This is a genomic window from Kineococcus halophytocola (assembly GCF_041276425.1).
Lineage (GTDB): Bacteria > Actinomycetota > Actinomycetes > Actinomycetales > Kineococcaceae > Kineococcus > Kineococcus halophytocola.
On record NZ_JBGFTU010000013.1, the window covers coordinates 1 to 57,671 of the forward strand.

Below are 57,671 nucleotides of genomic sequence, written 5' to 3' on the forward strand. Positions count from 1 at the left end.
CGGCACGGGGGTAGATCCCAAAGGAACCCCGATCCCCACCCACACAGGAGTGGAGACCATTGGGGGTTAATGCATTGGCATCAACATTTTTCTAGCGCACTGTTGAGTTCTCAAGAACCGGACGCACGACTCTCGGCCGCTTTCGCGGCTCCGTGTCTGCGGACTTCGTCCAGCTTACCGGGTTCTTCGACCCGGCCGGGACGCTCCTGGTTCATCGGCACCGAGCGGGCGCACCTGAGTGCTTCCGTCTCACTGCTGTGGTGGGGAGGTCCCGAACACCTGCGGGGACCGGCCGGTGTCCCGTCCGTTCCTCCCCGCTGGGGTGTGACAACTACGTTAACTGCGGGCCAGCAGCGGGTCAAATCCCGTCGTCGGGTCCTGCTCCGGCAGGGGCTCCGGTGCGTCCGCGACGTCCTCGACGTGGGCGGCCAGACCCCGCAGCACGGTCCGCGCCGAGGACCGGGCGGCGTGCTCCAGGAGGGTGCGCCCGGCCAGGAGCGCCTCGTCGACGGCCGTGTCCTGCGGAACCGTGCGGACGTCCTCGATCCCCACGGCGCGACGCAGCAGGTCGCGTACGCGCCGCTCGGGCGGCGCGCCCACGGCGGCTGCGCGCACCCGGTTCACCACGGGCACGACGACCGCGTCGGGCGCCAGGTCTGGCAGGCGCAACCACGTGCGGGCCAGCCGCTGCAGACCGACCGGGTCGGCCGCCCCCACGACGAGCACGACGTCCGCCACCCCCAGGACCGTCGCCAGCACCGCGTCCCGGCCGGACTCCTCGGCCAGGTCGTCGCTGCCCCCCGGCAGGTCCAGGACCGTCCAGTCGTGGGTGAGCGCACCGACCTCCAGGACCCGGCGCAGCGCGGCGGGCCGCAGCTCGCCCCACCGGGCGCCGTCGGGGGCACCGGTCAGGACGTCCACCCCTTCGCCCACGCAAGCGGCGCGGGCGGCCAGCACCGTCGCGTCGAACCGGCCGTCGGCGGCGGCGCGCACGCAGGCCAGCAGCGACGGCGCGTCGTCCAGGATCCCCAGCGCCTGCCCGACGGAGGCCGCGCGGGTGTCGGCGTCGACCAGCAGGACGCTGCGGCCGGCCGCGGCCAGCTCGGCGGCGACGTTGACCGCGATCGTCGTCCGGCCGCACGAGCCGTGCGGGCCCCAGACGGCCAGGGTGCGTCCGGGGGCACCGACTGCGGGGAGGTCCTGCGGCGCGGGGGGCTGCGAGGACGCGGTCTCCTGGGCCGCGGCGGCGGCCAGGACCTCCCGCGCCACCTCACCGGGAGCCTGGTCCTCCACCGCGAACCGCCCGGCCCCCAGCCCCCGCCAGCGGCGTTCCGCGTCCTCCCCCGGGGCACCGGCGGGCAGCAGGACCACCAGCCCGACCCCGCGGCGGCCCAGGTCCGCCACGGTCTCGCTGTCGCACCCGGGCAGGTCGGCCCCGAGGACGACCGCGCGGGCCAGTCCGGCCCCCACCGCGGCCAGGACGTCCGCGACGTCGGCGCAGCGCCGCACGACCACGACCTCGCGCCGCAGCGGCTCCCACCCGGTGAGCAGCCGCGCCTCGGCCGGCCCCGGCACGGCGAGCAGGACGGGCAGCGTCACGACCCACCGCCGGCGCCGCCCGGCACGGGCACCAGGACGAGGTCGTCCCCGGAACCACCCGCCCGCAGGACGGCCGGCAGGACGTCCTGCGGCACGACGACCTGGACGTCGGCGCCGGCCCGGGTCGCGAGCGCTCCCCCGCCGGTGACGACGGCGGAGACCTCCGCCGCGGCCACGAGCCGCTCCGGGGCCGCGGGGGCGGTGTCCGCCCCGTCCACCGTCACGACGCCGTCGGTGCCCGCCGGGACGACCCACAGGTCGACGAGGGACCCGACCGCCACCCCGGGCGGGACGGCCCCCTCCACGGGGACGGTGACGGGCCGGGCGGTGAGGTCGTCGGCCGCGCCGACCGAGGCGCGCGGCAGCAGCTCACCGGCTCCGAGCCCGCGCAGCGCGACGACCCCCTCCCCCGCGACGGAACCCGCCGGGACGTCGGCCGGCACGTAGCGCCCGGCCGTGGCGGGGTCCAGGCGCACCTGCACGACGGTGAGGTCGGAGGCGGTCAGGGTCTGCCCCGCCCCCACCGCGTGGGCCAGGCCCCAGACCGCGGTCGTGCCCTGCGCCCGTCCGACGACGACGCTGCCCAGCACCACGCTGCCGGTCACCAGGAGCAGACCCACCAGCAGCCGCGGGTCCCGCCACGACGGGGCGCCCACCCGGCGGGTCGCCGCCCCCGGCCGCCCCGTCGCCTGCGCGACGTCGCGCCCCCGCACCGGTCCCACCGCTGTCCGCACCCGTCCACCCCTGCCTCGGTCCCGCCCGCTCCGCACTGAGTCGTCCGCAGCCATGGTGCGCCGCCGCGACCGCCGGGGCCGGCGGTCGTCCACAGGGCACCCGATCGGGTCAGCGGCGTCCGGGTGACGTCGTGGCAGGATGCGGACACCGCCGGGTCCCGTGCCCGACAGTGCCCCCCGAGTGCTCAGGAGAGCCCCGCGTGACTGCTCGATTCCTCCCGCTCGCGGACGTCGCCGAGACGCTCGCGATCTCCTCGGCCCAGGCCTACGCGCTGGTCCGGACGGGTGAGCTGCGCGCCATCAAGGTGGGCGGCCGCGGCCAGTGGCGCGTGGAGGACAGCGAGCTGGAGGACTACATCCAGCGCATGTACGCGCAGACGCGGGAGATCGTGCTCGCCGGCGGCGAGGACCAGCCCACCGCCTGACCCGCGCGAGGCGCCAGAGGGCCCGCCAGGGAGCCCGCCAGGGGGCCCGGTCCACGGCTCCTCACGGGACCTCCCAGACCGCCAGCACGGCGCCGAAGGGCACCGTGACCGCCTCCGCGCCCACGCCCACGTCCGGACCGTCCCCGGGCACGAGGTCGAGGTGGTCGGCCCCGACGCGCCCGAGACGACCGCCGTGGGTGCCCGTCGCGGTCACCACCCGCACGCGGACGCCGGCGTCCCCGAGCGCCCGCAGCGCCACGAGGAACGTCCGCCGGGCCGCGACCGCGCCCAGCGGCGGCGCGCTCCAGCCCGGCAGCCCCCGCACCGCGACGACGGCGTCGGCCGCCAGGAGCACCTGCGCGCCCCGGTCCGACGTCAGCAGGAACCACCCCGGGCCCGCGCCGTGGACCGATCCCACGAGCGTCGACCCGTCCCGCAGCGACCAGGTCAACGGCCCCCGGGCCGCCCGCGCGCGGTCGGCGAGGGAGACCGTGGCCTGCTCGCGCCGCGTCCGGTCGGCCACCTCCGCGGCGAGGTCCTGGCGCACGGCGTGCTCGACCTGGCCCTCCAGGTCGTCGAACAGCTCCTCCCACCGCACCCCTGCACGCTACGAGCGCACCCGGCCCACCGCGCGGCACCGTCACCCCGCCTGACGCTGCGTCAGCCGGTGCCCTCCGATCGGGCGCACCGCCGGCCGTTCCCTGGTCGGTCCCCCGAGGGCTCGGTAGACATGCGCCACCAAACGACACCAAACGGCACCCAACGGCCGTACGAGCCCCCAGGAGTCACCCCGTGCGCCCTCCGTCCCTCGGGACCCAGGACCCCGCCCAGGTCGTCGTCGCCGTCTGCGCCGTCGTCGGGATCGCGGTGGCGGCGTGGCTGGCGCTGAGCCTCCTCGTCGCGGTCGTCGACGAGGTGCGGGTCCGGCGCTCCCCGCGCCGCACCGTCCGGCTGACCCCCGGGGTGCCGGCCCTCGTGCGCCGGCTGGCCACGCTCGGCGTCGGGCTCGTCCTGGGCTCGGCGGCCCTGTCCGCCCAGGCCGCCGCGCCGGGCGTGCCGGAGGTCGGCTGGGCCACCGCCGCCACCGCCACCGTCGATCCCGGGTGGCCGGTCACCGGGCCCACCCGCCCCGACGCACCGCCGGCCCCGCGCCCGGCGGCGCAGGCCCGCCCCGTCCCGTCCGGGACCGGCGAGGTCGTGGTGCTGCGCGGCGACAGCCTGTGGTCGCTGGCCGCGCACCGGCTCGGCCCCGGCGCGACCGGGGCCGAGGTCCTGGCCGAGCAGCACCGCCTCTATGCGGCCAACGCCGACGTCATCGGGCAGGACCCGGACCGTCTCCTGCCCGGTCAGGTCCTGCGACTGCCCTGAACCACCCCGCCACCACCACGCCACCACCCCACCCCGCCACCACCACGTCACCACTGAGATCCCCCGCACCACCCGCACCGCCGCCCCGCGACGCCCGTCGCGCGGCCCCGACCCGCCGAGGAGACGACCCGTGACCAGCACCGCCACCGCCAGCCGGCTGCCCCGCTACCTCGACGACGAGGACGCCCACGGGGCCGAGGGCCCGGTGCTCACCCACCTCAGCCCCGACCAGGGCGTCCTCGAGCTCGACCTGCGCGACGTGCGGCTGCTGCCGCCGGCGGAGCTGCCGGAGGTCACGGGCTGGACGAAGCGGTACCTCGTGACCCTGCTGGAGGTCCTGTCGGGGCAGCGCCCCACGCAACAGCTGCTGCGCTGGTCCAGCGCCGACATCTACAGCGGCGTCCAGCGCAAGGCGGCCGTGCAGGCCCGGCTGCGCTCGCGCACCCGGCCCGCGGCGCGCGGGGCCGTGCGGGCCGCGCACGTGTCCTCGCTGCGGGTGTCCTTCCCCGGTGAGGGCGTCGCCGAGGTGGGGGCGGTGCTGCGCGACGGCGACCGCGTCCGGGCGGCGGCGCTGCGCGTGGAACGCTGCACCGACCGCTCCGGGGACCGCTGGCGGGTCACCGCGCTCGAGATGCGCTGACCCGCCCGGGCGGGCTCAGGCCTCGCGCTGGGCGCGCTCGGTGGCGCGGCGCTGGGCGCGGTTGCCCGTGGCGGCCTCGGTCGCCTGGGCGTCCCCGGCGTGCACCTCGACGTCGCCCTCGGCCGTGGGGGCGGAGTACTGCAGCTGCTGGCGGACCGGCGGGGCGCCGAACCCGGGGGGCGTGGCGGCGGCCCCGGCCTGGGCGGCGGGCTGGACCTGCAGGGAGAACAGGTACCCGACCGACTCCTCCTTGATGGCGTCGGTCATCGCACCGAAGAGCTGGTACCCCTCCCGCTGGTACTCCACCAGCGGGTCGCGCTGGGCCATGGCCCGCAGGCCGATGCCCTCCTGCAGGTAGTCCATCTCGTAGAGGTGCTCGCGCCACTTGCGGTCCAGGACCGACAGCACGACGCGACGTTCCAGGTCGCGCAGGGCGCTCGCGCCCAGCTCCTCCTCGCGGGCGTCGTAGCAGGCCTGGGCGTCGCCGCGCATCTCCTCCACCAGGCGTTCCACTGTGAGGTTCCCGCGCCCGCCGGCGGCCTCGACGACCTCCTCGGGGGTGATGGAGACCGGGTACAGGCTGCGCAGCGCGGTGAACAGCTCGTCCAGGTCCCAGTCCTCGCCGAACCCGCGGGCCGTGGCCTCGGAGACGTACGCCGTCACGACGTCGTCGATGAAGTGGCGGATCTGCACGTGCAGGTCCTCGCCCTCGAGCACCTTGCGGCGCTCGGTGTAGATGACCTCGCGCTGGCGGTTCAGGACGTCGTCGTACTTCAGGACGTTCTTGCGGATCTCGAAGTTGCGACCCTCGACCTGGCCCTGGGCGCTCTGGATGGCGCGGGAGACCATCTTCGACTCGATCGGGACGTCCTCGGGGATGCCCGTGCGGGTCAGGAAGCTCTCCACCAGCGCGGCGTTGAACAGGCGCATGAGGTCGTCGGTGAGGGAGAGGTAGAACCGGGACTCCCCCGGGTCGCCCTGGCGGCCCGACCGTCCGCGCAACTGGTTGTCGATGCGGCGCGACTCGTGGCGCTCGGTGCCCAGCACGTAGAGACCGCCGAGGTCGCGGACCTCGTCGTGCTCGGCCTTCACCGAGGCGTGGGCCTGCTCCAGGACCTCCGGCCAGGCCGCCTCGTACGCCTCCGGCGCCTCGTCGGGGTCCAGGCCCTTGTCCTTCATCGCCGCCACGGCGAGGAACTCGGCGTTGCCGCCGAGCATGATGTCCGTCCCGCGGCCGGCCATGTTCGTCGCGACCGTGACCGACCCCCGGCGCCCGGCCTGGGCGACGATGGAGGCCTCGCGCTCGTGCTGCTTGGCGTTCAGGACGGTGTGCTCGACACCGGCCTTGGTCAGCAGGTTGGACAGGTACTCGCTCTTCTCCACGCTCGTCGTGCCCACGAGGACCGGCTGCCCGGCGGCGTGGTGCTCGGCGATGTCCTCCACGACGGCGGCGAACTTGGCCTGCTCGTTCTTGTAGACCAGGTCGGGCTGGTCCATGCGCACGGCCGGGCGGTTCGTGGGGATCGGCACGACACCGAGCTGGTACGTCTGCTGGAACTCGGCGGCCTCGGTCATGGCCGTACCGGTCATCCCCGAGAGCTTGTCGTACATCCGGAAGAAGTTCTGCAGGGTGATCGTGGCGAGCGTCTGGTTCTCGTTCTGGATCGGCACGCCCTCCTTGGCCTCGATGGCCTGGTGCATGCCCTCGTTGTAGCGGCGGCCGGCCAGGATGCGGCCGGTGTGCTCGTCGACGATGAGGACCTCGCCGTTGGGGGACACGACGTAGTCCTTGTCCCGCTTGAACAGCTCCTTGGCCTTGACCGCGTTGTTGAGGAACCCGATGAGGGGGGTGTTCACGCTCTCGTAGAGGTTCTCGATGCCGAGCAGGTCCTCGACCTTGGCGATGCCGGCCTCGAGGATGCCGATCGTGCGCTTCTTCTCGTCGACCTCGTAGTCGACGTCGATGCTCAGGCGCCGGACGATCTTGGCGAACTCCGTGTACCACTTCGTGGGCGCGTCGGAGGGGCCGGAGATGATCAGCGGCGTGCGGGCCTCGTCGATGAGGATGGAGTCGACCTCGTCGATGACGGCGAAGTGGTGGCCGCGCTGGACCATCTCCGAGACGTCCCAGGCCATGTTGTCGCGCAGGTAGTCGAAGCCGAACTCGTTGTTCGTGCCGTAGGTGACGTCGGCCGCGTAGGCCTCGCGCCGCTCGTCCGGGCGCATCCGCGACAGGATGCACGAGCTCGTCATCCCCAGGAAGCGGAACACCCGGCCCATGAGGTCGGACTGGTACTCGGCGAGGAAGTCGTTGACCGTGATGACGTGCACGCCCTTGCCGGTGAGGGCGTTGAGGTACGCCGGCAGCGTCGCCACGAGCGTCTTGCCCTCGCCGGTGCGCATCTCGGCGATGTTGCCCTGGTGCAGGGCCGCACCCCCCATGAGCTGCACGTCGAAGTGGCGCTGCCCCAGCGTGCGCCGGGCCGCCTCGCGGACGACGGCGAAGGCCTCCGGGAGCAGGTCGTCGAGCGTCTCGCCGTCGGCGAGACGCTCCTTGAAGCGGTCGGTCTCGCCCCGCAGCTCCGCGTCGCTCATCGCCTCGAAGTCGGCTTCGAGGGCGTTCACCTGCTCCGCGATGCGGTGCAGGCGCTTGACGACGCGGCCCTCACCGGCGCGGAGGACCTTTTCGACGATCGCTGGCACCCCGTCACTCTAGCGGCGCAGCGCGGGGGGACGGGGACTCGCCGTGACCCGGACGACAACGACGGTGGCTCAGCGCGACTGGTCGAGCATCCGCCGCAGGTCGTTCGGACGCACCCCGTCGATGGGGACGGGCACGGGACCGGTGCCCCGGGCCGGGGTGGGCGGGGCCGCGGGCGGGACCGGCACGGCCCCGTCGCGGGGCACCGGCGCCGGGCCGAACTCGCGGGCGAACAGCGCCACGGGGTCCAGCGGGTCCTGCGCCGCGCCCTCGCCGTCGGTGAACTCCACGAGGTCGGCCAGCGCCGGCACCGCGGCGGTCGGCTCCACCGGGCCCAGCTCGGCCGCGGCCAGCTCCGGGCCCAGCTCGGCCACCGGGCGCGGGGACCCCAGCAGGACCCCCTGGGCCAGCGAGCAGCCGGCCTCGCTCAGCAGCACGGCCTGCTCGGTGCGCTCGACCCCCTCGGCCACGACCCCCAGGTCGAGGGCGGCGCCGAGCTCGCACAGCGTCCGGACGGCGGCGAGCGCGTCGACCCCGTCGGGCCCGTCGATCTCGGCGACCAGCGTGCGGTCGAGCTTGACGCCGTCGACGGGCAGCTGGCGCAGCGGGGCCAGGGAGTGCCCGGCCAGGACGCCGGGCCGGCCGGGGTCGAGGGTGGCGAAGTCGTCCAGCAGGATCCGCGCCCCCGTCGCGCGCAGCTTCTTCAGGCGGGCGGTGAGCACGTCGGGGTCCTCCCCCAGCAGCTCGGCGGGCACGTCCAGCACGAGGGCCGTGGGGTCCAGCCCCGCGGCGGTCAGCGCCGCGCGCACGTCCTCGGCCGCGCCGCGGGTCATGACGTGGGCGGCGGACAGGTTCACCGTGACCGACAGGTCCGGGACCTGCCGGCGCCAGCCGACCGCCTGCGCGCAGGCCGTGCGCAGCACCCAGCGCCACAGCTCCTCCACGGCCGGGGACCGCTCGGCGCCGGCGAGGAAGGCCCCCGGCTCCAGCAGCCCCCGGGTGCGGTGCCGCCAGCGCAGCAGCGCCTCGACCCCGACCACGGCACCGTCGGCGAGCCGGACGATGGGCTGGTAGGCCAGCTCGAACTCCTGCTCCTGCACCGCGCGCAGCAGGTCGTGCTCGAGCTGGCGGCGCAGCCGGTCGGCGTCGTGCATGTCCGCCTCGAACACGACCACGCCCCCGGGCACGGCGCCGGCCGCCACTGCCGGGCCGTTCGCGTGCGACTCGGCCTTGGCCATGTACATGGCGCTGTCGGCCCGGCGCAGCAGCTCGGCGGCGCCCACGCCCTCCTCGGCCAGGGCGATGCCGATGCTGGCCCCCACCCGCACGGTCGTGCCGTGCGTCTCCAGGGGCAGGGCGACGTCGGCCTGGACGCGGGCGGCGATGCGCTGGGCGGCCCGGGCGGGGTCGACGTCGCGCACGACGAGGGCGAACTCGTCCCCGCCCAGGCGGGCGGCGACGTCGTCCCCGCGCAGGCAGCGCCGCAACCGGCGGGCCACCCGGGTCAGCACCTCGTCGCCGGCGGCGTGCCCGAGGGAGTCGTTGACCTGCTTGAACCCGTTGAGGTCGACGAACAGGACGGCCGTGCCCAGGCCGTCGGACTCGGTGACGCGCAGCGCCACCTCGAGCTGGCGCAGCAGGGTCGCCCGGTTCGGCAGGTTGGTCAGGGAGTCCGAGGAGGCGGCCTCGACGGCGCGGACGGTGTCGGCGTGGCTCAGCGCCATGCTCGCGTGCTCGGCGAAGGCCCGCAGGACGGTGGCTCCCACCGGGTCCAGCGGCCCGCTGGCGCGGGTGTCCAGGACGAGGGCGCCCACGCTGCGGCCGTTGATGTGGACGGCCGCGGCCGCGGGGGTCTGCTCGTCGCCGACGGCGACGCCGAAGCCGCCGAGCGCGTTCGCGGCGGCCAGGGCCAGCTGCGGGTCGAGCACGGGTTCACCCACGGCGGCCACGACGCGCATCCGCATCTGCGAGCGCGGGTCGGCCAGGACGAGGGTGACGGCCCGCCCGTCCATGAGGTCGGAGGAGCTGGCGGCGATCTGGACGAGCAGCTCCGGCAGCGGCCGGCGGCTGGAGACAGCGCGCTGGAAGCGGACCGAGGTCGTCAGGACCTGCTCGCGCTGGCGCAGCGCCTGCTGCAGCCGGGTGCGCTCGGCGGCCCCCTGGGCGCCCTGCTGGCGGTGCCAGCGCTCGCGCTCGCGGCCGTGCCGGCCGAGCACGACCAGGCCCAGGGCCCGGCCCACCAGGCGGACGGCGGCCAAGCCCTCCCGCGGGTCGCCGGAGTCCTGCCCCCGGCCGACGACGAGGTGGACGCCGGACAGGCCCGGGACCTCCACGACGCTGGTCCGGACCCGGCCCAGGCCCGGGACGGCGAAGGACCCCCCGCCGTCGCGCACGACGCGGGCCAGGCCGCGCTCGGGCAGGAACCGCTGGCCGAGACCGACCCCGCCGTGCACGTGGGGGCCCTCGCACACGGCGACGACGTCGGCGTCGACGAGGTCGGCGACCAGCCCGGCGGCCCGGCTCAGGACGTCGCGCTCGCTCGTGCCGGCCGACAGCTCGGCGAGCACGTGCTCGAGCAGGCCGGCAGCGTGCTCGACCTGGTCGGCGGGGAGGGCGGCGAGGTCCACCTCCGCTGTGTCGGCGGGAGGGGTGGGGATGTTGAGGTCGGTGGGGGCCGGCTCACCCGTTCGAGGCGACCGCCGCGCTCAGGGCCGGTGCCAGGTCGCCGCGACCGGCGACCAGGACGTCGTCCAGCCCCTGCCAGGAGGCCAGGTCGCGCAGCTCGGCGGCCAGCTCGGCCGCGGTGCGCGCCGGGGCCGCGGGTTCGGCGTAGGCCCCCTCGACCCGCAGGACGCCGCCGCGGCGGTCGGCCTTGAGGTCGACGCGGGCCACGAGGTCCTCCCCGAGGAGGAAGGGCGTGACGTAGTAGCCGTGCACGCGCTGCTCGCGCGGGACGTAGAACTCCAGCCGGAGGCCGACGCCGAAGACCTCCTCGGTGCGCGGGCGGTGCCAGACCAGCGGGTCGAAGGGGGTCAGCAGGGCCCGGGCGTCCACGCGCGGGGCGCGAGCCCCGGCCCAGCGGTAGGCGGGCCGGTGGGCGGCCCAGCCGCGCACCCGGACCGGTTCGAGGCGGCCGTCCTCGACGAGCTCGGCGACGGCCCGGCGCGCCGGTCCCGGGGCCAGCCGGAAGTGGTCGCGCAGGGTGGCGACGGTCGCGACGCCGTTCGCCCGGGCGGCGATCGCGACGAGCTCGCGGACGGCCTCGGCCGGGTCGGGGTCGGGCGCCTCGCGCACCGCCGGCGGCAGGACGCGGCCGGTGAGGTCGTAGCGGCGCTCGAACTGCGGGGTGCGGCCCGCCGCCGAGAGCCGGCCGGCGAAGAACAGGTGCTCGCAGGCGCGCTTGACGTCCGACCAGTTCCAGCCCCAGTGGTCCGTGGGACGGGCCGCGCCCGGGCTGAGGGCCGCCTCCAGCTGCCGGGCCGTGGCGGGCCCGTGGGCGGTGACGTGCTCCTCGAGCGCCCCGAGCAGGTCCGGGCGCTCGTGGGCGATGCTGCGCACGCTGCCCCAGGCGTCGGAGGCCGCGCGCTCCATGCGCCAGCGCAGGAGCCGGTGGGTGGCGGGGGCGACGTAGGACGCCTCGTGCGCCCAGTACTCCACCAGCCGGCGCGGGGCGCGGTGGGCGGCGCGGTCGACGAGCTCGGTCGGGTACGGCCCGAGCCGGCTGAAGAAGGGCAGGTAGTGGCTGCGGCACAGCACGTTGACGCTGTCGATCTGGACGACGCCGAGGCGGTCCACGACGCGCCCGACGTGCGCGGCCGTCACCGTCGCGGGCCGGCGCCGGCTGAACCCGGAGGCCGCGAGCGCCGCGCGGCGGGCCTGGCGGGCCGAGATCTCCTCGACCGGGGGCGTCACGACAGTTCGACGATCTTCTCGCGCACGGCGTAGACGACGGCCTCCATGCGCGAGTGCAGCTGCAGCTTCTCCAGGAGGTTGCGGACGTGGTTCTTCACGGTGTTCTCGCTGATGCCGAGCCGGCCGGCGATCTCGCGGTTGGGCAGGCCGCGGGCCAGCAGCCGCAGGACCTCCAGCTCGCGCGGGGACAGCCGCGGGGCGCCGGGCAGACCGAGGGTGCGCTCCTCGTCGCGCCGGCGCAGGGCGTTGAACTCCCCCAGCAGCAGCCCGGCCATCTTGGGCGTGATGAGCGACTGCCCGCTGACGACCGCCCGGACGGCGTCGGCGACCTCCTCGGCCGGCACGTCCTTGAGCAGGTAGCCGTTCGCCCCGGCCCGGACGGCGCCGAACAGGTCGTCCTCCTCCTCCGAGGAGGTCAGCATGAGGATCTTCGTCGAGGGCGCGACGGCCTTGATCTGGGCGCAGGCGTCGATCCCGGAGCGGCGCGGCATCCACACGTCCATGAGGACGACGTCGGGCAGCAGTTCCTCCACGCGCTCGAGCGCCTCGGCCCCGTCGGAGGCCTCCCCCACGACGTCGAGGTCGTCCTCGACGGACAGGACCATCCGCAGGCCCCGGCGGAACAGCGAGTGGTCGTCGACGACGACGATCCGGACCGCCTCGTTCACGGCGCCCCCTCCCCTGGTCGTGGCCGACGTGAGGACGATCTTGGCACGGACGACGACGGGCGCCACCCCCTGCCGGGGGTGGCGCCCGCCGGGTCGGGGGCCCCGGTCAGCGCACCGCCGCCGCGACCGCGGCCGTCAGCGCGGCGTCGGAGGTCGCGCGCCCGTCGGCCCCGGCCTCGCGCGGGGCGTCCTGGACGTCGAGGTGGATGACCCCGTAGTCCCAGCCGCGACGGCGGTAGACCACGCTCGGGGAGCCGCTGGCGGCGTCGACGAACAGGTAGAAGTCGTGGCCGACGAGCTCCATCTCGTACAGCGCCTGGTCCAGGGTCATGGGCACGGCGTCGTGCCGCTTCTCGCGGATGACCACGGGCGAGGCGTCCTGCACGGCCGCGTCCGGGGCGTCGGCGGTGGGCGGGGTGGACCCGGCCATGACGGCGGGCGTGGGCGCCGCGTCGGCGTCGGCGGTGCCGACCTGCTCGGCCAGCGGGCGGCCGGGGTCGAAGGAGCCGGTCAGGACGTCGTCGGACAGGCCCGCGGTGGCCTGGTGCACGGAGGTGGGCCGGTGCCGGCCGTGGTGGACCTTCCGGCGGTCCCGGGCCCGTCGCAGGCGTTCGAGGAGCTTGGTGGTGGCCAGGTCCAGGGCCGCGTACGGGTCGTCGGCGCACGCCTCGGCGCGCACGACCGGCCCCTTGTCGCGCACGGTGATCTCGACCCGCTCGCAACTGCTGGCCTGCCGGCGGTTCTTCTCGTGGGAAACCTCGACGTCGATGCGCTGGGCGCGGGGCGCGAGCTGGGCGACCTTCGTCTCCAGCTTGTCCTCGACGTGCCGCCGGAACCTCTCCTTGACGTCGATGTGCCGTCCGGTGACCACAACTTCCACGGGATGCCTCCCTCGTTCGACTGGCGGCACCGGCACGTGGGGCCGGCCCGCCTCGGACCGTCACCTCGTGCCGCGGACCACCCCCGGGGGGAGGGCGCGGTGAGCAGGCGGGCAGGTGCGGGGACGGGGGTCGACACCCGTCGGGGCGTGGCCTCCGAAGACTCCGTCACTGGCCGCCATGGGCCAACGCTAGACCCCCGGGGGCCCGGCTGCCCAGGCGGGACGCGCCGTTCCCCCGTCCACCCCCGCGACGGTCACCGTCAGCACGCCGGCCACCCGGACGCCACCTGCGCGCAACGCCCGGACGGCCTCCGCGGCCGTCGCCGTGGTCGTCACGACGTCGTCCAGGACGACGCAGGCGCCCGTGGGCGCGCGGCCCCGCAGAGCGAACGCGCCGTGCACGTTGGCCCGGCGGCCGGCGGCGTCCAGGTCGGTCTGGTCCCGCACCGCGCGCACCAGGCCCAGGCACCGCTCCACCCCGGCGTCGCGGCCCGCGGCCCGGGCCCGGGCCGCCGTGCGCGCCGCCAGGTCGGCCACGAGGTCACCGCCGCGGGCCCGGCGGCTGGCGCGGCGGGTGGGCACGGGCACGAGGCGGACCGGCCCGGCCGGGACGAGCTCACCCAGCCGGTGCGCCAGCGCGCGGGCCAGCACGGGGCGGGCCTCGGCGCGGTCGCGCTCCTTGACCGCCAGCAGCACCTGCCGGGCCGGGCCCTCGTGCGGGGCGCACCCGTGCACGGGCGTCCCGTCGGGCAGGGCGGTGACCGCCCCGCGGCGCAGGGCGCGGGCGCAGGAGGGGCAGCAGGGCGGGCCGGGCCGGGCGCAGCCGGCGCAGTGCCCGGGCCACAGCAGGTCGGCGGCGGCGGCCAGCGGCGCGAGGGGTGGACGGGCGGGTGGACGGGTGGGCACCCGGACAGCCTGCGCCGCGGCTGCCGTCCGCGGGCCGCGCCGTCCACAGGGGGTCCCGTCCACAGGGGGTCCCGGCGGGTACGGACCGGCGCTCGCCGCTACCCCGGGTAGGAGGGGTCGCGACCGTCCGCGACCGGGATCCAGCCGGCCCCGCTGCGCGAGAGGACCCGGCCCTCACCGGTCCCCACGACGACGTCCCGGTCCGACCAGCCTCCCGCCACCGACAGCGCCCCCGGGACCTCCGGCAGCCGGGTGCTGGGGCCGGAGACCCGGGTGAGCACGGGCACGGTGCGGCCCCCGCCGTCGCGCACGAGCAGGACCACCTCGTCGTCGACGAGCCAGGCCGCGTCCAGGACGTCCCCGGCCCCCGGGGCGAGGTCGGCCGTGCCCCCGCCCAGCCGCAGGGGCCGGCCGTCCCCGTCGCGCACGACCCCGTGCACGCGCACGTGCACCCCGCCCGCCGGGTCGCGCACGACCACCAGCGCCCGCGCGCCCTCGCGGGACACGCGCAGCCGCACCAGGGCGCCGCCGAGGCCCTCGGCCGGGGGCTGCACGGTCAGCGCGGGGGTCTCCGGGGCGGCGCCGGGCACGGCCAGGGGCGCCGCTCCGGCGGCCGCGGGCGCCGTCCACACCCACCCGAACCGGTCGACGGCGGGCGGCACCAGCGGGCCCCGCCCGGTCACGGCGGTCTGCAGGGGCCCGCCGACGGCCTGGGTCCGGGCCACCCGCCCGTCGTCGGTGAGCACCGCGTACGTCGTCCCGTCCGGGCCGACCGCCGGGTGGGCGGCCCCGCCACCGGCCTCCAGGCCCGGGCCCGTCCCCTCCACCGGGACCAGCCCCGCGCGGCCCCAGCGGGACAGCCCCTGCGGGCCCAGCAGGACCGGGCGCGCGTCGACGGGCACCACTCCGCGCGGCAGGTCGGCCCCCCGCACCCCGCTGCGCGTCAGCTCGGCGCCGTCCACGGCGACCGAGACGTCGGAGACCTCCGGCAGACCGGTCAGGCTGGCCCGCAGCTGGGCCAGCAGGACGGCCCGCTGGGCCGGGTCGGCGTCCAGCGCCCGCTCGGACAGGTCCACCGTCGCGGTGCCGGCGGCGACCGGCACCGTCCCCACCCGCAGCGAGGTCCCGTCCGGGGCACCGGAGACCACGGCGGGGGCCAGCCAGTCCGAGGGCCCCTGCAGCAGGGCCTGCACGATGCGGGTCGCGACCGAGGAGTCGTAGCCGAACCACCGCACGTCGGCCAGCAGCTGCGGCGCGGGGCCGGCGGTGACGAAGTAGACGGGGAAGGACCGCAGGGTGCGGGAGGCGTCGGCCGCGGTGAGGACGAGGCCGTCGCCCGGCTCAGCCAGCCGCCACCGGCCCTCCTCGCGCACCAGCCGCACCGGCCGCGTCGAGGTCGACCCCGGCGGTTGCTCCACGTAGTGCCCGGCGGCGTCGACGACGGCCGTGGCCGTCGTGGTGATGGACACCACCGCCTCGGACGGGCCCTGCGAGAGCAGCGACAGGTCCGGGCCGGTGGTCACGACGGTCGTGGAGGCGTCCGCGCGCCAGGACCGCGCGGCGGCGGCGGTGAGGAACTCCCGGGCCACCGCGTGGTCGTCGTCGGCCGCCACGGCCGCGCGCAGGAAGCCCCGCACGACGTCGATCGGCCCGGCGCCGGGGGCCGGGCCGTCCGGGATGACCTGCAGCAGACCGACCCGGGGGTCGGCCTCGATGCGCGAGCCGCTGACGACGTCGCTGGAGCGGGGCACCCCGCCGCACCCGGCCAGGGCCAGCGCGCCCGCCAGCGCCAGCGCCGTGCGGCGCCTCACGAGGGGTCCCCGGCCAGATCCCGTCCGGCCTCGCGCCCGGGGCCGGCGGGCAGCGCGGCGACGGGTTCGCGCCAGCCCAGCGGGACGACCGGCAGCGGGGAGGACCGCAGCGAGCGGCCGGCGACCCGCGGGACGGTGAGCACGAAGTGGCAGCCCTCCCCCGGCCGTCCCCACACCTCCAGCCAGCCGCCGTGCAACCGGGTGTCCTCCAGGGCGATCGCCAGCCCCAGACCGCTGCCCCCGGTCGTGCGCGCCCGGGCGGGGTCGGCGCGCCAGAACCGGTCGAACACGCGCGGCAGCTGCTGCGGCTCCAGCCCGACCCCGTGGTCGCGCACCCCCACCGCGACGGCGTGCTCGTCGGCGGCGACGGTGACCTCGATGGGCCGCGCCTCGCCGTGCTCGACGGCGTTGCCGACGAGGTTGCGCAGCACGCGCTCGATGCGCCGGGCGTCCACCTCGGCCGTGCACGGGCCGGCCGGTTCGGCGACGACGACCTGCGAACCCCGCCGGTCGGCCAGGGTGGAGGTGAACTCCACGACCCGGTGCACCACGACCCGCACGTCCTGCGGGTCCGGTTCCAGCGCAGCGGCTCCGGCGTCGAACCGGGAGATCTCCAGCAGGTCCGACAGGAGGGTGTCGAACCGTTCGAGCTGGGTCAGCAGGAGTTCGGCCGACCGGGCCGAGGCCGGGTCGAAACCCTCGCGCGCGTCGTGCAGCACCTCCCCGGCCATCCGGATCGTCGTCAGCGGGGTGCGCAGTTCGTGGCTGACGTCGGAGACGAACCGGCGCTGCACGCGCGAGAGCTCCTCCAGCTGCCCGATGTGCTGCTGCATGCCGGCGGCCATCTCGTTGAACGCCCGGGCCAGGCGGGCCAGGTCGTCGGTGCCGCGCACGCGCATCCGCTCGTCCAGGTGCCCACCGGTGAGCCGTTCGGCCGTCCCGGCCGCCTCGCGCACCGGTTCCACGACCGTGCGCGCCACCACCCAGGCCACCGCGCCGACGAGCAGGACCAGCGCGATGCCGCCGCCGACGAAGGTGGTGCGCACCAGGGAGACCGTCTGCTCCTCGCTGGCCAGGGAGTACACGAAGTACAGCTCGTACTCCCCCGCGCGCGGCAGCGTCACCGTCGAGCCGACGACGAGGCTGGGTGCGCCGGAGGCGTCGGGCAGGTCCACGATCTGCAGCTGCTGGACGTCGGAGGAGACCACCGCCCGGCGCAGCGCCATCGGGACGTCGGCGGCGTCGAGGCCCTCGGAGGCGACGTCGCGCACCACGACCTGCCCGCTGGCCGTGGTGTCGGGCGCGTCGGCCGCGCGCAGCAGGACGACCCCGCGCACCCGGTCCGGGCCGGCGCCCTCCAGCGAGGAGACGACGTCCCCGGCGAGCTGCTCGACCTCGGCCACGCTCGTGGTGGTCGCCGCGTCGAACTGCTGCTGGGCGGTCTGGGCGCCCCGCGCGGCGTCCGCGAGCGCCACCTCCTGCCGCTCGGCCACGAGGCCGTCGGCGATCCCGTCGAGCAGGAAGGACCCCACCCCGACGACGACGGTAAGGCCCAGCATCGTCGTCAGGACGACGACGCGCAGTTGCAGGGAGGCCCGCCAGCGGGCCAGCAGCCGTCCCACGCTCAGGCGCCCGCGCTCACAGGGGTCCGGCGCGGTAACCCACCCCGCGCACGGTGACGACGATCTCGGGGTGCTCGGGGTCGCGTTCGATCTTCGAGCGCAGCCGCTGGACGTGGACGTTGACCAGGCGGGTGTCGGCGGCGTGCCGGTACCCCCAGACCTGCTCCAGCAGCAGTTCGCGGGTGAAGGCCTGCCAGGGCTTGCGCGCCAGGGTGACCAGCAGCTCGAACTCCAGCGGGGTCAGCGGCAGCGAGCGGTCGTCGCGGCGGACGGAGTGGCCGGCGACGTCGATGGTCAGGTCGCCGATGCGCAGCGTCTCCGGCGGCCGGTCCCCGGCCGTGCGCAGCCGGGCCCGGACCCGGGCCACCAGCTCCTTGGGCTTGAACGGCTTGACGACGTAGTCGTCGGCCCCGGCCTCCAGGCCCAGCACGACGTCGACGGTGTCGCTCTTGGCCGTGAGCATGACGATCGGCACCCCGGACTCGGCGCGGATCTGCCGGCAGACCTCCATGCCGTCGGTCCCGGGCAGCATGAGGTCCAGCAGCACGACGTCGGGCCGGGTGGAGCGGAAGGCCGCCAGCGCCTCGTCCCCGTCGGCGCAGAACCGCGTCTCCAGCCCCTCGCCCTGGAGCACGATCCCGAGCATCTCGGCGAGCGCGGTGTCGTCGTCCACCACGAGCACGCGTCCCCTCATGGGCCCATCCTGCCCCGCGCGGGGCGTCCACGGCGTGAGCACCACGCCGGACCACCTCCCGGACCACCACCCCGAGCGGTCCCCCGGCCCCTTCCCCGGCCGCTTCCCCGGCCGCGCCGGGGCCCTCTGGCACGATGTCGTGCTGTGGGGGACGAGCAGTGGCAGCGGCCGGACGACGACGCCGGCGCACCCGGTGCGCCCGCGGCGGGCGGGCCGGTCCCGCCGCCGGTGACCGGGTGGGGCGCGGCCCCGGCCGGCCCCGGTGGCGTCCCCGGCCCGGCGCGCCCGCAGACCCCCCGCCCCGGGATCGTCCCGCTGCGGCCCCTGGGGCTGGGGGAGATCTGGGACGGCGCGTTCCGCGCGTTCCGGCAGAACCCCAAGGTCATGGTGGGGCTGTCCGCGATCGTCGTCGTGGCGACCTCCCTGGTCAGCCTCGTCGCCTCCGTCGTCACCACCCGCGACACCCTGGGGCTGCTGGACCGGCTGCAGGCCGCACCGGCGGACGTGGGCGCGGACGAGGTGTTCTCCGTCGTGCAGCGCTCGCTGCCGCTGCTGGGGCTGAGCCTGGTCCTGCAGCTCGTCGCGGTCCAGGTGCTCAACGGGATGCTCATCACGAGCGTCAGCCGCGCCGTGCTGGGCCGCACCGTCGGCTTCGGGGAGCTGTGGCGGATCTGCCGGCCGCGGATCCTGCCGCTGGTCGGGCTCTCGCTGGTGGTCTCGCTGGCCTCCCTGCTCGTGGGCGTCGTGACGCTGGCGCCGGGGATCGTGCTGCTGGTCGTGTCCGAGTCCGGCACCGGGATCGGCCTGGGCGTGGCGGCCGTCCTCCTGGGCGCGCTGGCCTGGGTCGTCGGCGCGGCGTACCTGTGGGTGAAGTGGTCGCTGGCGACCCCGGCGATGCTGCTGGAGCAGCTCGGGGTCGGGGCCTCCCTGGGCCGGTCCTTCCGGTTGACGCGCCGCTCGTTCTGGCGCCTGTTCGGCATCCAGCTGCTCACCGCCGCCGTGGTGTACGCCGTCGTCGCCGCGGTCGGCTTCCCGTTCAGTCTCGTCGGCGGGGTCGTCTCGGCCGCGGTCGGGGACCCCTCGAGCACGGCCGGCGTCGCGGCGCAGCAGTCGATCGCGACGCTGGGCTCGATGGTCGGCAGCATCGTGGCCTACCCCTTCCTCGCCTCGGTCACGGCCCTGCTGTACGTGGACCTGCGGATGCGCCGCGAGGGCCTGGACGTCGAGCTGCACCGGGCCGCGCAGCGGTGAGCCGCGCGTGCTGAAGGAGGCGCTGACGGGGGCGCTGACGGGGGTGCTGAGCGGGGTGCCCGGGGTCGTGCCCGTGCAGCCGGACCGCTCCACCGCGCGCGGGTGGCTGGCCGCCGAGCTGGCGGGCCCGGAGTACCGGCAGGCGCGGGGGTCGTGGCTGTCGCGGGCGTGGTCGTGGCTGCAGGACCGGCTGGAGGGCGTCTCGGTGCCCGGGCTCGGCACGGGCTGGACGTCCGTGGTCGTCGTCGTCGTGCTGCTGGCCGCGCTGGTGGCCGTCGTCCTGCTCGTCGGGGGGCCGTTGCGGCGCAGCGCCCGGCAGTCCCCGGCCGGCCCCGTCTTCGACACCGCCCCGGAACCGTCCTCGGCCCACTTCGCCCGCGCCGACGCCGCGGCCGCCGCCGGTGAGCACGACCTGGCCGTGACCGAGCGCTTCCGCGGGCTGGTGCGCGCGCTGGAGGAACGGGCCCTGCTGGAGGCCCGCCCCGGCCGCACGGCCGCCGAGATCGCCGCCGAGGCCGGGGCCTGGCTGCCCGGTGGCGCCGACGCGCTGCACCGGGCCGCGCGCACGTTCGAGGACGTCCGCTACGGCGGGCGCCCGGCCACGGCCGGCACCGACGAGGACCTGCGCGAGGTCGTGCGGCAGGTCGCCGCGGCCCGCCCGGTCGCCCTCGGCGCGAGCGGGCAGCCCGCGTGAGCGCTGCACCCGAGCGCACCGGGGACCCGGCGGGCGTGACGGGCGTGACGGGCGTGACGGGCGTGGCGGGTCTGGTCCGCCGCCACCGCGGCGCGGCCCTGCTCGTCCTCGTGGTGCTCGCCACCGCCGTGCTCGTCACCCTGCTCACCCCGCGCACCGAGGAGGCCGTCTTCTCCCCCGCCTCGGCCGCCCCGGCCGGGGGCCGCGCAGTGGCCCGCGTCCTGGCCGACCAGGGGGTGCGCACCGAGGAGGCCCGCAGCTTCGACGCCGCGCTCGGGGGCCTGGCCGGGGCCGCGGGGCGGGACGTCACGCTCCTGGTGACGCAGCCGGACCTGCTCTCGGGGCAGCGCTGGGACCGCCTGGTCGCCACCGGTGCCGACCTCGTCGTGCTGCGCCCGGACGCCGGCACCCTCGACGCGCTGACGGACTCCCTCGCCCCCACCGGCGAGGCCTCGAGCGCCGTGCGCGACCCCGGCTGCGACCTGCCCGCGGCCCGCGCCGCCGGCCCGGCCCGCGCCGGGGGGCTCACCTACGCCGCCTCCGCCGGGGCCACCGCCTGCTACGGCGGCTCCTACGTGCAGGCCCCGCTGCGCGAGGGCCCGGGCACCCTGACGGTCCTCGGGCAGCCCTCGCTGCTGACGAACCGGTGGGCGGCCCAGGACGGCAACGCGGCCCTGGCGCTGTGGACGCTCGGGGCGCACCGGGACCTCGTCTGGTACCTGCCCGACCCGCTGGACACCGACTCCCCCACCGTCCCGCTGACGGCGCTGCTGCCGCCGTGGCTGGGGCCCGCGGTGGGCGTGCTGGGCCTGGCCGGCGTCGTGCTGCTGCTGTGGCGCGGGCGGCGGCTGGGCCGCCTGGTCGAAGAGCCGCTGCCCGTCCTCGTGCGCGCCGCCGAGACCGTCGAGGGCCACGGCCGCCTCTACGCCAGCGCCCGCGCCGCGGGCCGGGCCGCCCGGGCGCTGCGGGAGGCCACCGCGCGCCGCCTGCGGGCCGCGACGGGGCTGGACCCGCAGGCCGGGGTCTCCGACGTCGCCGACCAGGTCGCGTGGGTGACCGGGCGCCCGGCGCCGGCCGTGCGCGAGCTGCTGGCCGGGGCCGACCCCCGCGACGACCCCGCCCTCGTGCGGCTGGCCCTGGACCTGGACGCCCTCGAACGGGACGTCCGGGCCGGGACGGCGGCCACCCACCCGACGCACCCGTCCCGCACCACCCGACCGGAGGACACCCCGTGACCGAAACCCCCTCGACCGATGCCGTCGAGGACGCGCGGCAGGCCCTGCGCGCCGTCCGGCAGGAGGTGGCCAAGGCCGTCGTCGGCCAGGACGCCGCCGTCACCGGTCTCGTCATCGCCGTCCTGTGCCGTGGCCACGTGCTGCTCGAAGGCGTCCCGGGCGTGGCCAAGACGCTGCTCGTGCGCAGCCTGTCGGCCGCGCTGGCCCTGGACACCAAGCGCGTGCAGTTCACCCCCGACCTCATGCCCGGGGACGTGACCGGCTCCCTCGTCTACGACGCGCAGACCGCGCGGTTCTCCTTCCGCGAGGGCCCGGTGTTCACGAACATCCTGCTGGCCGACGAGATCAACCGGACGCCGCCGAAGACGCAGGCCTCGCTGTTGGAGGCGATGGAGGAGAAGCAGGTCTCCGTCGAGGGCGAACCGCGCCGGCTGCCGGACCCGTTCATCGTCGCCGCCACCCAGAACCCCGTCGAGTACGAGGGCACCTACCCGCTGCCGGAGGCGCAGCTGGACCGGTTCCTGCTCAAGCTGACCCTGCCGCTGCCCCCGCGCGAGGACGAGGTGGAGGTCCTGGCCCGGCACGCCACGGGGTTCGACCCGCGCGACCTGGCCGCCGCCGGGGTGCGGGCCGTCGCGACGGGTGAGCAGCTGGCCATCGCCGCCGACGCCGTGCGCCGCGTGCAGTGCTCGCGCGAGGTCCTCGGCTACGTCGTCGACGTGTGCCGGGCCACCCGGAACTCCCCGTCGCTGGCCCTGGGCGTCTCCCCGCGCGGGGCGACGTCGCTGCTGGCGACGGCCCGGGCCTGGGCGTGGCTGTCCGGGCGCGACTACGTCTCCCCCGACGACGTGAAGTCGCTGGCCCGCCCGACGCTGCGCCACCGCGTGCAGCTGCGCCCGGAGGCCGAGCTCGACGGGGTGAGCGTCGACGCGGTGCTGGACTCCGTCCTGGGCTCCGTCCCGGTCCCGCGCTGACGTGGCCCTCACCGGACGCGCCGTCTGGCTGGTCCTGGCCGGCCTGGTCCTCGTCGTGGCCTGGCCCGGGTGGGCCGCCGTGGGCGTGTGGACGGCCGTCTGCGTCGTGCTCGTCGGGCTCGACGTCGCCCTGGCCCCCTCACCAGCGCGGCTGAGCGTGGTGCGGGCACCGCTGCCGGCCGTGCGGCTGGGCGAACCCCGCACGACCGAGCTCACGGTGCAGAACGCGGGCGCGAAGCGGCTGCGGGGGGTGCTGCGCGACGCGTGGGTGCCCTCGGCGGGGGCCCGGCGCACCCGGCACGCCCTGGACCTGCCGCCCGGGGAGCGGCGGCGGTTCACCGTCGAGCTCGTCCCCACCCGCCGCGGGGACCGCCTCGCCGACCGGGTGACCGTGCGCTCGCGCGGGCCCCTGGGCCTGGCGACCCGGCAGCGGTCCGCGCCCGTGCCCGGCCGGTTGCGGGTGCTGCCGCCGTTCACCTCCCGCCGCCACCTGCCGTCCCGGCTGGCGCGGCTGCAGGAGCTGGACGGGCGCAGCGCCGTGCAGCACCGCGGGCAGGGCACCGAGTTCGACTCCCTGCGCGACTACGTCGACGGCGACGACGTCCGCTCGATCGACTGGCGGGCCAGCGCCCGCCGCCAGGCCGTCGTCGTGCGGACCTGGCGGCCCGAACGCGACCGGCGCGTCCTGCTCGTCGTCGACACCTCCCGCACGTCGGCCGCCCGCCTGGACGGTGAGCACCCCACCGCCCGGCTGGACGCGCAGATCGAGGCGGCGCTGCTGACCGCCGCGCTCGCCGCCCGCGCCGGGGACCGCGTCGACCTCGTCGCCCACGACCGGCGGGTGCGGGCGCGGGTGCGCGGGAGCTCGCGCGGGGACCTGCTGCCCTCCCTCGTCGAGGCGCTGGCGCCGCTGGAGCCCTCCCTCGTGGAGGCCGACTGGGACGCGGTGGCGACCGAGGTGCGCACGACCGTCCGCCAGCGCGCGCTCGTCGTGCTGCTCACCGCGCTGGACTCCTCCGTCCTGGACTCCGGGCTGCTCGGGGTGCTGGAGCAGCTCGCCACCCGGCACACCGTCGTCCTGGCCGCCGTCGACGACCCCGCCCTGCGGACCCTGGCCCGGGGTCGCTCGGACGCCGAGGCCGTCTACACCGCCGCGGCCGCCGAGACGGCCACCGCGACGCGGGACCGGACGGCGCGGCTGCTGACGCGGCTGGGCGTGGAGGTCGTGCACGCCGGGCCCGAGGAGCTGGCGCCGGCGCTGGCGGACCGGTACCTGGCGCTCAAGGCGGCCGGGCGGCTCTGAGGGCGGTGCGCCGGTCACGCCCCGGCGGCCGGGCCGGTCCCACGGGTGCACCCACGTCGGACCGGGCGTGAGAACACCCGTGGGTGTCCCCCCGGCGTCGTCGGGACGACCGGATCGGGACACCCACACCTCACTCCACGTGGGTGCACCCGTGGGTGTCCCCGTGGGTGCACCACCGACGGCGGCCCGGGCGCGGCGGACGCGGGGACGGACCGGGACCGGACGCGGGGACGGACCGGGACCGGACGCGGGGACGGACCGGGACCGGACGCGGGGACGGACCGGGACCGGACGCGGGGACGGACCGGGACCGGACGCGGGGACGGACCGGGACCGGACGCGGGACGGGCCGCACCCAGCCCGGTTCGCCCGGGACACGAAAGACCGGTGCCCCCCGCGGCGGCGGGTGCTAGACCTGCTGACCGTGCTCCTCACCCTCCTGCGCGAACACCTGCGGCCCCACCGCGGGCTGCTGGTCGCGGTCGTCGTGCTGCAGGTCCTGCAGACGACGGCCTCGCTGTACCTGCCCCGGCTGAACGCCGACATCATCGACCGGGGCGTGGCCACCGGTGACACCGCCCACATCTGGCGCACGGGCGGGCTCATGCTCGCCGTCACCGCCGTGCAGGTCGTGGCGACGATCGCGGCCGTGTGGTGCGGGGCGCGGGCCGCGATGAGCCTGGGCCGGGACCTGCGCGGCGCCGTCTTCGAGCACGTGCTGTCGCTGTCCAAGGCCGAGGTCGGGCGCTTCGGCGCCCCCTCGCTCATCACCCGCGGGACCAACGACGTCCAGCAGGTGCAGGTGCTCGTGCTGATGACCTGCACCATGATCATCTCCGCGCCGCTGCTGTGCCTGGGGGGCGTGGTCATGGCGCTGCGCGAGGACGTGTGGCTGAGCCGGCTCGTCGTGGTGGCGGTGCCGGTGCTCGTGGGCGTGATGGCCCTGGTCATGGTCCGCCTCGGGCCGTTGTTCGGCCGGTTGCAGCAGCGGCTGGACACGGTCAACCGGGTCCTGCGCGAACAGCTCACGGGGTTGCGCGTCGTGCGCGGGTTCGTGCGCGAGGACGCCGAGGTGGCGCGGTTCGCGCGGGCCAACGCCGACCTCACCGACGTCGCGCTCCGGGCGGGCCGGTTGTTCGCGGTGGTGTTCCCGTTCGTCGGGCTCGTCGTGAACCTGACCAGCGCGGCCGTCGTGTGGTTCGGCGCGGGCCGGGTCGAGGCCGGGGACCTGCAGGTCGGCTCGCTCATCGCGTTCCTGTCCTACCTCGTGCAGATCCTCATGGGCGTCCTGATGACGACGTTCCTGGCCGTCGTGGGCCCGCGCGCCGCGGTGTCGGCCGGGCGCATCGGGGAGGTCCTGCGGACCGTCCCGGGCGTCCACGACGCGCAGGCGCCGCGCGCGCCGGACGGGCCGGGGCCGCTGGAGTTCCACGAGGTGTCGTTCAGCTACCCCGGCGCCGACCGGCCCGTCCTGGACCGCGTGACGTTCGACGTCGCCCCCGGGCGCACCACGGCCGTCATCGGGTCCACCGGGTCGGGCAAGACGACGCTGGTGAACCTCGCGGCGCGGCTGGCCGACGTCAGCGCCGGGCGCGTCACCCTCGCCGGGATCGACGTGCGCGAGGTCCCCGACGCCGACCTGCGCCGGCGGGTGGGCCTGGTCCCGCAGCGGCCGTACCTGTTCGCCGGGACGGTGGCGAGCAACCTGCGGTTCGGCCGGCCCGAGGCGACCGAGGAGGAACTGTGGGCGGCGCTGCGCACCGCGCAGGCCGAGGACTTCGTCGCCGCCCGCCCCGAGGGGCTGCAGGCCCCGGTCTCCCAGGGCGGCACGAACGTCTCCGGCGGGCAGCGCCAGCGCCTGTCGATCGCCCGGCTGCTCGTCCAGCGCCCCGACGTGGTCGTCTTCGACGACGCGTTCTCGGCCCTGGACACCACGACCGACGCCCGGTTGCGCGAGGCCCTGGCCCGCGACCTGCCCGGGGCGGCGGTCCTCGTGGTGGCGCAGCGGGTCTCCACCATCGTCGGCGCGGACCAGATCGTCGTCCTGGATGGCGGGAGGGTCGTCGGCCGCGGCACGCACGCCGAACTCCTGCAGACCTGCCCGACCTACGAGGAGATCGTCGCGAGCCAGCTGGAGGTGGCCGCGTGAGCGGGCGCGGGGGTCCGGTGCGGATGGCGGGGGGACCGGGAGCGCCCGGTCAGAGGGCCGCGACGTTCGGCCCGTCGGCCAAGCGGCTGCTGCTGCGGATGGGCCCGGACGCGGCCCGGCTGGCCGTCGTCCTCGTGCTCGCCGTGGCCAGCGTCGTGCTCACGGTCCTCGTGCCGCGGCTGCTGGGGAACGCGACCGACGTCGTCGTGGCGGCCGCGTTCGGCGGGCAACCGCTGGACCGGGCCGAACTGGCCCGGACGATCGGCTGGGTCGTCCTCGTCTGCGTCCTGTCGGCGATCGGGTCGTTCCTGCAGGGCCTGCTGCTCAACCGGATCGTGCAGCGCACGGTGTTCCGGCTGCGCGCCGACGTCGAGGCGAAGCTGCACCGGCTGCCGCTGTCGCACGTGGACTCCACCCCGCGCGGGGAACTGCTCTCGCGCGTCACGAACGACATCGACAACATCTCCCAGAGCCTGCAGCAGACGGTGTCCCAGGCCCTCGTCTCGGCCCTGACCGTCGTGGGCGTCGTCGTCATGATGTTCACGATCAACGCGCGGCTGGCCCTGCTGGCCCTGGTCGCGGTGCCGCTGACGCTCGTCGTCGTGGCGCTCATCGCCCGGCGCTCCCAACCGCTGTTCGCCCGGCAGTGGCGCGAGACCGGGCAGCTGAACGCGCAGATCGAGGAGGCGTTCACGGGCCACGAGGTCGTCACGGCCTTCGGCCGCCGCGAGGAGGTCCGGGCCCGGTTCGCGCAGAAGAACGCCGAGCTGTACGAGGCCGGTGCCGGCGCGCAGTTCCTCTCCGGCACGATCATGCCGTCGACGACCCTCATCGGGAACCTCGTCTACGTCGCGATCGCCGTCGTCGGCGCGACGATGGTCACGAGCGGTTCCATCACCATCGGCGGCGTGCAGGCGTTCGTGCAGTACTCCCGGCAGTTCACCCAGCCGCTCGCGCAACTGGGGTCGATGGCGAACCTCCTGCAGTCCGGCGTGGCCTCGGCCGAACGCGTCTTCGAGGTCCTGGACGCCCCGGAGATGACGCCCGAACCCCAGGGCGGGCCCCGGCCGGCGGGACCCGGACGCATCGAGCTCCAGCACGTCTCGTTCGGCTACTCCCCCGACGTCCCGCTCATCGAGGACCTCTCGTTCACCGCCGAACCCGGGCACACGGTCGCGATCGTGGGCCCGACGGGGGCCGGCAAGACGACGCTGGTGAACCTGCTGCTGCGGTTCTACGAGGTCGACTCCGGGCGCATCCTGCTCGACGGCGTCGACATCGCCACGATGTCGCGCCAGGACCTGCGGGCCCGGACGGCGATCGTGCTGCAGGACACGTGGCTGTTCGCCGGGACCATCGCGGAGAACATCGCCTACGCCCGACCCGACGCGAGCGAGTCGGAGGTCCGGGAGGCGGCCGCCGCGGCGTCGGTGGACACCGTCGTCGCCGCCCTGCCGCAGGGGTACGACACCGTCGTGGACGACGACGCGGGCCGCATCAGCGCCGGGGAGAAGCAGCTCGTGACCATCGCGCGGGCCCACCTGGCCCGCCCGCAGCTCCTCGTCCTGGACGAGGCGACGAGCTCCGTGGACACCCGCACCGAACGCCTCGTGCAGCAGGCGATGGCCGCGCTGCGCCGGGACCGCACGAGCCTGGTCATCGCCCACCGCCTGTCCACGATCCGCGACGCCGACCTCATCCTCGTGATGGAGGCCGGGCGGGTCGTGGAGCAGGGCCGGCACGCCGACCTCGTCGCGGCCGGCGGCGCCTACGCGCGGTTGCACCACGCGCAGTTCGCCGGGGCCGCCACCGAGGTCGAGTAGGGGACGCCGGGCGCGGTTCAGAGCTCGATGCCGCGCTCCAGCACCGTGAGCTGGCGGCGGGCCATCGCCAGGTTCGCGCGGCCGCGGTCCAGGACGAGGTAGAGGAACAGCCCCTGCCCGTTCTTGCTCTGCAGCAGGCGGATGAGGTGGAACTGCGTGCCGAGCGTGGCGAGGACGTCCTCGGGGGTGTCGTCCAGGCCCAGGCGCTGCAGCGTGCGCAGCTCGGCGCGCACGACGTCGGTGTTCCCGGCCGCGGCGACCTCCAGGTCCAGGGTGCCGCCGCCGGCGGACCCCAGGCACATGCCCGACTCGTAGTCGACGAGGGCGGCGGCGATGGCCCCCTCGATCTCCAGCGCGCCCTTGAGGGTTTCGTCGACGGTGGCCACGGGGTCCTCCTGCTGTGCGGTGTGCGGTGTGCGGTGCGTGGTGCGCTCCGGGCAGGGGCGTCCGCCCCCGCCCCCGCACCATCGGCTCCGCGGGCCGTGCGGTGAAGCGACGGCTGCGGGGTTACCCCCGCCCGGGCGAACGACCCGCCGCCGCGGGCGGGCGGACCCCGCCCCGTCCGGGTGAGAAGGTCGTCCCCGTACCGCTCGCCGCACCGACCCCGTTGGAGCCCGCCCCCGTGTCCCCCCGCCCCGTGCTCGACGTGCTGCGCCGGCACCGTCGGGCGGCCGCCCTCGGTTGCGGCTCCTCGATGCTGCACCAGACGTGCGAGGCCCTCGTGCCCGTCGCCATCGGCCTGGCCGTCGACCGCGCCGTGGCCACCGGCGACGTGCACGCCGTCGTCCTGTCCGTGGCCGGGGTGCTCCTGCTCTTCGCCGTCCTCAGCTCCGCCGGCACCTTCGCCTTCTGGGTGATCGACCGCGCCGAGTTCGCCGAGGCCCACCACCTGCGCACCGCCGTGGCCCGCGCCGTCCTGCGCGACCCCGCCGCGCTGGGGGACCGCCAGGTCGGCGACGCCCTGTCCGTGGCGACCTCCGACACCCGGCACGCCGCCGAGGCCCTGGGCCTGGTGAGCTTCCTGGCCTCGGGCTGCTTCGGCCTGCTCGTCGCCGCCGTCGTCCTGCTGCGCATCGACGTCGCGCTCGGCCTGGGCCTGCTCGTGGCGGTGCCGCTGCTGGTCCTGGGGTTGCAGGCCCTCGCCCCGCGGCTGGAGGCCCGGGTGCACGACCGGCAGCGCACGGCCGGGCTGGCCGCCGCCGTGGCCGCCGACCTGCTGGCCGGGCTGCGACCGCTGCGCGGGTTCGGCGGTGTCCCCGAGGCCGTGCGCCGCTACCACCGCGCCAGCTCCCTCTCGCGCCGCGCGGCCGTCGGGGCGGCCGGGGCGACGTCCGTCGTCGTGGGCGTCAGCACCCTGGCCACCGGGGCCGTGCTCGTCGCCACGGCCGCCGTCGCGGGGACCTTCGTGGCCCGCGGCCGCCTCGACGTCGGCGAGTTCGTCACCGTCGTCGGGATGGCGAGCTTCCTGGCCGACCCCGTGCGCACCATCAGCCACTGCGTCCAGCAGCTCGCCGTGTCCCGCGCCGGCGCCCGCCGCGTCGCCGAGCTGCTCCGGCCGGGCGCGCCCCGCCGGCCGCTGGAGGACTCCCCCTCCCCCGCGCACGTCCCCGTCCCCGTCCCTACCGTGCCCGGGGAGGTCCTGGGCGTCGTGACCACCGACACCGCCACGGCCGACGCGGTCACGGCCGCCTTCGCCGCGGTGCCCGGCGCGCTTGTCGAACCCTCGCACACCGTCCTGCTCGGGCAGACGCTCGCGGACGCCCTCGCCTCCGGTCCCGTCCCGGCCGGACGGGGCGTCCCGCTGGCCGCGGCGCTGGAGGCCGCGGCCGCCCCGACCGACCTCGACCTCGCGCTGCACGACGGCGGCACCAACGTCTCCGGCGGTCAGCGCCAGCGCATCGGCCTGGCCCGGGCGCTGGCCGCCGACCGCGAGCTGCTCGTCCTGCGCGACCCGACCACGGCCCTGGACGCCGTCACCGAGGACCGCGTCGCGGCGGGCCTGCGCGACCTGCGCGCCGGGGCGGGCACGACCGTGCTCGTGACGTCCTCCCCGCTGCTGCTGTCCCGCTGCGACCGCGTGGTCCTGCTCGGTCCCGGCGGCCGGCACGCCACGGGCACCCACGCGGGCCTGCTGGACGACCCCGACTACGCGGCGGCGGTGGCCCGGTGAGCGGGACCCCGCCGGTCGGGGCCCTGCCGGTCGCCTCCGGGCGGCGCTCGGCGGCCGTGCTGTGGCGGACGGCCGCCGCGCACCCCGCCGACCTCGCCCGCGCCCTGAGCACGACCGTGCTCTCCAGCGCCGGGACCGTCGCCCTGCCCCTGCTGCTGGGCCGGGCCGTCGACGTCGTCCGGGCCGGGGAGGGGCTGACCCCGCTCGTCGTGCAGCTGTCCGTCGTGGCCCTGCTGACGGCCCTGACGACCGCCCTGGCCCGCCGCGACGCCGAACGCCTCGGGGCCGCGGTGGCCGCCGACCTGCGCGAACGCGTCGTGGACCGCTCGCTGCGGATGAGCCCGCGCGTCCTGGAACGCGCCGGCTCCGGTGACGTCGCCTCCCGCGTGACCGAGGACGTCGAGCTGTTCACCGCCTCGGTGCAGCTCGGCGCGGGCGTCCTGACGGCGCTGGTGACGGTGCTGCTGTCCGCCGTGGGGTTCCTGTCCCTGGACTGGCGCCTGGCCCTGGCCTTCTGCGTCGTCTTCCCCGTCTACGCCGCCAGCCTGCGCTGGTACCTGCCCAAGGCCGGCCCCCTGTACGCGGCCGAGCGGTCCGTGGCCGCCGACCGCTCGCAGGTGGTCCTGCAGTCGCTGCACGGCGCCGCCACCGTGCACGCCTACGGGATGGCCGACCTGCAGGGCGACCGGGTCGAGGCGGCCTCCCTGCGCACCGTCGGGGCCTCCCGCGCGGCGCTGCGCACCTTCGCGCGGTTCTCCATGTCCATGAACGGCGCCGAGGCCGTGGGCCTGTCCGCGCTGCTGCTCACGGGGTTCCTCCTCGTGCGCGGCGACGTGGTGACCGTCGGTGCCGTCACGGCCGCCGCGCTGCTGTTCCACCGCCTGTTCGGGCCGCTGGGCACGCTGCTGCTGTCCTTCGACGAGGTCTCCCGCGCCGCCGCCGCCCTCAACCGGCTCGTCGGCGTCGTCGACCTGCCCGCCGAACCGGCCCCCGACCCCGCGGTCCTGGCCCGCGCGCCGCGCGCGCGGGTCGGGCTCGTCGTGCGCGGCCTGACGCACGCCTACGACGAGACCCCCGGGGCCGCGCCGGTCCTGCACGAGGTCGACCTGGAGGTGCCCGCGGGCACCTCGCTGGCCGTCGTCGGCGAGAGCGGGGCGGGCAAGACGACGCTGGCGGCGATCGTGGGCGGGGTGTTCCCCGCCACCGCCGGGACCGTCACCCTCACCGGGCCCGCCGGCGCGGTGGACCTGGGGGCGCTGGACGCCGGCGCGGTGCGCGAGCGGATCGGGGTCGTCGCCCAGGAGTCGCACGTCTTCACCGGCACCCTGCGCGAGGACCTCACCCTGGCCCGCCCGGGGGCCACGGACGCGCAGGTGCGCGCGGCGCTCGCGGTCGTCGGCGCGCAGGACTGGGTGGCGGCCCTGCCCGGCGGGCTCGACACCCGCGTCGGGCCCGGGGAGCTGCCGCTGTCCCCGGCCCGGGCCCAGCAGCTCGCCCTGGCCCGGCTGGTGCTGCGCGACCCGCCCGTGGTGGTCCTGGACGAGGCGACCGCGGAGGCCGGCAGCGCCGGGGCCCGGGACCTGGAGCAGGCCGCCGTGGCCGTCGTGCGGGGGCGCACGGCCCTCGTCGTGGCGCACCGGCTCAGCCAGGCCGCGGCGTGCGACCGGATCGCCGTGATGGCGGCGGGGCGGGTGGTCGAGCTGGGCCCGCACGAGGACCTGCTCGCCCTCGGTGGCCGGTACGCGCGGCTGTGGGCGACCTGGTCGCGCTCGGCGCTGCCCACCTGAGCCCGCCCGGGCGGAACCGGGCGTGGGACCGGCGGCGTAGCGTGCGACCGTGCCCGCCCCGGACCCCTCCCCCGGCACCGCTCACGAGGGCCCCCACGAGGACCCGCACGAGGACCCGCACGAGGTCCTGCGCGCGGCCCTGGCCGACGGGGTCCGCGACCGACTGTTCTCCGGGGCCACGGCGGCCTTCGCCGGGGCGGACGGCCGCGTGCACCGCGCGGCGGCGGGCGCGCTCGCCCGCGACGACGACACCCCCGTGCACGCCGGGACCCGGGCCGACCTCGCGTCGCTGACGAAGGTCTTCACGGCCGCCGCGGCGCACGAGCTGGCGGCGGTCGGCGCGCTGGACCTGGACCGGCCGACCGAGCGGGGTTTCACCCCGCGCCAGCTCATCGCCCACACCTCGGGCCTGCCCGCCGAGTCCGACGTGTGGCGGCGCACCGACCTGCGCCCGGCCCAGCGGTTGCAGCGCGCCCTGGACACCCCGCTGGTCTCGGCCCCCGGTGCGGTGTTCCGCTACTCCTGCGTCGGGTACGTCACCCTCGGGCACCTGCTGGAGGAGGCCACGGGGCAGGGGCTGGACGGCCTCGTGGAGGAGGTCGTCGGCGTCCCGCTCGGCGCCCGGTCGCTGGACTGGGGGCTCACCGACCGGCCCGCCGCCGGTCCGGTGCTGGCGACCGAGACCACCTCGACGTGCCCGACCCCGCGCGGGGTGGTGCACGACGAGCTCGCCCGGTCGCTGGCCCGGCCGGCGGGCAACGCGGGGTTGTTCGGGGCCGCCGACGACGTGCTGGCCCTGGGCCGCGCGCTGCTGGCGGGCACCCTCGAGGCGGGGGCGGCCCTGCGCACCGGCGACCCGGCGTGGATGGCCGGCCCGGCCCAGCGCGGGCACACCGGGTTCACCGGGACCTCGCTGCTGCTGGACCCCGGCACCGGCGCGTGCCTGGTCCTGCTGACCAACCGCGTCCACCCCGACCGCGCGCTCGTCGACCTCACCCCGTTCCGGAAGTCCCTGGCGCGGCGGCTGACCGCGCGGCCATGATCGGGGCGTGGACGACGACACGCTCGACCTCGCCCGGCTGGTGCGCCGCTACCTGGAGGAGGTGGTCCACTCCCCGCTCACCGAGGCCGGCCGGGGCGGGCCGCAGATCGGGGACGTCGTCGCCGAGCACCTGGGCGTCGCCGTCGCGGACCTGCCCGTCGTGCGCGAGGAGGTCCCCGACCACCAGTTCGTCGACCTCGACATCGCGCTGACCCTGCTCGCCGAGCGCGGCGGCGGGGAACGGGTCATCGGCATCGGTGGCGGCGACCAGCGCGCCCACCACTCCTTCTCGGACCTGCTGAGCGGGCCGTGGACCCGGTTCGGGCTCGGCGCCGTGGACCGCGTGAACCTGCCGACGGGACCGGACACGAGCCGGCGCGCGGTCGGTTTCGGGGTGCGGGTGCTGCGCTTCGGGGGCACGCCCGTCGCGCTGCTGCAGCGGGCCGCGCAACGGCAGTTCGGGCAGCCGAGCTGCCTCGAGGTGGTCTGCCCCGACGAGGCCGTCGTCGCCGCGTTCATCACCGAGGTGCGCCGGCTCATGCTCGAGCACAGCGTGCTGCGCGGGCAGGTCCTGTCGTTCTCCGGTTCGCCCTACGAACCCCACAACGCGGGCATCACGTTCCTGCACCGCCCGCAGGTCGCGGCGCAGGACGTCGTGCTGCCGCCGGGGGCGCTGGACCGCATCGCCCGGCACGTCGTCGGCGTCGGCGCGCACGCGGCGCGGTTGTCCGGGGCCGGGCAGCACCTCAAGCGCGGGGTGCTGCTCTACGGGCCGCCCGGGACGGGCAAGACCCTCACCGTCCGCCACCTCGTGGCCCGCGCGCAGGGCAGCACCGTCGTCCTGCTCGCCGGGGAGTCCCTGGCCCACGTCACGACGGCCGCGCACCTGGCCCGCGCGATGCAGCCCGCGGTCGTCGTGCTGGAGGACTGCGACCTCGTCGCCGAGGACCGCGGGTTCGACCCCGGTCAGCGCCCGCTGCTGTTCCAGCTCCTGGACGCCATGGACGGCCTCGACGGGGACGCCGACGTCGCGTTCCTGCTGACGACGAACCGCGCCGACCTGCTCGAACGCGCACTGGCGCAACGACCCGGCCGCGTCGACCTCGCCGTCCAGGTGCCGCTGCCGGACCGGGCGGCCCGCAGCGCCCTGTTCCGCCTCTACGCGCGGGACCTCCCGCTGTCGGAGGCGGTGCTGGAGGAGGCCGCCGACCGCACCGAGGGGGTGACGGCGAGCTTCGCGCGCGAACTCCTGCGCCGGGCCGTGCTCGTCGGGGCCGAGGCCGGGCACGACGTCACCGACGACGACGTCCGCTCCGCCCTGGCCGAACTGCTGTCCGACGCCGAGGAACTGACGCGCAGCCTGCTGGGCAGCCCGGCGACGTCCCGCGCTCAGGCCGCGGTCGGCAGGGCGTCCCCGGCGTAGCGCTCCTCCAGGTCGCCCGTCTCCCCCGCCGCCGCGGCGGGCCGGCCCAGCAGGAGGCAGTACGCCCAGAACGCCAGTTCGGCCAGCACCCCGATGCCGATGCGCGCCCACGTCGGCAACCCCGAGGGCGTCACGAAACCCTCGATGACACCGGAGACGAACAGCACGACGACCAGGCCCAGGGCCACGCCGAACATCGCCCGGCCCTGCGTGGCCAGCGAGCCCGACCGGCTGCGCGGGCCGGGTGAGACCCACGCCCAGAACAACCGCAACCCCGCGCCCGCGGCGACGAACACGGCCGTCAGCTCCAGGATCCCGTGGGGCAGGATGAGGCCGAAGAACACCTCCGCGCGCCCGTTGTCGACGAGCAGCCCGCCCTGCAGGCCCACGTTCACGGCGTTGAAGGCCAGCGCGGCGAGCACGGGCAGCCCGGCGATGCCGAGCGCGATGCACGTCGCGGCCACCCACGCGTTGTTCGTCCAGACCCGGCCGGCGAACGCGGCGCTGGAGTACTCGCTGTAGTAGTTCGCGAAGTCGTTCTGGACGAGCCGGCGGATGTCCTCGTTCGACCCGAACACGCTGGCCTGGGCCTCGGGGTTGCCGGCGATCCACACCCCGGCGGCGACGGCGACGACCGTGGTGAAGGCGAACGCCCCCGTCGTCCACCACCGCAACCGCCACAGCGCCGCGGGCAGCCCGCGGGTGGCGTAGTGCGCGAGCTGGCGCCACGCGGTGTACCGGGAACCGGTCAGCCGGGCCCGCGCGCGGACCAGCAGCGTCGACAGCTCGTCCAGCAGCACCGGCTCCGGCTGCGCCGAGCGCAACGCCGAGAGGTGGGTCGCGGTGCGCTGGTAGAGCACGACGAGCTCGTCGGCCTCGGCCCCGTCGAGGCGACGGCGGGCCACGAGCCGGCGCAACCGCGACCACTCGTGCTCGTGCACCGCTCGGAAGGCGTCGACGTCCACCCCGGCAGGCTAACGGCCGCGCCGGACGCCGCAGCGCCCGCGCCGGGCGCGGGTCTGCCCGGGAGGGGCGGGCTCAGCGCAGGGCCAGGCGCGGCACCCCCGGCGGGTCGAACCCCCACACCTGCCCGTAGAAGGACAGTTCGGCCTCCAGGCTGGCGACGACGTTCTCGGCCCGCCGGAACCCGTGCTGCTCGCCGGGGAAGACGACCAGGGCGTGCGGCAACCCCTTGCGGTGCAGGGCGTCGGCGAACGCCTCGGCCTGCCGGCGGGGGACGACGGGGTCGTCGGCGCCCTGGAGCAGCAGGACCGGGCAGCTCAGCCCGTCGACGTGGTGCAGCGGGGCGCGCTGCGCGTAGACGTCGGCGGCCGCGGGCAGCGGGCCGACGAGGGTGTCCAGGTAGCGGGACTCGAAGTCGTGGGTGTCCTCGGCCAGGGCCCGCAGGTCCGCGACGCCGTAGTAGGAGGTCCCGGCGGAGAAGGCGTCGGTCCGGGTGAGGGCGGCCAGGACGGTGAACCCGCCGGCGCTGCCGCCGCGGATCCCGACCTTCCCCGGCGCGGCCAGCCCCCGGTCCACGAGGTGGCGGGCCACGGCCGCGCAGTCCTCGACGTCGACGATCCCCCAGTTCCCGTCCAGGGCCTCCCGGTAGGCGCGGCCGTAGCCGGTGGACCCGCCGTACTGGACGTCGACGACGCCGATGCCGCGGGAGGTGAAGAACGCCACCTCCGGCGAGTACGCCGCGAGCGACTGCGCCGTGGGCCCGCCGTGGACGAACAGCACGTGCGGCGCCGGGCCGTCGTGCGGGTGGTCGGGGTGGGTCGGGGAGTAGCGGTAGGCGTGCACCGACCGGCCGCCCTCGCTGGGGACGGTGAGGAACTCCGGCACCGGCAGGTAGGCCGGGTCCGGGGACGGCCCCGCGGTCCGGGCGGTGAGCACGGCCCCGTCCGCGGCCGAGACCCGGACCACGCGCGCGGCCAGCTCCGGGGAGGCCGCGACGGCCCCGATCCACCCCCCGGCCGCGGCGACCGCGGGCAGGTAGGCGGTGAACGGCAGGTCGAGGGCGTCGAGCCGGCCGCTGCGGCGGTGCACGACGTCGAGCCGGGGCCCGACCCCGCCCCCGGAGGCGGCGTGCAGCAGCGCGATCCGGTCGTCGTCCGGGCCCTCCCCGAGCGCGGCCCAGGAGGTGGTGCCGAACGTCCACGGCGGAAACCCCTGCTCGGCGTCCTCGGGCAGCACCGGCCGCAGCTCCCCGTCGGCGCCGACCTCGCACAGGTTCCAGAACCCGCTGCGGTCGCTCACCACGAGCACGGTCCCGTCGGGGGCGAACCCGGGGTGGACGAGGGACTCCCGGCCCTGCCCGCCCACCAGGACGCGGGCGCCGGTCAGCCGGGGGCCGTCCGGGCCCTGCGACAGCTCCCCGGTCCACAGCTGCGTCCGCTGCCAGGGCATGTCGGGGTGGTCCCAGCCGGTCCACACGAGCCGGCGCCCGTCGGGGGACACGCGCGGGGCGGCCAGGAACCCCGGGCCGGTGAACAGCTCGGCGGGGCCGGCGGTGGCCGCCGACCCGTCGAGCCGGACGTGGACGAGGCTGCGGCGCAGCGCCCCACCGCGCCCGGTGGCGCGCTGGTCCTCGGCGACGAGCAGGACCCCCTCGCCCCACGGGGCCGGGTCGGCGTAGCGGACGCCGTCGGCCGGCACGAGGGCGCGGGGCTCGGCCCCGGGGGCGGGGACGTGGAACCACCGCTGGTCGGCCGCGGAGGCCAGCACCAGCCCGCCCCCGGGCACCGGTGCCCACGACGCCCCGCCGTACTCGTGGACGCGGGTGCGGGCGTCCAGGCCGGGGGCGAACTCCTCCACCCGTCCGTCCGGGCCGCGGCGCAGCACGGCGACGCGCCCGCCCTCGGCCGGGCGCCCCTCGGCCCACCAACAGGTGCCGTCCGCGGCGACGGCGACCCCGGAGAACCGCAGGCCGGCGGCGGCGACGTCGGCGGCCGACACCGGCGAGGTCCACGCTCCGTGGGAGTGCACCGGCCCACCGTAGTCCCGGCGGCCGCACCGGTCCCGGGGGTGCCCGTCGGTACCGTGGGGGTGTGAGCACGCCGCCCCCCGCGCCCGTGGACGGACCCCACCGGCCGCCCCCGGCAGGCCCCGCGGGTCCGGTCGCCGAGGCGGTCGCCGACCCGGTCGGGGAGATCGTCACGGGCGAGGCGGTCGTCCTCGGTCTGCGCGCCGCCTCCTTCGCCTCCCGCATCCTCGCCGCGGTGCTGGACGCCGTGGTCGTCGGGATCGTCCTCGTGGCGGCGTTCGTCGCCGCGACGTCGCTGCTGAGCGACAGCACCGAGGCGACGACGGCCGCCATCGGGCTGAGCCTGAGCGTGCTGTGCCTGGTGGGCATCCCGGCGGCGGTGGAGACGGCCACGCGGGGCCGTTCGGTCGGCAAGCTCGTCGTGGGGGTCCGGACCGTCCGCGACGACGGCGGCCCGGTGCGGTTCCGGCACTGCCTGGTCCGCGCGGTCACGGGGGTCTTCGAGCTGTGGGCCCTGGCGGGCAGCCCGGCCATCATCTGTGCGCTCGTCACCGCGCGCGGCAAGCGCCTGGGCGACCTGCTGGCGGGCACCTACGTGGTCCGCGAGCGCACCGCGGCCCGGCACCGTCCCCTGCCCCCGATGCCCCCGGAGCTGGCCGGCTGGGCGCGCACGGCCGACATCGGGCGGCTGCCGCTGGCCACGACGACGGCGGCCCGGCAGTTCCTGGCCCGCACGGGCACGCTGAACCCCGCCTCGCGGGAGGCGCTGCGCGTGCAGCTCGCCGACGCCCTGCTGCCGCACGTCTCCCCCGCCCCGCCGCCGGGCACCGACCCCGAGCGCTTCCTCGTCGCGGTGCTCGTCGAGCGCCGGGACCGGGAGTTCGCGCGGATGGAGCGGCGGGAGAACCGGACCCGGGAGCTGGAGCGGACCATCGGACGCTCCTGACGCCCTGAACCCCGACCCCGGCCCCGCGCCGGGGGTCAGAGCAGGGGCAGGACCTCCCCGGCCGTCCACGGGCGCAGCGTCAGCACCGTCGTCGTCTCCGGCAGCCCCGCCTGCGGCCAGGCCACGGTGAGCTCGAGGCGGTGGTCGCGAGCCACCTCCTCGGGCCGGACGTCGATCCAGAAGGTCGCGTCGAGGTCGTAGGCGTCCTCCCCGCCGGACCCCCGCGCCTGGGAGGGGTCGGCGAAACCCTCGTGCCCGCCGACGCGGACGGCGACGGCGGGTTCGGACCAGCCCTGCGGCCCGTCCTCGTCGACCCCGCCCCACTGACTCTGCCGCAGCGCGGCCTCGGCCTGGACGCCCTCGGCACGCAGCACGAACGGCAGCGACAGCCCGTCAGCGTGGGCGAAGACGCAGCGCAGGGCCGCGACGATGCCCGTGGCCCGGGCCAGGACGACGGGGCCGTGCACGACGGCCCCGAGGTCCTCCGGTTCGACGGCGGGCGGCCAGCGGTGAGGACTCAGCACCCCCCGATCGTGCCAGGGTGCCGCCCGCGGGGTCAGGCCGAGCGCAGCACCGTCGTCGACCACTCCCCCACGAGCAGCTCGCCGACCTCGCGGCCGACCTCCTGCTGCGGGTCCGACGACACGACGAGCGTCCACGGGCCGCCCGGCGCGGGCGGGACGGTGAACTCGACGGGGTTGGTGGCCCCGTTGACGAGCAGCAGCACCGTCGCGGACCCCTCGGCCTGGAACTGCACGGCGTAGGCGCGGGCGTTCGCGTCGTCCCACTCCTCCTGGCCCATCGGCTCGCCGTCGGCGCGCAGCGAGACGGTGTTCGGCCCGGCGGTCCCGGAGAACCACTGCGGCCGCAAGGCAGGCGTCTCGCGGCGCAGGGCGATGAGCTCGCGGGTGAAGGCGAGCAGGTCGGCGTCCACGGCCGACCAGTCGAACCAGGAGATCTCGTCGTCGTGGCAGTAGGCGTTGTTGTTGCCCTGCTGGGTGCGGCCGAACTCGTCCCCGCCGAGGATCATCGGGATGCCCGCGCTGAGCAGCAGCGTGGTCAGCAGGTTGCGCCGCTGCCGGGCGCGCAGGGCGTTGACCCCCTCGTCGTCCGTGGGCCCCTCGGCACCGCAGTTCCACGACCGGTTGTCGCTCTCGCCGTCGGCGCCGCCCTCGCCGTTGGCGTCGTTGTGCTTCTCGTCGTAGGCGGTGAGGTCGGCCAGGGTGAACCCGTCGTGGGCGGTGAGGAAGTTCACGCTGCACAGCGGGGACCGGCGGTCGGCCTCGTAGACGTCGGGGCTGCCGGTGATGCGCTGGGTCAGGTCCCCCAGCGACCCCTGGCCGCGCCAGAAGTCGCGGACGTCGTCGCGGTACTTGCCGTTCCACTCCGACCAGCGGGCCGGGAAACCCCCGACCTGGTAGCCGGCGGTGTCCCAGGGCTCGGCGATGAGCTTGGCGGGGGCCAGCACCGGGTCCTGGTGGACGATGTCGAGGAACGCGGAGTGGACGTGGGCGTCGCCCCACTGCCGGGTCAGCGTCGTGGCCAGGTCGAAGCGGAACCCGTCGACGTGCATCTCGGTCACCCAGTAGCGCAACGAGTCCAGGACCAGCTGCAGCGCCGCGGGGTGGGAGACGTTGAGGGAGTTCCCGGTGCCGGTGGTGTCGAAGTAGTTCTCCGGGTCCTCCTCCACGACGCGGTAGTAGGACCCGTTGTCGATGCCCTTGAGGGACAGCGTCGGGCCCTTGTGGTTGCCCTCGGCGGTGTGGTTGTAGACGACGTCCAGGACCACCTCCAGACCCGCGGCGTGCAGGGCCTTGACGAGCTCCTTGAACTCGGCGACCTGCCCGCCGCCGCCGCCCCCCTGGACGTGAGAGGCGCTGTACTCGTTGTGCGGGGCGAAGAACCCGATCGAGTTGTAGCCCCAGTAGTTGCGCAGGCCCTTCTCGGCCAGGTGGGAGTCCTGCACGAACTGGTGCACCGGCAGCAGCTCGACGGTCGTCACCCCGAGGTCGAGGAGGTGCTGGATCGCGGCCGGGTGCGCCAGACCCGCGTACGTGCCGCGGATCTCCTCGGGCACGTCGGGGTGCCGCTGGGTGAACCCCTTGACGTGCACCTCGTAGACGACGGTGTCGGCGTGCGGGACCCGCGGCGGGGCGTCGTCGCCCCAGTCGAAGGCCGGGTCGACGACGACGGCCTTGGCCACCGACCCCGCCGAGTCGGCGTCGTTGCGCTGCTCGGGGTCGTCGAAGGTGTGCCCGAACGTCTCCTCCCCCGCGCCCCAGGACCCCTCGACGGCCAGGGCCCACGGGTCGAGCAGGAGCTTGGCGGGGTTGTGCCGCAGGCCCTCGCCCGGTTCCCACTCCCCCTCCACGCGGAACCCGTAGCGGGTCCCGACGCCGCCGGGGACCAGGCCGTGGAACACGTGCCCGGTCCGCTCGTCCAGGCGGTGGCGCGTCTCGGCGCCGTTCTCGTCGAAGACCGCGACGTCGACGGCCTCGGCCGTCTCGGAGTACACGGCCACGTTCAACCCGTTCTCGCGCAGGGTGACGCCGAGGGGGTAGGGGGTGCTCTCGTTCACCCTCAGATCGTGCGGCCTCCGGGCGCCGTCCGCGCGCCGGGGCACGACGGCGCCCGGCCCCCCGAGGGGTGCCGGGCGCCGGTGGTGCCTCGGTGGTGGTGCCTCAGTAGCGGTAGTGCTCGGGCTTGTACGGGCCCTCGACGTCGATGCCGATGTACTCGGCCTGCGACTTCGTCAGCTCGGTGAGCCGGACGCCGAGGGCGTCCAGGTGCAGGCGCGCGACCTTCTCGTCGAGCTTCTTGGACAGGCGGTGCACCCCGACGGGGTACTCCTCGGGCTTGGTGAACACCTCGATCTGGGCGACGACCTGGTTGGCGAAGGAGTTCGACATGACGAAGCTCGGGTGCCCCGTCGCGTTGCCCAGGTTCAGCAGCCGGCCCTCGGACAGGACGATGACGCTGTGCGCCTGCACCGCGTCCTCGCCGGTGCCGGAGGCGGGGATGCGCCACTCGTGCACCTGCGGCTTGATCTCGACCTTCTCCACGCCCGCGATCCGGCCCAGGCCGGCCATGTCGATCTCGTTGTCGAAGTGGCCGATGTTCCCCACCAGGGCCTGGTGCTTCATCTTGGCGATGTCGGCCGCCATGACGACGTCCTTGTTGCCCGTGGCGGTGATGAAGATGTCGGCGGTGCGCACGACGTCCTCGAGGCGGACGACCTGGTACCCGTCCATCGCGGCCTGCAGGGCGTTGATGGGGTCGATCTCGGTGACGACCACGCGCGCGCCCTGGCCGCGCAGCGACTCCGCGCAGCCCTTGCCGACGTCGCCGTAGCCGAGCACGACGGCCGTCTTGCCGCCGATGAGGACGTCGGTGCCGCGGTTGATCCCGTCGATGAGGGAGTGCCGCGTGCCGTACTTGTTGTCGAACTTCGACTTCGTCACCGAGTCGTTGACGTTGATCGCCGGGAAGGGCAGCACGCCGTTGCGGTGGTACTCCGCCAGGCGGTGCACGCCCGTCGTGGTCTCCTCGGTGACCCCGCGGATGCCGTCGGCCACGCGGGTCCAGCGCTGCGGGTCCTCCGCGAGGCTCCCCCGCAGCAGCTCCAGGACGACGGCGTACTCCTCGGAGTCCTCCGGCGTCGTGGCCGGGACCGCGCCGGCGGCCTCGAAGCGCTTGCCCTCCAGGACGAGCATGGTGGCGTCGCCGCCGTCGTCCAGGATCATGTTCGGGCCGATGCGGTGGCCCTGCTCGTCGGTGCCCCAGTCGAAGATGCGCTCGGCCAGCGCCCAGTACTCCTGCAGCGTCTCGCCCTTCCAGGCGAAGACGGGGACGCCCGCGGGCGCCTCGGGAGTGCCCGAGCCCACGACGACGGCCGCGGCGGCCTGGTCCTGGGTGGAGAAGATGTTGCAGCTGGCCCAGCGGACCTGCGCGCCCAGCGCGACGAGGGTCTCGATGAGGACGGCGGTCTGCACCGTCATGTGCAGGGAACCGGCGATGCGGGCGCCGGCCAGCGGCTGGGACTCGCCGAACTCGGCGCGCAGCGCCATGAGCCCGGGCATCTCGTGCTCGGCCAGACGCAGTTCGTGGCGTCCGGCCTCGGCCAGGGAGAGGTCCCGGACCTGGTACTCGAAAGACATTCTCGTCCTCTCGTGACGGTTCGTGACGTTCCCCCGGCACGGCCCCTCTGGGCCCTCGAGCGGCATCACCGCGCGCCGGAGCGCCCTCCAGCCTACGCGGCCGCCGGTCCGGCGGCACTCAGCCCAGGGCGGGGACCGGGCGCGCCGACGGCGGCTGCGCGGCCGGCCGGCCGGCCGTGGTCCGCACCGGCAGGGTGAACCAGAACACGCTGCCCCCGCGGGGGTCGTCGTCGAGCCCGATGTCGCCGCCCAGGCGCAGGACGATGCGCCGGCACAGGGCCAGGCTCAGGTGGTTCGTGCGCCGCTCCACCTCGGCGTCCTCCCCCGCGAAGGGCTCGAAGACGGTGGCCCGGCGTTCGGCCGGGACCCCCAGGCCGCGGTCGCGCACCTCGATGCGCCAGACCTCCCCCCGGAACCGCGACCCGGTCAGGTCGGCGCTGAGGGTGATGACGGCCGGCTGCCCGTACGGGGCGTGCACGACGGCGTTGTCCACCAGCCGTTGCAGCACCTGCTGCAGCAGCCAGGGCTCCCCGACGACCTCCGGCAGCGGCTGGACCTCGATGCGCGGCTGCAGCTCGTCAGGCAGGTGGGCGCTCAGGGCCTCCTGCCCGTCGGCCACGAGGGTGCCCAGGGCCAGCAGGTCGACGGTGCGCTCGGTCAGGGCCATCTCGCTGACCCGGGCGTACAGCAGCAGGTCGTCGACGAGGCGGCGGGCCGTGTCGAGGCGGCGGTCGACCCGGTCCAGCCGGGTCTGCCAGTCCGCCGACGTCCAGCCGTCGGTCTCGCGGGCGGCACCGGCCATCTCGGACAACCGGGCCAGCGGCAGCCGCAGCCGGTCGGCGACCACGGTGCTGTAGGCGTCCAGCTCGGACTCGCGCGTGCGCAGCGCCTCCTCGCTGCGACGCCGGGAGGCGACCTCCTCGGCCAGCTCCACCGTCGCCAGCTCGACGTCGCGCTTGGCGCGCTCGCGGCCGGCGGTGACGGAGAACAGCAGCCCGGCCAGCAGCAGCGAGGCCACCCCGCCGACGACGAGGGCGACGAAGGGGCCCGCACCGGTGGCCCGGTCCTCGGCCGCCCGGGTGGGCACGGCGGACAGGGTCCACCGGCGGGTGCCGGCGATGACGGTGGCGCTCTGCGCCGGGTGGTCGGACAGCCGCCCCTGCTCGTGGACCTGGCCCATGAGGACGGGGGCGGCCCGGTCCGTGGTGTCCCACAGCTGCAGGCGCCCGTCCACGCCGCCGGCCGAGCGGGCGCTGGAGGTCAGCACGTCGCTCACCCGGAAGGCCCCGGCGACCCAGCCGCGGAAGACGTCCTGGTCGACCTGGCCGCGCCCGCCCAGGACCGGGGCGGTGAGGACGACGGACTGCTGCTGCTCCTCGACCGGCAGGGACCGGTCGGCGAGCAGGACGTAGGGCGCCGAGATCGCCAGCGACCCGGTCTCCCGGGCCGTGGTGGCGGCGACGGCGACCGGCCCCACGGCGGCGGCGTCGACCCCGCGCAGGGTCTCGCGCGTGCCGATGCCGCGGTAGGCGACGATGAACCGGTGCTCCCCGACCTGGGTCTGGGCCGGGTGCAGGGTGATGGGGGCGTCGAACTGGGCCCGGAACCGCTCCTGCGCCGCGGTGACGGCCGCCGGGTCCTGCGCCACGGGCACCGTGTAGCTCAGGCTCGACAGCCCCGGCAGGGCGTCGGCGACGGCCGACATGGTGTCGAACTCGGGGTCCTCGGTCGGCGCCTGCTCGGCGATCCCCTGGCTCAGGGCGTCCAGGACGGTGCTGTACTGCTTCACGGCGTCCCCCAGGGCCCGGCCCTGCTCGTCGACCAGCGCCTGGCTGGCCTCCTGGGCCCGGCGGGAACCGGCGGCGTCGAGCCCGAGGCTGACGCCCACGGTGCCGCCGATCCCCACCAGCAGGACCACGACCGGCAGGACGAGCACGGCGGCCCGGCGGCGCAGGCTGCGCGGGGCGGCCGGGGCGGCAGGAGGAGGAGTCACGGTGAGGGCATCGGCAGCGACCGGCTCCTTCTAGACGTCTGCGCCCCCAGGTTGTTGTAGAAATCTAGTACTCGTTCGGCGGATACGGACCGGCCCGGCCCGGTCCGATGCCTTCTGCGTGAACCTGGTGGAACTCGCGGCCCGCAGCACGCCGCCCTCGCCCTCGACCGCGGTGCTGCGCACGCGCGCCCGCCGTCCCGCGGCGCAGGACGTGGCCGGCACCTCGCTGCGCCGCAGCGCCCGCCAGGTCGTCGACGCCCTGGCCGGCTCCAGCGGCCTGGAGACCTGGTACCTGGGGCGGGTCGACGGCGAGACGCTGCTGCCGCTGGCGGTCTCGACCGGGTCCCGGTCCGTGACCACCGGCCGCCGGGTGCGCTGGTCGGACACGCCGTGCCGCCGCATGGCCAGCGGGCTCGGCCCGACCGTGGCCCCCGTGGTGGCCGACGTGCCCAACTACGCCCGCGCCCCCTTCTCCCTCGCCCTGGGGGTCACGGCCTACGCCGGGCTGCCCCTGCACGACCGCGACGGGCGCCTGCTCGGGGTCCTGGCCGGCTGGAGCACCCGCCCGGCACCGGTCGTGACCCCCGGCCTGGAACCGGTCCTGCGGGCCTTCAGCGAGCTGCTCACCCAGGCCCTGGACGCCGAGGTCCGCGACGACGAGGCCCAGCGGGCCACCGAGCGCGAGGCCGTGCGCCGCCGGGCCGCGGACAAGGTCACCTCGCTGTCGAGCCGCACCGGCTGGGGCGCGGTCCTGCGCGAGGAGGACCGGCGCTGCGCCGAGCGCGGCCTGCCCGTCGCGCTGCTCGTCGTCGACGTGGGTCTCGTCCGGTCCTCGGCGCGGCTGCAGCGGGCCACCCAGGCGATCGTGCGGGCCCTGCCCGACGCGCTGGTCTCGCGGCTGAACGCCCGCCAGTTCGGGGCCGTCCTGCCCGACGTGGAACCCGACGAGGTCGCGGCCACCGCCGAGGAGGTGGCGACCGCCCTGCGCTCGGAGGGGTTCACGGCCAGCACCGCCTGGGCGACGTCGGGTGAGGCCGGGGACCTCGGGGCCGTCTGGCTGCTGGCCGAGCAGCGCCTCTACAGCGCCCGCCGCGACGGGGTGCGCCCGTGAGCGCCGTCCCGGTCCCGCCCCCCGCCGGGCGGCTGGCGCCGGCGCTGCGCCGGATCGGCCCCGTGCGCCTCACGCTGACCGCGGCGCTGCTGACCGGCACCGTCGTCCTGCTCGGGCACGACCGCGCCGTGCGGCACGCCGAGGCCTGCGTCTCGGCCTTCCTGGTCCGGCGGACCTGGGGCCCGGAGGCGCGCTGCCTGGCCGACAACACCCTCTACCGGGTCGACGGGGTCCTGGCCGGGCACACCGTGACCATCGGGTGCAGCGCCGTCGTGCTGCTGGTGCCGTTCGTCCTCGTGGCGGCGCTGCTGCTGCCGGTGCGGCGGATGCCGGCCGTCGTCACCCTCGGCTCGCTCGGGGTCGCCGCGGTCGTCGTCGCGACCGTGAACCAGCTGCGGCTGCTGACCATCGCCACCGGCATCCACCTGTGGGGCCTGGAACGCGGCTACGGCGTCACCCACGTCCTGGCGGGTTCGATCGTCAGCACCGTCGGCATCGTCCTGGGCGGGCTGACGTTCCTCGTCCTGCTCACCCGCGGCGCCCGGGCGGTAGGCCGTGGGTAGCGTCCACCTGGGGCTCGCGCTGCTGAACACCGCGGCGTTCGTCCTGTGCGTGCTGTTCCTCAGCTACGTCATCACCGTCCTGCGCCCCTTCCTGCGCCACCGCGAGGTGGACCTCGGCGACCGCGCCGACGTCGACTGGCACATCGTCATCCCGTGCCTGAACGAGGAGACGGTCATCGTCGGCACGGTCCAGCACCTGCTGGACACCTTCCCCGAGGCCACCGTGTGGTGCATCGACGACGACTCCCGCGACCACACCCACGAACTCCTCACCTGGCTGGCGACCCGGCACGAGAAGGTCCGGCTCATCAGCCGCCGCCCCCCGAACGCCCGCCAGGGCAAGGGCGAGGCCCTCAACGAGGCGTGGCGGCGCATCGGCGCCGAACTGCCCGAGGGGGCTGACCGCTCCCGCGTCGTCGTGGGGGTGGTGGACGCCGACGGCCGGCTGGAGCAGTTCTGCCCCGACGTCATCGCCGGCCCCACCCTGTTCGGCGACCCGACCGTCGGCGCCGTGCAGGTGCAGGTGCGCATCACCGAGGACGTCGACGCCCTCGTCGGCACCGACCTGGACCGCCTCGTCGGGTCCCGGGCCCGGACGAGGGGCGACCACCTCCTCGTCCGGTTGCAGGACCTGGAGTTCGCCGGGCCCATCGCCGCGATGCAGTTCCTGCGCCGGCGCACCGGCAGCGTCGCGATGGGCGGCAACGGGCAGTTCACGCGCCTGACCGCCCTGGACGACGTCGCCCGCGAGCACGGGACCCCGTGGCACGGCGCGCTGCTGGAGGACTTCGAACTCGGGTTGCACGTGCTGCTGGCCGGGCACCGCACCGAGTACTGCCACGACACGTTCGTCGCCCAGGACGGCCTGAACAGGGTCGGACCCCTGCTGCGGCAACGGACCCGGTGGTCGCAGGGGAACATCCAGTGCCTGCGGTACCTGTGGGGCGTCCTGAACTCCGAACGCATCTCGATCCCCGGGGCGCTGGAGATCGCGCACTACATGTGGGTCCCGTTCTCGCAGGTCTTCGGCAGCGTGGTGTTCCCCCTCACCGCCCTCGTCACGTGCTGGTACGCGTTCACCGACCCGCAGGGCCCGGACCGCTGGCTGCTCGCCGGCGCCTGGGGCCTGATCCCCCTCGGACTGCTGTTCGGCGTCCTGCCGCACGCGCTGTGGGGGTCCTTCTACCGCACCCACTGCGGGACGTTCGTCACCCGCCGCGGCGCGCTGTGGATGGCCGTGGCGAACATCGGCTACGGGTACCTGCTGCAGATCTGCGCCTGGCGCGCGCTGTTCCGCGTCCTGCGGGGCCGCACCGAGTGGCACAAGACCGCCCGGGCCAACGACCGGCCCGTCGCGGAAACCCCCCTGCCCACCCCCACCCCGGTCCCGAGCACCTGAAGGAGCAGCACATGGACGAGAACACCACCACTCCCCGCCGTTGGGGACGCCTGCTCACCGCGGGCGTCGCCGGGGCCGCCGCCCTCGGGCTGGCGACGGCGACGTCGGCCGCGGCCGACACCTCGGTCGCCACCGCGAACGCGGTGACGGTCGGCGCCCTCGGCTCCTCGGCCATCACCTCCGGGACGGCGACGGCGTTCAACCCGGGGTCGGGGGGGACCTCGACGCAGGCGCAGACCCCGCTGCTGTCGGTCCTGGGCGGGCAGGGCGGCATCACCGCCGGTGCCCTGGTCCAGACCGCGGTGGCCCGCGAGGACGGGACCTCCGCCGCCTGCGCCGGGATCGTCGGCGCCGGCGGTGGCATCACCATCGGGGCCGACGGGAACTGCGCCGTCTCCAACGGTTCGGGCGGCGTGCAGATCACCCTGGTCCCGGGCACCCCCGAGGTGAAGCTCCTCGGCAAGGTCGTGACGCCCGCGATCGAGGGCACGATCCTCAAGGCCGACGCGATCGTCGCCTCCTGCACCGCGTCGTCCGCACCGGGCTCCACCAGCAGGGTGACCCTGGCGAACGCCCGGGTCACCACCGCCGGGGTGACGGTGCTCACCCTGAAGGCCGATCCCGGCCCCAACGACGGGGTGGAGGTGAAGGGGATCGCGACCCTGGCCCTGCACACGGTGCCGACCAACCCGACCGGGACGGTCCAGGCCACCGCCCTGACGATCAACCTCCTGACCGGGGTCGCCGCGGTCAACCTCGGCACCGTCACCTGCGGCGCCAACGCGCAGACCGTCCCCACCGACGCCCTGCCCGGCCCCACCCTGCCCCTGGCCGCCGCGGCCGTGGCCGCCGTGGGCCTGCGGTTCCGCCGTCCCGTCCTGCAGGCCCTCACCGGCAGGAGCACCCGCCGTGGCTGACGAGAGCACCGACCTCACCGGCAAGGTCGCCGTCGTCTTCGGCACCCGCCCGGAGATCATCAAGCAGGCGCCCGTCCTGCACGCCCTGGGCGCCGACGGCGCGCGGGTCTTCACCGGTCAGCACTACGACCCGGAGCTGACCGACGCGGTCCTGCGGTCCTGCGGGCTGGAGCCGCTGGCGCGCGCCGTCGAGGGCGTCGGCGGCGGCACCCGCGCCCAGCAGGTCGCCAGGATGGTCGACCGGCTCGCCGACCGCTTCACCCGGCAGCGCCCGCGGGCGGTCGTGGTGCAGGGCGACACCAACACCGCCAACGCCGGCGCGCAGGCGGGGCACTACCTGGGGATCCCCGTGGTCCACGTGGAGGCCGGTCTGCGCAGCCACGACCGGTCGATGCCGGAGGAGACCAACCGGCTGCTGATCTCCGCGCTGGCCGACGTCCACTGCGCCGCGACGCCGGAGAACGCGCGCAACCTCCTCGACGGCGCCGTGCCCGCGGGGTCGGTGTTCGTCACCGGCAACCCCGTGGTGGAGGCGGTGACGGCCCTGTGCCCGTCCGAGGAGGAGACCGCGCGGCTGCTCGCCGAGCACGGCGTGGCCCCGGGCGGCGTGGTCGCGACGGTGCACCGGCCGGAGAACACCGACGACCCCGCCCGGCTGGGGGTGCTGCTGGACGGTCTGGGCCGGTTGGGCGTCCCGGTCGCGCTGCCGCTGCACCCGCGCACCCGCAAGGCGCTGGCGGCGTGGGGGGTGGCGGTGCCCGCGGCGGTGCGCGTGCTGCCCCCGGTGGACTACCGGACGTTCCTGGCCTTCACCCGCAGCGCCCACCTGCTGGTGTCCGACTCCGGCGGGGTGCAGGAGGAGGTCACCGTGCTGCGCAAACCCCTGGTGGTGGTGCGCACCAGCACCGAGCGCCCGGAGTCGGTCGCGGCCGGGTTCTCGGTGCTCAGCGAGCCGGCCGACCTGGTGGAGCACGCCGAGCGGATGCTGTCGGCGGAGTCGCTGGCGCGCATCGCGGCGGCCCCCAGCCCCTACGGCGACGGGCTGGCCGCGCAGCGGATCGCGACGCTGGCCCGGGACGGAGCGGTTGTGCTGCAGCAGGTCTGAGTGTCCCGACCGCTCAGGGTGGTGGGCGGGGTGCCGATGGGGAGGGGTCACCGGCGCGAACAGGAGCCCCCCGTGCGACGTCACCCCCCTGCCCACCCGCCCCGCCGGTCACGGCCCCGGCGGGGCCCCGCCGCGGTCCCCGTGCTGGCGCTCGTCGCGCTGCTCACCGGCGCCTGCGGGGCCCCGCCGGTGGGGATGGCCACCGACGCCGTCCGGATCGGCACGTGCAAGGACAAGACGACGGCCGAGGAGATGACCGGGCTCAGCGACAGCTCCCCCGCCGTGCCGTGCACGACGCCGCACACCCTGGAGACGTACGCCTTCGGCACCCTGACCGGGGAGGTCTCCCGGCTGGGGCCGGACCGGCCGGAGCCGGAGGTCCTCGGCTCGGGCACGAGCTGCCCGCTGGAGCCCCTGCGCCCCTACCCGGGGGCCGGGGAGCTGGACAGCCAGTGGGGTGTGTCCGTCTTCGTCAAGCACCCCACGCGCAGCGAGTGGCGGCGGGGGGTGCGCACCGTGCTGTGCGACCTCGTCGTGGAGGCCCCGCCGGCCACCGTCCCCCGCCTCGACGTCCCGCTGCGCGGGATCATGGCCCACCCCGACTCCGCCCGGGTGCGCCTGTGCGCGGACGGGGAGGCGCTGCTGACCTGCGAGCGCCCGCACGACGCCGAACGCGCCGGGGACGTGGACCCCGGGGTGGCCGACGCCGACCGGCGGGCCGCCTGCGAGGACAACGGCCGCGCCTACACCGGCACCGCCCCCGGTGCCGGCGGGGCCGGCTGGCGCGCGCAGGTCCGCGGGGAGGGCCGGACCCAGTGCTGGCTGGTCACCGATGGCGCCCCGCGCACGGGCACCCTGCGCGCCGGGCTGGTGGCGCGGTGAGCGGCCTCGTCCGTGCGCGGCGCACGGCCCGGAGGGCGCTCTCGTCGCCGTTCGCGCTGCTGACGGCGCTGTGCAGCTCCCTGTTCGCCCTGCGGATGCTGGGCGGCGGCCTCATCGGCATGAGCGACCAGGGCGACGGGCACCGCCTGCTGTGCCAGCTGGGTCTGCGCCAGGGCAACGGCTACGACACCTCCACCCGGGACTGGTTCCACCCCCTCTGGTACGACCACACCTGGTACGGGGAGGACTGCGGCGCCGTCGGGGAGCCGTACCGCTCGACGCAGCTCGTCGTGGCCTGGGTCGCCACCCGCCTCACGCACGCCCTCACCGGCCTGGACGGGCTGGACCTGCGGTTCGTGGCCCTGCTGTCCTCGGTGCTCGTCGGTGCGCTCATCGCGGCGATCGCCGTGCTGGCCGCGCGCCGGTGGGTCACCCGGGTGCTGCTGGCCGGGGCGCTGTTCGTCACGACCGCCGACGGCGCCTTCGCCGGGTACTTCGCCTCCGCCTCCTCCGAACCGGGCAGCTTCACCGGCCTGCTCGCCCTGACGGCCGCGGTCCTGGCCCTGCTGCGCACCCCCCGCGTGCGGGTGCACCACCTGCTGCTGGTGACCGCGGCCACCGCGCTGCTGATCGGCGCCAAGACGCAGAACGCCACCGTGCTGGCCGCGGTGGTGCCCCTGCTGCTGCTGCGCCCCCTGGCGTCCCGGCGTCCCGGTGCCGCCCCGGGGTCCTCGGGCTCCCAGCTCCTGCGGCGGCTGCCCGCGCTCGGCCTGGCCGTCGCCCTCGTGGCGGGCTCGGGCGCCTACCTGCACGCGCAGCCGGACCGCTTCACCACCCAGAACGACTACGCCGCCGTGTTCATCGAGATGCTGCCCCACAGCCCCGACCCCGTCGGCGACCTCCGCGCCCTGGACCTGCCCGTCGCGATGGCGGAGTCCTCGGGGATCGCCATCGGCGCGCCGGGCAGCGCCGCCAACTCGCTCGACTTCGTCGGGTTCAGCGAGCGCGCCGGCCTGACCCGGCGGGTGCTCGTCTACCTGCAGGCCCCCCCCAGCGCCTGTGGTCGATGATGGTCCGCGGGGTGGAGGGCATGGGCGTGCTGCGCGCGGACTACGTCTACTCCTACCCGGCCTCCGCCGGGCACCCCCGGGGAGCCTTCGAGTGCCGGGTGTGCGTGGTGCAGGACTTCTGGAAGGGCGCCTTCGACGGCAGGCCCGCCCTGCTCATCGCCACCTACCTGCTGTGCGCGGCCGTCTGCGCCACGATCACCCTCACGCGCCGGCGCCAGCTCGCCACCCGCGCGATCAGCGGCACCGCCCTGGTGCTGCTGGTGGCCCTGACCTCGCAGTTCTGGGTGGTCATGCTCACCGAGGGTGCCTCCGACCTCGTCAAGCACATGGTCGGTGCGAACTTCACCCTCGCCCTCGTGGTCGTGCTGACGCTCGCCGCGCTCTGCGCGTGCGCGGTGCGCGACCCGCAGGACGTCCCGCCCCCCGCGGCGGGCTGAGGCACCGTGCGACGGGACGGCCCCGGGTCCCGCCCGAGGTCGCGGTGTCACCCGTACGGCCGATGGATGGGGCCGGTCCGGCCTCCGATTTCTAGATGGTGACCAGTCGAAGCAGTGCGCCGACCGCCGACCTCGGCGACGAGGGCCCCAGCCGCTCCCTCGTCGGGGCCGGGTACCTGCTCACGAGCATGGTCGGCGCCTCGGTGGCGCTGGTGCCCGGGTGGGCGGACGTGCACCGCGCGCCGGTCCTGGTCATCGCGGCGATGGGGTTCACCAGCAGCCTGGCCATGCTGCTGACCCGCCGGTGGCCGCTGCCCGGCCCCCGGACGGGGGTCGTGTCCGCCGCCGTGTCCACCTCCGTGCTCGTCTGGTGCGCGGACGGGTCCGCGGCCGTGGGGGTGCTCGTGGGCCTGTACGCGGCCACGGCGGTGCACATCCCGTTCCTGGGCTCGACCCGCCGGGTCGTCGGGGCCACGGCGCTGCCGTTCGTGCTGCTGCCGGTGGCCCTGGTCACCTCCGGGCACCCCGAGCAGGTGCCGGGCTGGCTGTTCGCCCTGCCCGCCGCCACCGTGCTGCCGGTCCTGGGGGTCCGGTCCCTGCTGCTGCTGGCCGCCCACCGGGCCCGTCGGCACGCCAGCTCCGAGCTGCTGAACCGGGCGGGGCTGCTGGAGACCTGCGCCCACCGGCTGCAGGAGGGCGACGGCCTGGGCGGGCAGGTGACGGTGAGCGTCGTCCACTTCGACGACCTGCGCGAGCTGCGCCTGGCGCTGGGGCCGGCCGCGGCCGAGGAGGTCATCACCGAGTGCGCCCTGCGGGCCGGGGACCTGCCCGGGGCGGTCGTGGCCCGGCTGGACCAGGACACCCTCGCGGTGGTGCGGCCCGCCGAGCTGAACGGCACCGGGGACCCGACCCGCACCGCGCAGGACGAGGGCCGGGTGCTGCGCCAGGTGCTGCGCGAGCACGTGGTCCTGACCGGCGACGGCCCCGGCCAGGGGCTGCAGGTCCGCCCGGACGTCTCGGTCGGGGTGGCCTGCGCCCCCGAGCACGGGCGCGAGGTCGACGCCCTGCTCGCCCTCGCCGACGTCGCGGCCGTCCACGCCGTCGAGGACCAGCACCGGGTGGCGGTCGCGGAGGGGGCGGCGACCGTGGACGCCGACGCCCTGCGCCTGCACGCCGAGCTGCCCGCGGCCGTGCAGGAGGGCCAGCTCCGCGTCCACTACCAGCGGCTCGTGGCCGCCGGCACCGGCCGCACGCTGGGCCTGGAGGCGCTGGTGCGCTGGCAGCACCCCACCCGGGGGCTGCTGGGGCCGTGCGCGTTCGTGCCGCTGGCCGAGCGCAGCCACGCGATCGTCGGGCTGACCCACTGGGTGCTGCGCACTGCCGCCGCCCAGTGCGCCGCGTGGCGCGCCGCGGGCCACGAGGTGTCGGTGGCGGTCAACGTCTCCCCCGTCGTCCTGGGCGACCCCTCCCTCGTCAACGCCGTGCGCCGGGCCATCACGACGAACGGGCTGGCCCCGGGCGTCCTGACGCTGGAGGTCACCGAGAGCGCCCTGCTGCTGGACCCCGAAGGTGCCGCGACGGTGCTGGCCGCGCTGCGCGAGGCCGGTGCGCGGGTGTCCATCGACGACTTCGGCACCGGTTACACGTCCCTGACGATGCTGCGCCAGCTCGCGGTGGACGAGCTGAAGATCGACCGGTCCTTCGTGGTGGCCGCCCCGCAGGCCCCGGCCGACGCGGCCATCGTGCGGGCGCTGGTGGACCTGGCCCACCGCCTGTCGATGCACGTCGTCGCCGAGGGCGTGGAGGACGCCCGCACCGCCGACCTGGTGCGCGACCTGGGCGCGGACGTGCTGCAGGGGTACCACTTCGCCCGGCCGGTCCCGGCCGAGGAGGTGTTCGCCCCGGCGGACGTCCCGGCCCGCCCCGTCCCCGCGGCCGTCCCCACGGCCGTCCCCACGGCCGTCCCCACGGCCGTCCCCGCGACCACCGCCGGTTGAACCGACCGGGCCGGCAGGTCAGCCCAGCCGGTCCTTGAGGTCGGCGACGTGCGGGGACAGCGCCGGGTCCGTCCCCGAGGCCAGCGCGAGGTAGGCGGCCGCGAAGTCGGTGCGGGCCACGAGCTGGGCCAGCCGCTGGGCCGGGGACCCGTTCTCGGCCACGACCTCCGAGGTCCGCACGCCCGCGTCGGTCGCCGTCGTCGTGACGGCGTCGGCCAGGCGGCGGTCCTCCTCGCGCACGGCGGCGGGGGCGTCGCGCAGGACGACCAGCCGCATCCGGGGGTCCGCGGGCCCGTCGAGGAACGGGTCGGCGAACACGTCCTCGACGCCGGCGGCGAAGGGGCCGCCGAAGGTCGCCACCACCTCGCTGGCGTCGTCGGGCAGGGCCCCGCTGACCGCGGGCACGCGGGCGGTGCGGGCCAGCATCGAGGCGGCGCGGCGGGCCGCGGCGGCCGTGAGGTCCCCGTCGGCCAGCACCACCGGCACGGCCCCGGACAGCTCCAGGGCCAGCGTCTTGGCGGGGTTGACGAACGTCTCGGTCCAGGGCCGGGACGCCTCGGCCTCGGCGTCGAGGCGGTCGGCCACCCCGGCCAGGTCGGCCGGGCCCGCGCTCAGCAGCGTCATCGCGTCGCAGGCCAGCAGCACCGGCGTCAGCAGCGACCACAGCGCGACGCGCGAGGACCGCGGGTCGCCGCCGTCGGCGCGCACGCCGCGGGCGGGCCGGACCTGGACGTTGCCGTGCCGGGCCCCCACCTCGGCCAGCGGGGAGCCCTCCCCCGCGACCGTGACGACGCGGGCACCGCGGCGGGAGGCCTCGACGGCGAGCGCCACCGGTCCCGGCGCCCGGCCGGACAGCGAGACGGCGATGACGAGGTCCAGCGGCCCGACCCAGCTCGGCAGCGGGCCGCCGTGGCGGACGACGACAGGCACGGGGCAGTTGCGCCCGGCGAGGGCGGTGAGGACGTCGGCGACGGCGGAGCTGCCGGCGAGGGCAGCGACGACGACGGCGCGGGGGCGGTCGTCGTCGGCCAACCGGGCCAGGCCGGCCTCGGCGGACAGGTCCAGCGCCTCGCGGACCTGGGCCCCGGCGCTGGCCAGGGCGCGCAGGACACCGCCGACGTCGGCCGCGGCGAGGGCGTCGCCGTCGGCGAGCAGGGTCTCGTCCAGGGCGGTCACGCGCGGTCCCCCCTCTGCTGCGGGACGTCGAGGGCGGCGTCGGCCAGCAGCACCGGGACGCCGTCGACGACGGGGTAGCGGATGCCGTCGGGGGTGGCGAGGAACGTCTCCCCGTCGACGGTCGCGGGGCTCAGGGGCTGACCGGTGAGCGGGCAGCGCAGGAGCTGCAGGACCCACTCGCTCACCGGGGCGCCGTCGGCCGCGCTCACGCCGACTCCCCGCGGACGATCGCGAGGACCCGGTCGCGGATCACGGCCATCGTCGCCTCGTCGGCGCCCTCGGCGTTCAGCCGCAGCAGCGGTTCGGTGTTGGAGGCGCGCAGGTTGAACCACCACATGGGCTGGGCCGCCGAGGCGGGGTGGAACACGGTGACCCCGTCGAGGCGGTCGACCTCGACCGTCTCCCCCTCTGCCGCAACCGTTTCCGTGATCGCCGCCACGACGGCCTCGGTGACGGCGGCGGCGTCGGCGACGGTGGAGTTGATCTCCCCGCTGGCGGCGTACAGCTCGTACTCGGCGGCCAGCTCGGACAGCGGGCGGTCCTGCTCGGCCAGGGCGGCCAGGACGTGCATCGCGGCGAGCATCCCGGTGTCGGCGGACCAGAACTCGCGGAAGTAGTAGTGCGCGGAGTGCTCCCCGCCGAAGACGGCGCCCTCCTCGGCCATGCGCTGCTTGATGAAGGAGTGCCCCACCCGGGTGCGCACGGGGGTCCCGCCGTCGGCGGCGACGAGCTCGGGCACGGCGCGGGAGGTGATGAGGTTGTGGATGACGACCGGCCGGCGGCCGGCGCGCAGCTCCTTGGCGATCTCGCGGCGGGCGACCATCGCGGTGACGGCGCTGGGGCTGACGGGGGCGCCCTTCTCGTCGACGACGAAGCAGCGGTCGGCGTCGCCGTCGAAGGCCAGGCCGATGTCGGCGCCCTCGGCCGGGACGGCGGCCTGCAGGTCGAGGAGGTTCTTCGGGTCCAGCGGGTTCGCCTCGTGGTTCGGGAACGTGCCGTCGAGCTCGAAGTACAGCGGGACGACGTCCAGCGGCAGGGCGGGCAGGCCCGCGTCGTCGCCGAGGACGGCCGGGGCGGTGAACCCGCCCATGCCGTTGCCGGCGTCGACGACGACCTTCAGGCGGCGGCCGCCGGTGAGGTCGACCAGGGAGCGCAGGTGCGCGGCGTAGGCCTTCAGCAGGTCCTGCTCGTCGACGGCCCCGACGGCGCCGGTGCCGTCGGGGACCTCCCCGGAGTCCAGCCAGCTCTGGGCGAGGTCGCGCACGGCGGACAGGCCGGTGTCCTGCCCGACGGGCCTGGCCCCGGCGCGGCACAGCTTGATCCCGTTGTACTGCGCGGGGTTGTGGCTGGCGGTGAACATGGCGCCGGGGACGTCGAGGAACCCGCTGGCGAAGTAGAGGCCGTCGGTGGAGCACAGGCCGATGACGGTGACGTCGACGCCGCGGGAGGCGACCCCGTCGGCGAAGGCGGCGGACAGCTCCGGGGAGGAGGGCCGCATGTCGTACCCGACGACGGCCTTGGCGCCCTGACCGGCGGGCGTCTCGGGCAGGACGACGACCTCGGCGAAGGCGGCGCCGATGGCGCGCACGACGCGGGCGTCGAGCTGGTCGGGGACGGTGCCCCGGACGTCGTAGGCCTTGATGACGGACGACAGGTTCACGGTCGGGGCGCTCACGGCGGCGAGCCTACAAGCGGGCCCCGGCGGGCGACGCTGCCGCGGAGCCCGGCGCTGCCCCGGTCGGGTGGTCTCAGCGCTTGCGGGAGCGTTCCAGGATGCCGTCCACGCTCAGCGGGCCCGCGGCCGAGGACCAGCTGCGCTCCTCGCACACGTGGCAGGAGACGAACTGCACGGGGGTGCCGTCGGTGAGGGACATGGTCAGCTGGGTGACGCGCTCGCTGCCGCAGTGGGTGCAGGCGGCGTTCTCGCGGTGGGCGGCCTGGGTCAGCGACCCCAGCGGCGGCGCGGTGCGGGCGGCGCGGGGGCGACGAGCGGCGCGGGGGGTGTCGGCGGCTGGCACGGCAGTCCATCGGCACCGCCGCCGCGGGCTTGAGACGTCACAGCGGACGACCTCGGCCGCCGCACCGGGACGCCCGGTCCTGGTCGTTCAGTCCTGGTCGTGGTCGCCGATGACGCGCAGGTGACCGCGCCGGACCGCCGGGGCGTCCGGGTCGATGCCCCGCGCACCCCTGCCACCGGCCGGGCGGTCCCGGACGGCGTCGACGAGGGCGTCGAGGTCGTCGTGGTGCTTGGCCGCCTCCAGCAGCTCCGGGGCCAGCCGCACGACCTCCCAGCCGCGCGGGGCGGTGAGCCGCTCGGCGTGCACGGCGCACAGGTCGTAGGTGTGGGGTTCGGCGAACGTGGCCAGCGGCCCCAGGACGGCGGTGGAGTCGGAGTACACGTAGGTCAGGGTCGCCACGGCGGTCCCCCCGCACGCGGTCCGCGAGCAGCGCCGGGCGCTGGGTGCGGTGGATCGGCCGGCTCCCGGGCGGGAGGCGTTCGTTCCTGGGGTGCGGGTGGTCACGCGCGGCACGCTACCCCCCAGCGCGGTCCCCCGCCGAGCACCGCGCCGCGCACCGGGGCGGGGGCGCGCCGCGGGTACTCTCGCCCGGTGGTCCTCCGACGCCGGGCTCAGACCCGCCCCCGCCGACGCCGTGACCGCCACGGCCGCGGTCTGCGCGGGCCGCTGCTGCCCGCCTCGCTGCCGGCCGCGCGCACGCGGGCCGAGCGCTTCGACGACCTCGTGCTCGACGCCGTGGAGCTGCTGGAGCGGCGCTGGGCCGAGCAGCTCGCGGGGGTGGAGTTCGCCGTGGAGGACGTCCCGCCCTCGGACCCGGCCCCGTGGGAGGACGACGTCGTGCCCCTGGGCCGGTTGTTCCCGTCCCAGGGGCAGCGTCCGGCCCGGGTGGTGCTGTACCGCCGTCCGCTGGAGACGCGCGCCGACGGCGACGACCTCGACGACCTCGTCGCCGACGTGGTGGTCGAGCAGGTGGCGCACCTGCTCGACCTGCCACCGGAGGACGTGGACCCCCGCTACGGCGAGTGAACCCCGCCCGCCCGGGGGACCTCAGGCCGCCTTGGCCCGCGACAGGATGAGCTGCAGCAGGGTCAGGACGGCCC

50 protein-coding genes (1 of these 50 running past the window's edge) are annotated in these 57,671 nt (G+C 76.3%); 25 read left to right on the forward strand and 25 right to left on the reverse strand.

Going from position 1 to position 57,671, the window contains the following annotated elements:
* Positions 1-336: 336 nt before the first annotated feature.
* Both AB2L27_RS12315 and AB2L27_RS12320 read right to left on the reverse strand, forming a co-directional pair.
* Positions 337-1,599: an AAA family ATPase gene (locus tag AB2L27_RS12315; RefSeq protein ID WP_370441767.1), complete on the reverse strand. Its 1,263-nt coding sequence runs from the start codon at positions 1,597-1,599 to the stop codon at positions 337-339.
* Positions 1,596-2,333: a hypothetical protein gene (locus tag AB2L27_RS12320; RefSeq protein ID WP_370441768.1), complete on the reverse strand. Its 738-nt coding sequence runs from the start codon at positions 2,331-2,333 to the stop codon at positions 1,596-1,598. Before AB2L27_RS12320 ends, AB2L27_RS12315 begins: the two co-directional genes overlap by 4 nt.
* 200 nt (positions 2,334-2,533) lie before the next feature.
* On the opposite strand from AB2L27_RS12320, the gene AB2L27_RS12325 reads away from it, so the two are divergent.
* Positions 2,534-2,758, forward strand: a complete 225-nt coding sequence (locus AB2L27_RS12325) for a helix-turn-helix transcriptional regulator (RefSeq protein ID WP_370441769.1) — start codon at positions 2,534-2,536, stop codon at positions 2,756-2,758.
* 61 nt (positions 2,759-2,819) lie between these two features.
* Here the strand turns inward: AB2L27_RS12325 and AB2L27_RS12330 are convergent, their stop codons facing one another.
* Positions 2,820-3,356, reverse strand: a complete 537-nt coding sequence (locus AB2L27_RS12330) for a hypothetical protein (RefSeq protein ID WP_370441770.1) — start codon at positions 3,354-3,356, stop codon at positions 2,820-2,822.
* Positions 3,357-3,550: 194 nt separating this feature from the next.
* Between AB2L27_RS12330 and AB2L27_RS12335 the strand changes: the two genes are divergently transcribed.
* Positions 3,551-4,126, forward strand: coding sequence for a LysM peptidoglycan-binding domain-containing protein (locus tag AB2L27_RS12335; RefSeq protein WP_370441771.1), 576 nt, complete (start codon positions 3,551-3,553; stop codon positions 4,124-4,126).
* Positions 4,127-4,256: 130 nt separating this feature from the next.
* Positions 4,257-4,766 (forward strand): Rv3235 family protein, encoded by a 510-nt coding sequence (locus AB2L27_RS12340; protein ID WP_370441772.1) that lies wholly within the window; start codon positions 4,257-4,259, stop codon positions 4,764-4,766.
* A gap of 15 nt (positions 4,767-4,781) precedes the next feature.
* Here the strand turns inward: AB2L27_RS12340 and secA are convergent, their stop codons facing one another.
* From secA to mtrA, 9 genes are all read right to left on the reverse strand, one after another.
* Positions 4,782-7,469: a preprotein translocase subunit SecA gene (gene secA / locus AB2L27_RS12345; RefSeq protein ID WP_370441773.1), complete on the reverse strand. Its 2,688-nt coding sequence runs from the start codon at positions 7,467-7,469 to the stop codon at positions 4,782-4,784.
* 69 nt (positions 7,470-7,538) lie between these two features.
* Positions 7,539-10,094, reverse strand: coding sequence for a putative bifunctional diguanylate cyclase/phosphodiesterase (locus AB2L27_RS12350; protein WP_370441774.1), 2,556 nt, complete (start codon positions 10,092-10,094; stop codon positions 7,539-7,541).
* 52 nt (positions 10,095-10,146) lie between these two features.
* Positions 10,147-11,379, reverse strand: a complete 1,233-nt coding sequence (locus AB2L27_RS12355) for a winged helix-turn-helix domain-containing protein (protein ID WP_370441775.1) — start codon at positions 11,377-11,379, stop codon at positions 10,147-10,149.
* On the reverse strand, positions 11,376-12,086 hold the full coding sequence (locus AB2L27_RS12360) for a response regulator (RefSeq protein WP_370441873.1): 711 nt from the start codon (positions 12,084-12,086) through the stop codon (positions 11,376-11,378). Before AB2L27_RS12360 ends, AB2L27_RS12355 begins: the two co-directional genes overlap by 4 nt.
* Before the next feature lie 67 nt (positions 12,087-12,153).
* Entirely contained in the window at positions 12,154-12,927 is a 774-nt protein-coding gene (gene hpf, locus AB2L27_RS12365; protein WP_370441776.1) for a ribosome hibernation-promoting factor, HPF/YfiA family, read from the reverse strand.
* A 189-nt stretch (positions 12,928-13,116) separates the two neighbouring features.
* The gene (locus tag AB2L27_RS12370; RefSeq protein ID WP_370441777.1) at positions 13,117-13,833 is read right to left on the reverse strand and encodes a ComF family protein; all 717 of its coding nucleotides are present in this window, start codon (positions 13,831-13,833) and stop codon (positions 13,117-13,119) included.
* Between the two features lie 98 nt (positions 13,834-13,931).
* Positions 13,932-15,644, reverse strand: coding sequence for an LpqB family beta-propeller domain-containing protein (locus AB2L27_RS12375; protein ID WP_370441778.1), 1,713 nt, complete (start codon positions 15,642-15,644; stop codon positions 13,932-13,934).
* The gene (gene mtrB / locus AB2L27_RS12380; RefSeq protein WP_370441779.1) at positions 15,641-17,266 is read right to left on the reverse strand and encodes an MtrAB system histidine kinase MtrB; all 1,626 of its coding nucleotides are present in this window, start codon (positions 17,264-17,266) and stop codon (positions 15,641-15,643) included. Before mtrB ends, AB2L27_RS12375 begins: the two co-directional genes overlap by 4 nt.
* Before the next feature lie 16 nt (positions 17,267-17,282).
* Positions 17,283-17,960 (reverse strand): MtrAB system response regulator MtrA, encoded by a 678-nt coding sequence (gene mtrA, locus AB2L27_RS12385; protein WP_370441780.1) that lies wholly within the window; start codon positions 17,958-17,960, stop codon positions 17,283-17,285.
* A 144-nt stretch (positions 17,961-18,104) separates the two neighbouring features.
* On the opposite strand from mtrA, the gene AB2L27_RS12390 reads away from it, so the two are divergent.
* From AB2L27_RS12390 to AB2L27_RS12420, 7 genes are all read left to right on the forward strand, one after another.
* Positions 18,105-19,211 carry a glycerophosphoryl diester phosphodiesterase membrane domain-containing protein gene (locus AB2L27_RS12390; RefSeq protein ID WP_370441781.1) on the forward strand — a complete coding sequence of 369 codons (1,107 nt, stop codon included), beginning with the start codon at positions 18,105-18,107 and terminating at the stop codon, positions 19,209-19,211.
* 7 nt (positions 19,212-19,218) lie between these two features.
* Positions 19,219-19,905 (forward strand): DUF4129 domain-containing protein, encoded by a 687-nt coding sequence (locus AB2L27_RS12395; RefSeq protein ID WP_370441782.1) that lies wholly within the window; start codon positions 19,219-19,221, stop codon positions 19,903-19,905.
* On the forward strand, positions 19,902-21,140 hold the full coding sequence (locus tag AB2L27_RS12400; protein WP_370441783.1) for a DUF4350 domain-containing protein: 1,239 nt from the start codon (positions 19,902-19,904) through the stop codon (positions 21,138-21,140). Before AB2L27_RS12395 ends, AB2L27_RS12400 begins: the two co-directional genes overlap by 4 nt.
* Positions 21,137-22,114 carry an AAA family ATPase gene (locus AB2L27_RS12405; protein ID WP_370441784.1) on the forward strand — a complete coding sequence of 326 codons (978 nt, stop codon included), beginning with the start codon at positions 21,137-21,139 and terminating at the stop codon, positions 22,112-22,114. Before AB2L27_RS12400 ends, AB2L27_RS12405 begins: the two co-directional genes overlap by 4 nt.
* Position 22,115: 1 nt before the next feature.
* Positions 22,116-23,417, forward strand: coding sequence for a DUF58 domain-containing protein (locus AB2L27_RS12410; RefSeq protein ID WP_370441785.1), 1,302 nt, complete (start codon positions 22,116-22,118; stop codon positions 23,415-23,417).
* Positions 23,418-23,841: 424 nt separating this feature from the next.
* Positions 23,842-25,566, forward strand: coding sequence for an ABC transporter ATP-binding protein (locus tag AB2L27_RS12415; RefSeq protein ID WP_370441786.1), 1,725 nt, complete (start codon positions 23,842-23,844; stop codon positions 25,564-25,566).
* Between the two features lie 23 nt (positions 25,567-25,589).
* Positions 25,590-27,389, forward strand: coding sequence for an ABC transporter ATP-binding protein (locus AB2L27_RS12420; protein WP_370441874.1), 1,800 nt, complete (start codon positions 25,590-25,592; stop codon positions 27,387-27,389).
* 17 nt (positions 27,390-27,406) lie between these two features.
* On the opposite strand, the gene AB2L27_RS12425 is transcribed toward AB2L27_RS12420, so the two are convergent.
* Complete coding sequence (locus AB2L27_RS12425; protein ID WP_370441787.1) at positions 27,407-27,775, reverse strand: hypothetical protein; 369 nt, start codon at positions 27,773-27,775, stop codon at positions 27,407-27,409.
* Between the two features lie 236 nt (positions 27,776-28,011).
* Here AB2L27_RS12425 and AB2L27_RS12430 point away from each other — a divergent pair, with 236 nt between their 5' ends.
* The 4 genes from AB2L27_RS12430 to AB2L27_RS12445 are packed head-to-tail and all read left to right on the forward strand — an operon-like array spanning position 28,012 to position 33,811.
* On the forward strand, positions 28,012-29,559 hold the full coding sequence (locus AB2L27_RS12430) for an ABC transporter transmembrane domain-containing protein (protein WP_370441788.1): 1,548 nt from the start codon (positions 28,012-28,014) through the stop codon (positions 29,557-29,559).
* A complete protein-coding gene (locus AB2L27_RS12435) occupies positions 29,556-31,346 on the forward strand; it encodes an ABC transporter ATP-binding protein (protein ID WP_370441789.1) in 1,791 nt (596 codons plus the stop codon). Before AB2L27_RS12430 ends, AB2L27_RS12435 begins: the two co-directional genes overlap by 4 nt.
* A gap of 49 nt (positions 31,347-31,395) precedes the next feature.
* Positions 31,396-32,388, forward strand: a complete 993-nt coding sequence (locus AB2L27_RS12440; protein ID WP_370441790.1) for a serine hydrolase domain-containing protein — start codon at positions 31,396-31,398, stop codon at positions 32,386-32,388.
* Between the two features lie 7 nt (positions 32,389-32,395).
* Positions 32,396-33,811, forward strand: a complete 1,416-nt coding sequence (locus AB2L27_RS12445; RefSeq protein WP_370441791.1) for an AAA family ATPase — start codon at positions 32,396-32,398, stop codon at positions 33,809-33,811.
* Here AB2L27_RS12445 and AB2L27_RS12450 read toward each other — a convergent pair.
* Positions 33,778-34,776, reverse strand: coding sequence for a stage II sporulation protein M (locus AB2L27_RS12450; RefSeq protein WP_370441792.1), 999 nt, complete (start codon positions 34,774-34,776; stop codon positions 33,778-33,780). The genes AB2L27_RS12445 and AB2L27_RS12450 overlap by 34 nt on opposite strands.
* Before the next feature lie 73 nt (positions 34,777-34,849).
* The gene (locus AB2L27_RS12455; RefSeq protein WP_370441793.1) at positions 34,850-36,802 is read right to left on the reverse strand and encodes a S9 family peptidase; all 1,953 of its coding nucleotides are present in this window, start codon (positions 36,800-36,802) and stop codon (positions 34,850-34,852) included.
* 62 nt (positions 36,803-36,864) lie between these two features.
* On the opposite strand from AB2L27_RS12455, the gene AB2L27_RS12460 reads away from it, so the two are divergent.
* Positions 36,865-37,746 (forward strand): RDD family protein, encoded by an 882-nt coding sequence (locus AB2L27_RS12460; protein ID WP_370441794.1) that lies wholly within the window; start codon positions 36,865-36,867, stop codon positions 37,744-37,746.
* Between the two features lie 35 nt (positions 37,747-37,781).
* Here AB2L27_RS12460 and AB2L27_RS12465 read toward each other — a convergent pair whose 3' ends face one another.
* The 4 genes from AB2L27_RS12465 to AB2L27_RS12480 all read right to left on the reverse strand — a co-directional run bounded on the left by AB2L27_RS12465 (position 37,782) and on the right by AB2L27_RS12480 (position 43,896).
* Positions 37,782-38,270 (reverse strand): hypothetical protein, encoded by a 489-nt coding sequence (locus tag AB2L27_RS12465; protein ID WP_370441795.1) that lies wholly within the window; start codon positions 38,268-38,270, stop codon positions 37,782-37,784.
* A 32-nt stretch (positions 38,271-38,302) separates the two neighbouring features.
* Positions 38,303-40,330, reverse strand: coding sequence for a glycogen debranching protein GlgX (gene glgX / locus AB2L27_RS12470; protein WP_370441875.1), 2,028 nt, complete (start codon positions 40,328-40,330; stop codon positions 38,303-38,305).
* A 97-nt stretch (positions 40,331-40,427) separates the two neighbouring features.
* A complete protein-coding gene (gene ahcY, locus AB2L27_RS12475) occupies positions 40,428-41,903 on the reverse strand; it encodes an adenosylhomocysteinase (protein WP_370441796.1) in 1,476 nt (491 codons plus the stop codon).
* Between the two features lie 118 nt (positions 41,904-42,021).
* Positions 42,022-43,896 (reverse strand): sensor histidine kinase, encoded by a 1,875-nt coding sequence (locus AB2L27_RS12480; RefSeq protein WP_370441797.1) that lies wholly within the window; start codon positions 43,894-43,896, stop codon positions 42,022-42,024.
* Between the two features lie 118 nt (positions 43,897-44,014).
* Between AB2L27_RS12480 and AB2L27_RS12485 the strand changes: the two genes are divergently transcribed.
* From AB2L27_RS12485 to AB2L27_RS12525, 9 genes are all read left to right on the forward strand, one after another.
* The gene (locus tag AB2L27_RS12485) at positions 44,015-45,007 is read left to right on the forward strand and encodes a hypothetical protein (protein WP_370441798.1); all 993 of its coding nucleotides are present in this window, start codon (positions 44,015-44,017) and stop codon (positions 45,005-45,007) included.
* On the forward strand, positions 45,004-45,570 hold the full coding sequence (locus AB2L27_RS12490) for a hypothetical protein (protein ID WP_370441799.1): 567 nt from the start codon (positions 45,004-45,006) through the stop codon (positions 45,568-45,570). Before AB2L27_RS12485 ends, AB2L27_RS12490 begins: the two co-directional genes overlap by 4 nt.
* Positions 45,563-46,969, forward strand: a complete 1,407-nt coding sequence (locus AB2L27_RS12495; protein ID WP_370441800.1) for a glycosyltransferase family 2 protein — start codon at positions 45,563-45,565, stop codon at positions 46,967-46,969. The genes AB2L27_RS12490 and AB2L27_RS12495 overlap by 8 nt, the downstream gene beginning before the upstream one ends.
* Positions 46,970-46,980: 11 nt before the next feature.
* Positions 46,981-47,886: a hypothetical protein gene (locus tag AB2L27_RS12500; RefSeq protein WP_370441801.1), complete on the forward strand. Its 906-nt coding sequence runs from the start codon at positions 46,981-46,983 to the stop codon at positions 47,884-47,886.
* Complete coding sequence (gene wecB / locus AB2L27_RS12505) at positions 47,879-48,991, forward strand: non-hydrolyzing UDP-N-acetylglucosamine 2-epimerase (RefSeq protein ID WP_370441802.1); 1,113 nt, start codon at positions 47,879-47,881, stop codon at positions 48,989-48,991. Before AB2L27_RS12500 ends, wecB begins: the two co-directional genes overlap by 8 nt.
* A gap of 141 nt (positions 48,992-49,132) precedes the next feature.
* Positions 49,133-49,873 carry a septum formation family protein gene (locus AB2L27_RS12510; protein WP_370441803.1) on the forward strand — a complete coding sequence of 247 codons (741 nt, stop codon included), beginning with the start codon at positions 49,133-49,135 and terminating at the stop codon, positions 49,871-49,873.
* Positions 49,870-50,943 (forward strand): glycan biosynthesis hexose transferase WsfD, encoded by a 1,074-nt coding sequence (gene wsfD, locus AB2L27_RS12515; RefSeq protein ID WP_370441804.1) that lies wholly within the window; start codon positions 49,870-49,872, stop codon positions 50,941-50,943. The genes AB2L27_RS12510 and wsfD (AB2L27_RS12515) overlap by 4 nt, the downstream gene beginning before the upstream one ends.
* The gene (wsfD, locus tag AB2L27_RS12520; RefSeq protein WP_370441805.1) at positions 50,940-51,380 is read left to right on the forward strand and encodes a glycan biosynthesis hexose transferase WsfD; all 441 of its coding nucleotides are present in this window, start codon (positions 50,940-50,942) and stop codon (positions 51,378-51,380) included. Before wsfD (AB2L27_RS12515) ends, wsfD (AB2L27_RS12520) begins: the two co-directional genes overlap by 4 nt.
* A 95-nt stretch (positions 51,381-51,475) precedes the next feature.
* Positions 51,476-53,377, forward strand: a complete 1,902-nt coding sequence (locus AB2L27_RS12525; RefSeq protein WP_370441806.1) for an EAL domain-containing protein — start codon at positions 51,476-51,478, stop codon at positions 53,375-53,377.
* A gap of 18 nt (positions 53,378-53,395) precedes the next feature.
* Here AB2L27_RS12525 and AB2L27_RS12530 read toward each other — a convergent pair whose 3' ends face one another.
* The 5 genes from AB2L27_RS12530 to AB2L27_RS12550 form a co-directional block, all read right to left on the reverse strand.
* A complete protein-coding gene (locus AB2L27_RS12530) occupies positions 53,396-54,553 on the reverse strand; it encodes an SIS domain-containing protein (protein ID WP_370441807.1) in 1,158 nt (385 codons plus the stop codon).
* Positions 54,550-54,762, reverse strand: a complete 213-nt coding sequence (locus tag AB2L27_RS12535) for a Trm112 family protein (RefSeq protein WP_370441808.1) — start codon at positions 54,760-54,762, stop codon at positions 54,550-54,552. The genes AB2L27_RS12530 and AB2L27_RS12535 overlap by 4 nt, the downstream gene beginning before the upstream one ends.
* Positions 54,759-56,228, reverse strand: coding sequence for a phosphomannomutase/phosphoglucomutase (locus tag AB2L27_RS12540; RefSeq protein WP_370441809.1), 1,470 nt, complete (start codon positions 56,226-56,228; stop codon positions 54,759-54,761). The genes AB2L27_RS12535 and AB2L27_RS12540 overlap by 4 nt, the downstream gene beginning before the upstream one ends.
* Before the next feature lie 73 nt (positions 56,229-56,301).
* On the reverse strand, positions 56,302-56,571 hold the full coding sequence (locus AB2L27_RS12545; protein ID WP_370441810.1) for a hypothetical protein: 270 nt from the start codon (positions 56,569-56,571) through the stop codon (positions 56,302-56,304).
* Positions 56,572-56,658: 87 nt separating this feature from the next.
* Positions 56,659-57,075 (reverse strand): DUF3499 domain-containing protein, encoded by a 417-nt coding sequence (locus AB2L27_RS12550; RefSeq protein WP_370441811.1) that lies wholly within the window; start codon positions 57,073-57,075, stop codon positions 56,659-56,661.
* Between the two features lie 87 nt (positions 57,076-57,162).
* Between AB2L27_RS12550 and AB2L27_RS12555 the strand changes: the two genes are divergently transcribed.
* Positions 57,163-57,597, forward strand: a complete 435-nt coding sequence (locus AB2L27_RS12555) for a metallopeptidase family protein (RefSeq protein ID WP_370441812.1) — start codon at positions 57,163-57,165, stop codon at positions 57,595-57,597.
* 21 nt (positions 57,598-57,618) lie between these two features.
* Here AB2L27_RS12555 and AB2L27_RS12560 read toward each other — a convergent pair whose 3' ends face one another.
* On the reverse strand, positions 57,619-57,671 hold the 3' portion of the coding sequence (locus tag AB2L27_RS12560; RefSeq protein ID WP_370441813.1) for a GTP-binding protein. The gene runs 505 nt beyond the window's last position; the window shows 53 of its 558 coding nt (coding positions 506-558); its start codon lies beyond the right edge, outside the window — the gene reads right to left on this strand; it ends in the stop codon at positions 57,619-57,621.

Bases quoted from the DNA above. Each gene is read 5' to 3' on its own strand.
- mtrA (WP_370441780.1), bottom strand. From the start codon at position 17,960: ATGAGGGGACGCGTGCTCGTGGTGGACGACGACACCGCGCTCGCCGAG.
- AB2L27_RS12420 (WP_370441874.1), top strand. From the start codon at position 25,590: ATGGCGGGGGGACCGGGAGCGCCCGGTCAGAGGGCCGCGACGTTCGGC.
- ahcY (WP_370441796.1), bottom strand. From the start codon at position 41,903: ATGTCTTTCGAGTACCAGGTCCGGGACCTCTCCCTGGCCGAGGCCGGA.
- AB2L27_RS12500 (WP_370441801.1), top strand. From the start codon at position 46,981: ATGGACGAGAACACCACCACTCCCCGCCGTTGGGGACGCCTGCTCACC.
- wsfD (WP_370441805.1), top strand. From the start codon at position 50,940: ATGATGGTCCGCGGGGTGGAGGGCATGGGCGTGCTGCGCGCGGACTAC.
- AB2L27_RS12525 (WP_370441806.1), top strand. From the start codon at position 51,476: ATGGTGACCAGTCGAAGCAGTGCGCCGACCGCCGACCTCGGCGACGAG.